The 56,645-nt window shown below is 66.4% G+C and carries 51 protein-coding genes (2 of these 51 only partly in view); 30 read left to right on the forward strand and 21 right to left on the reverse strand.

Annotation, left to right across the window (positions count from 1 at the left end; all coding sequences use genetic code 11):
* The 5 genes from ABIB49_RS14530 to ABIB49_RS14550 form a co-directional block, all read left to right on the forward strand.
* Positions 1-714, forward strand: partial view of an amidohydrolase family protein gene (locus ABIB49_RS14530; RefSeq protein ID WP_282358980.1) — the 3' portion only. 180 nt of this gene lie to the left of the window's left edge; 714 of the gene's 894 nt are visible here — the last part of the coding sequence; the start codon falls outside the window, past its left edge; it ends in the stop codon at positions 712-714.
* 1 nt (position 715) lies between these two features.
* Positions 716-1,921, forward strand: coding sequence for an acyl-CoA dehydrogenase family protein (locus tag ABIB49_RS14535; RefSeq protein ID WP_354157197.1), 1,206 nt, complete (start codon positions 716-718; stop codon positions 1,919-1,921).
* Positions 1,922-2,008: 87 nt separating this feature from the next.
* A complete protein-coding gene (locus ABIB49_RS14540) occupies positions 2,009-2,464 on the forward strand; it encodes a MaoC family dehydratase (protein ID WP_226760581.1) in 456 nt (151 codons plus the stop codon).
* 43 nt (positions 2,465-2,507) lie between these two features.
* Positions 2,508-3,872, forward strand: coding sequence for an MFS transporter (locus ABIB49_RS14545; RefSeq protein WP_282358972.1), 1,365 nt, complete (start codon positions 2,508-2,510; stop codon positions 3,870-3,872).
* Positions 3,873-3,925: 53 nt separating this feature from the next.
* Positions 3,926-5,497, forward strand: coding sequence for an acyl-CoA synthetase (locus ABIB49_RS14550; protein WP_282358970.1), 1,572 nt, complete (start codon positions 3,926-3,928; stop codon positions 5,495-5,497).
* A 20-nt stretch (positions 5,498-5,517) separates the two neighbouring features.
* Here ABIB49_RS14550 and ABIB49_RS14555 read toward each other — a convergent pair whose 3' ends face one another.
* From ABIB49_RS14555 to ABIB49_RS14570, 4 genes are all read right to left on the reverse strand, one after another.
* Positions 5,518-6,141, reverse strand: a complete 624-nt coding sequence (locus ABIB49_RS14555; protein ID WP_354157198.1) for a LysE family transporter — start codon at positions 6,139-6,141, stop codon at positions 5,518-5,520.
* A gap of 84 nt (positions 6,142-6,225) precedes the next feature.
* Positions 6,226-6,777, reverse strand: coding sequence for a dihydrofolate reductase family protein (locus ABIB49_RS14560; RefSeq protein ID WP_282358966.1), 552 nt, complete (start codon positions 6,775-6,777; stop codon positions 6,226-6,228).
* 100 nt (positions 6,778-6,877) lie between these two features.
* Complete coding sequence (locus tag ABIB49_RS14565) at positions 6,878-7,336, reverse strand: hypothetical protein (protein ID WP_354157199.1); 459 nt, start codon at positions 7,334-7,336, stop codon at positions 6,878-6,880.
* A gap of 71 nt (positions 7,337-7,407) precedes the next feature.
* Positions 7,408-8,223 carry a methyltransferase domain-containing protein gene (locus tag ABIB49_RS14570; protein ID WP_282358963.1) on the reverse strand — a complete coding sequence of 272 codons (816 nt, stop codon included), beginning with the start codon at positions 8,221-8,223 and terminating at the stop codon, positions 7,408-7,410.
* A 132-nt stretch (positions 8,224-8,355) separates the two neighbouring features.
* Between ABIB49_RS14570 and ABIB49_RS14575 the strand changes: the two genes are divergently transcribed.
* The gene (locus ABIB49_RS14575; protein ID WP_282358961.1) at positions 8,356-9,699 is read left to right on the forward strand and encodes an APC family permease; all 1,344 of its coding nucleotides are present in this window, start codon (positions 8,356-8,358) and stop codon (positions 9,697-9,699) included.
* Here the strand turns inward: ABIB49_RS14575 and ABIB49_RS14580 are convergent.
* Positions 9,641-10,156 (reverse strand): MarR family winged helix-turn-helix transcriptional regulator, encoded by a 516-nt coding sequence (locus ABIB49_RS14580; protein WP_282358959.1) that lies wholly within the window; start codon positions 10,154-10,156, stop codon positions 9,641-9,643. The two genes, ABIB49_RS14575 and ABIB49_RS14580, sit on opposite strands and share 59 nt — an antisense overlap.
* 201 nt (positions 10,157-10,357) lie before the next feature.
* Between ABIB49_RS14580 and ABIB49_RS14585 the strand changes: the two genes are divergently transcribed.
* Positions 10,358-12,580: an MMPL family transporter gene (locus ABIB49_RS14585; protein WP_282358958.1), complete on the forward strand. Its 2,223-nt coding sequence runs from the start codon at positions 10,358-10,360 to the stop codon at positions 12,578-12,580.
* A gap of 19 nt (positions 12,581-12,599) precedes the next feature.
* On the opposite strand, the gene ABIB49_RS14590 is transcribed toward ABIB49_RS14585, so the two are convergent.
* A complete protein-coding gene (locus ABIB49_RS14590; RefSeq protein WP_282358956.1) occupies positions 12,600-13,562 on the reverse strand; it encodes an NAD-dependent epimerase/dehydratase family protein in 963 nt (320 codons plus the stop codon).
* A gap of 179 nt (positions 13,563-13,741) precedes the next feature.
* On the opposite strand from ABIB49_RS14590, the gene ABIB49_RS14595 reads away from it, so the two are divergent.
* The 6 genes from ABIB49_RS14595 (at position 13,742) to ABIB49_RS14620 (ending at position 19,343) form a co-directional block, all read left to right on the forward strand.
* On the forward strand, positions 13,742-14,533 hold the full coding sequence (locus ABIB49_RS14595; protein ID WP_282358953.1) for a TetR/AcrR family transcriptional regulator: 792 nt from the start codon (positions 13,742-13,744) through the stop codon (positions 14,531-14,533).
* Positions 14,534-14,628: 95 nt separating this feature from the next.
* Complete coding sequence (locus ABIB49_RS14600) at positions 14,629-15,015, forward strand: hypothetical protein (RefSeq protein ID WP_226775249.1); 387 nt, start codon at positions 14,629-14,631, stop codon at positions 15,013-15,015.
* Positions 15,016-15,289: 274 nt separating this feature from the next.
* Positions 15,290-17,143: a molecular chaperone DnaK gene (dnaK, locus tag ABIB49_RS14605; protein WP_226775250.1), complete on the forward strand. Its 1,854-nt coding sequence runs from the start codon at positions 15,290-15,292 to the stop codon at positions 17,141-17,143.
* 2 nt (positions 17,144-17,145) lie between these two features.
* Entirely contained in the window at positions 17,146-17,820 is a 675-nt protein-coding gene (locus ABIB49_RS14610; RefSeq protein WP_226775251.1) for a nucleotide exchange factor GrpE, read from the forward strand.
* Between the two features lie 95 nt (positions 17,821-17,915).
* On the forward strand, positions 17,916-18,905 hold the full coding sequence (locus tag ABIB49_RS14615) for a DnaJ C-terminal domain-containing protein (RefSeq protein WP_226775252.1): 990 nt from the start codon (positions 17,916-17,918) through the stop codon (positions 18,903-18,905).
* Between the two features lie 15 nt (positions 18,906-18,920).
* Positions 18,921-19,343 (forward strand): heat shock protein transcriptional repressor HspR, encoded by a 423-nt coding sequence (locus ABIB49_RS14620; RefSeq protein WP_226775499.1) that lies wholly within the window; start codon positions 18,921-18,923, stop codon positions 19,341-19,343.
* A gap of 57 nt (positions 19,344-19,400) precedes the next feature.
* Here ABIB49_RS14620 and ABIB49_RS14625 read toward each other — a convergent pair whose 3' ends face one another.
* From ABIB49_RS14625 to ABIB49_RS14650, 6 genes are read right to left on the reverse strand one after another with little or no spacing between them, the layout of a single operon-like run.
* Positions 19,401-20,216 carry an HpcH/HpaI aldolase family protein gene (locus ABIB49_RS14625; protein WP_226775253.1) on the reverse strand — a complete coding sequence of 272 codons (816 nt, stop codon included), beginning with the start codon at positions 20,214-20,216 and terminating at the stop codon, positions 19,401-19,403.
* On the reverse strand, positions 20,201-20,986 hold the full coding sequence (gene hpaH / locus ABIB49_RS14630; RefSeq protein ID WP_226775254.1) for a 2-oxo-hept-4-ene-1,7-dioate hydratase: 786 nt from the start codon (positions 20,984-20,986) through the stop codon (positions 20,201-20,203). The genes ABIB49_RS14625 and hpaH overlap by 16 nt, the downstream gene beginning before the upstream one ends.
* A gap of 2 nt (positions 20,987-20,988) precedes the next feature.
* Positions 20,989-22,065: a 3,4-dihydroxyphenylacetate 2,3-dioxygenase gene (gene hpaD / locus ABIB49_RS14635; RefSeq protein ID WP_226775255.1), complete on the reverse strand. Its 1,077-nt coding sequence runs from the start codon at positions 22,063-22,065 to the stop codon at positions 20,989-20,991.
* A 28-nt stretch (positions 22,066-22,093) separates the two neighbouring features.
* A complete protein-coding gene (gene hpaE, locus ABIB49_RS14640) occupies positions 22,094-23,614 on the reverse strand; it encodes a 5-carboxymethyl-2-hydroxymuconate semialdehyde dehydrogenase (protein WP_282358949.1) in 1,521 nt (506 codons plus the stop codon).
* Positions 23,615-23,624: 10 nt separating this feature from the next.
* Positions 23,625-24,338 (reverse strand): GntR family transcriptional regulator, encoded by a 714-nt coding sequence (locus ABIB49_RS14645; RefSeq protein ID WP_226775257.1) that lies wholly within the window; start codon positions 24,336-24,338, stop codon positions 23,625-23,627.
* Positions 24,331-25,806, reverse strand: a complete 1,476-nt coding sequence (locus tag ABIB49_RS14650; RefSeq protein WP_226775258.1) for a fumarylacetoacetate hydrolase family protein — start codon at positions 25,804-25,806, stop codon at positions 24,331-24,333. The genes ABIB49_RS14645 and ABIB49_RS14650 overlap by 8 nt, the downstream gene beginning before the upstream one ends.
* A gap of 220 nt (positions 25,807-26,026) precedes the next feature.
* Between ABIB49_RS14650 and ABIB49_RS14655 the strand changes: the two genes are divergently transcribed.
* Positions 26,027-27,949 carry an FAD-binding monooxygenase gene (locus ABIB49_RS14655; RefSeq protein ID WP_226775259.1) on the forward strand — a complete coding sequence of 641 codons (1,923 nt, stop codon included), beginning with the start codon at positions 26,027-26,029 and terminating at the stop codon, positions 27,947-27,949.
* 33 nt (positions 27,950-27,982) lie between these two features.
* A complete protein-coding gene (locus tag ABIB49_RS14660) occupies positions 27,983-29,590 on the forward strand; it encodes a PucR family transcriptional regulator (protein ID WP_226775260.1) in 1,608 nt (535 codons plus the stop codon).
* 99 nt (positions 29,591-29,689) lie between these two features.
* On the opposite strand, the gene ABIB49_RS14665 is transcribed toward ABIB49_RS14660, so the two are convergent.
* Together ABIB49_RS14665 and ABIB49_RS14670 are read right to left on the reverse strand one after the other, a co-directional pair.
* Positions 29,690-30,877: an acyl-CoA dehydrogenase family protein gene (locus ABIB49_RS14665; RefSeq protein ID WP_282358944.1), complete on the reverse strand. Its 1,188-nt coding sequence runs from the start codon at positions 30,875-30,877 to the stop codon at positions 29,690-29,692.
* Between the two features lie 135 nt (positions 30,878-31,012).
* The gene (locus ABIB49_RS14670) at positions 31,013-31,921 is read right to left on the reverse strand and encodes a LysR substrate-binding domain-containing protein (RefSeq protein ID WP_226775262.1); all 909 of its coding nucleotides are present in this window, start codon (positions 31,919-31,921) and stop codon (positions 31,013-31,015) included.
* 173 nt (positions 31,922-32,094) lie between these two features.
* Here ABIB49_RS14670 and ABIB49_RS14675 point away from each other — a divergent pair, with 173 nt between their 5' ends.
* From ABIB49_RS14675 to ABIB49_RS14710, 8 genes are all read left to right on the forward strand, one after another.
* Positions 32,095-33,345 (forward strand): CaiB/BaiF CoA transferase family protein, encoded by a 1,251-nt coding sequence (locus ABIB49_RS14675; RefSeq protein WP_282358941.1) that lies wholly within the window; start codon positions 32,095-32,097, stop codon positions 33,343-33,345.
* The gene (locus ABIB49_RS14680) at positions 33,338-33,802 is read left to right on the forward strand and encodes an acyl-CoA thioesterase (RefSeq protein ID WP_354157200.1); all 465 of its coding nucleotides are present in this window, start codon (positions 33,338-33,340) and stop codon (positions 33,800-33,802) included. The genes ABIB49_RS14675 and ABIB49_RS14680 overlap by 8 nt, the downstream gene beginning before the upstream one ends.
* Positions 33,799-34,995 (forward strand): acyl-CoA dehydrogenase family protein, encoded by a 1,197-nt coding sequence (locus ABIB49_RS14685; RefSeq protein WP_354157201.1) that lies wholly within the window; start codon positions 33,799-33,801, stop codon positions 34,993-34,995. Before ABIB49_RS14680 ends, ABIB49_RS14685 begins: the two co-directional genes overlap by 4 nt.
* 62 nt (positions 34,996-35,057) lie before the next feature.
* A complete protein-coding gene (gene fabG, locus ABIB49_RS14690) occupies positions 35,058-35,834 on the forward strand; it encodes a 3-oxoacyl-ACP reductase FabG (RefSeq protein WP_282358934.1) in 777 nt (258 codons plus the stop codon).
* Entirely contained in the window at positions 35,834-37,027 is a 1,194-nt protein-coding gene (locus ABIB49_RS14695) for a thiolase family protein (RefSeq protein WP_283480776.1), read from the forward strand. The genes fabG and ABIB49_RS14695 overlap by 1 nt, the downstream gene beginning before the upstream one ends.
* Positions 37,028-37,480 carry a MaoC family dehydratase gene (locus ABIB49_RS14700; protein ID WP_253031856.1) on the forward strand — a complete coding sequence of 151 codons (453 nt, stop codon included), beginning with the start codon at positions 37,028-37,030 and terminating at the stop codon, positions 37,478-37,480.
* A gap of 88 nt (positions 37,481-37,568) precedes the next feature.
* Positions 37,569-38,945 carry an MFS transporter gene (locus ABIB49_RS14705; protein ID WP_253031857.1) on the forward strand — a complete coding sequence of 459 codons (1,377 nt, stop codon included), beginning with the start codon at positions 37,569-37,571 and terminating at the stop codon, positions 38,943-38,945.
* Between the two features lie 123 nt (positions 38,946-39,068).
* The gene (locus ABIB49_RS14710; protein ID WP_226775270.1) at positions 39,069-39,731 is read left to right on the forward strand and encodes a Pr6Pr family membrane protein; all 663 of its coding nucleotides are present in this window, start codon (positions 39,069-39,071) and stop codon (positions 39,729-39,731) included.
* Positions 39,732-39,862: 131 nt separating this feature from the next.
* On the opposite strand, the gene ABIB49_RS14715 is transcribed toward ABIB49_RS14710, so the two are convergent.
* Positions 39,863-41,266 carry a GntP family permease gene (locus tag ABIB49_RS14715; RefSeq protein ID WP_226775271.1) on the reverse strand — a complete coding sequence of 468 codons (1,404 nt, stop codon included), beginning with the start codon at positions 41,264-41,266 and terminating at the stop codon, positions 39,863-39,865.
* A gap of 71 nt (positions 41,267-41,337) precedes the next feature.
* A complete protein-coding gene (locus ABIB49_RS14720; RefSeq protein ID WP_226775272.1) occupies positions 41,338-41,892 on the reverse strand; it encodes a gluconokinase in 555 nt (184 codons plus the stop codon).
* Positions 41,893-42,074: 182 nt separating this feature from the next.
* On the opposite strand from ABIB49_RS14720, the gene ABIB49_RS14725 reads away from it, so the two are divergent.
* Positions 42,075-42,842: a FadR/GntR family transcriptional regulator gene (locus ABIB49_RS14725; protein WP_226775273.1), complete on the forward strand. Its 768-nt coding sequence runs from the start codon at positions 42,075-42,077 to the stop codon at positions 42,840-42,842.
* A 48-nt stretch (positions 42,843-42,890) separates the two neighbouring features.
* Here ABIB49_RS14725 and ABIB49_RS14730 read toward each other — a convergent pair whose 3' ends face one another.
* A complete protein-coding gene (locus tag ABIB49_RS14730; RefSeq protein WP_283480770.1) occupies positions 42,891-44,300 on the reverse strand; it encodes an aldehyde dehydrogenase family protein in 1,410 nt (469 codons plus the stop codon).
* A gap of 287 nt (positions 44,301-44,587) precedes the next feature.
* On the opposite strand from ABIB49_RS14730, the gene ABIB49_RS14735 reads away from it, so the two are divergent.
* On the forward strand, positions 44,588-46,057 hold the full coding sequence (locus tag ABIB49_RS14735) for an APC family permease (RefSeq protein WP_282358925.1): 1,470 nt from the start codon (positions 44,588-44,590) through the stop codon (positions 46,055-46,057).
* Positions 46,058-46,185: 128 nt separating this feature from the next.
* Here the strand turns inward: ABIB49_RS14735 and ABIB49_RS14740 are convergent, their stop codons facing one another.
* Positions 46,186-47,157 (reverse strand): AraC-like ligand-binding domain-containing protein, encoded by a 972-nt coding sequence (locus tag ABIB49_RS14740; RefSeq protein WP_282358924.1) that lies wholly within the window; start codon positions 47,155-47,157, stop codon positions 46,186-46,188.
* Between the two features lie 125 nt (positions 47,158-47,282).
* Entirely contained in the window at positions 47,283-47,873 is a 591-nt protein-coding gene (locus tag ABIB49_RS14745; RefSeq protein ID WP_282358923.1) for a TetR/AcrR family transcriptional regulator, read from the reverse strand.
* Between the two features lie 122 nt (positions 47,874-47,995).
* Between ABIB49_RS14745 and ABIB49_RS14750 the strand changes: the two genes are divergently transcribed.
* Both ABIB49_RS14750 and ABIB49_RS14755 read left to right on the forward strand, forming a co-directional pair.
* The gene (locus ABIB49_RS14750; RefSeq protein WP_282358921.1) at positions 47,996-49,927 is read left to right on the forward strand and encodes a primary-amine oxidase; all 1,932 of its coding nucleotides are present in this window, start codon (positions 47,996-47,998) and stop codon (positions 49,925-49,927) included.
* A 9-nt stretch (positions 49,928-49,936) separates the two neighbouring features.
* Positions 49,937-50,383: a hypothetical protein gene (locus ABIB49_RS14755; RefSeq protein WP_226775279.1), complete on the forward strand. Its 447-nt coding sequence runs from the start codon at positions 49,937-49,939 to the stop codon at positions 50,381-50,383.
* Here the strand turns inward: ABIB49_RS14755 and ABIB49_RS14760 are convergent.
* Positions 50,373-53,861 carry a DEAD/DEAH box helicase gene (locus ABIB49_RS14760; RefSeq protein WP_354157202.1) on the reverse strand — a complete coding sequence of 1,163 codons (3,489 nt, stop codon included), beginning with the start codon at positions 53,859-53,861 and terminating at the stop codon, positions 50,373-50,375. The genes ABIB49_RS14755 and ABIB49_RS14760 overlap by 11 nt on opposite strands.
* Before the next feature lie 250 nt (positions 53,862-54,111).
* Here ABIB49_RS14760 and ABIB49_RS14765 point away from each other — a divergent pair, with 250 nt between their 5' ends.
* Positions 54,112-54,975 (forward strand): DMP19 family protein, encoded by an 864-nt coding sequence (locus ABIB49_RS14765; RefSeq protein WP_226775500.1) that lies wholly within the window; start codon positions 54,112-54,114, stop codon positions 54,973-54,975.
* A 47-nt stretch (positions 54,976-55,022) separates the two neighbouring features.
* Here the strand turns inward: ABIB49_RS14765 and ABIB49_RS14770 are convergent, their stop codons facing one another.
* Positions 55,023-55,556, reverse strand: a complete 534-nt coding sequence (locus ABIB49_RS14770) for a COG4315 family predicted lipoprotein (protein WP_226775281.1) — start codon at positions 55,554-55,556, stop codon at positions 55,023-55,025.
* 186 nt (positions 55,557-55,742) lie between these two features.
* On the opposite strand from ABIB49_RS14770, the gene ABIB49_RS14775 reads away from it, so the two are divergent.
* Positions 55,743-56,243: a sigma-70 family RNA polymerase sigma factor gene (locus tag ABIB49_RS14775; RefSeq protein ID WP_226775282.1), complete on the forward strand. Its 501-nt coding sequence runs from the start codon at positions 55,743-55,745 to the stop codon at positions 56,241-56,243.
* Positions 56,240-56,645: the 5' portion of an anti-sigma factor family protein gene (locus ABIB49_RS14780; protein WP_226775283.1), read on the forward strand. Its footprint extends 278 nt past the window's final position; 406 of the gene's 684 nt are visible here — the first part of the coding sequence; its start codon is at positions 56,240-56,242; its stop codon lies beyond the right edge, outside the window. The genes ABIB49_RS14775 and ABIB49_RS14780 overlap by 4 nt, the downstream gene beginning before the upstream one ends.

The following is a 56,645-nucleotide window of genomic DNA, read 5'->3' on the forward strand; positions in this document are numbered from 1 at the left end:
GTCTACCGCGAACTGAACATGGCCGCCGTCGTGTTCACCGTCGATGCCCGCACCCAGCTCAAACACGAGCCGAACAGCATCGAAGACCTCGTCGCCGGCGCCGCGCGGAACAACGACGTGCTGATCCCGTTTGGCAGCGTGGACCCACGGACCGGCGCCGAGGCCATCCAGGGCGCCAAGCACCAGGCCATCGACCTGGGTGCCCGCGGGTTCAAGTTCCACCCGTCCCTACAGGGTTTTGACCCCTCCAACGAACAGTTCTACCCGCTCTGGGCCGCCCTGCAGGAACTCGGCCTCCCGGCGATTTTCCACACCGGACAAAACGGCATGGGCGCCGGGCTCCCGGGCGGCTACGGCATCAAGCTGGGCTACTCCAACCCGCTGCTGCTGGACGCCGTCGCGGCGGACTTCCCGGAACTGCAGATCATCATGGCCCACCCCTCGGTGCCGTGGCAGGACGAGGCGAACTCCATCGCCACGCACAAGTCCAACGTCTTCATCGACCTCTCCGGCTGGTCCCCGAAGTACTTCCCGGAATCGCTGGTGAAGATGGCCAACTCCGTGCTGCAGGACAAGGTCCTTTTCGGCACCGACTTCCCGCTGATCACCCCGCAGAAGTGGCTGCGCGCCTTTGCGGACCTGCCGCTCAAGGACGAGGTCCGGCCCAAGATCCTCAAGCACAACGCCGTCCGCCTGCTCGGACTGGGAGGCTGAGATGACTGTCGATACCGAACAACAAACCCGGCTGTACGGCGTCTGCGACTACTACGACGCCGAGTCCCTGTTGACCGCGGGGGAACGCCGCGTGCTGGGCAGGCTGCGGACCTTCCTCGACGAGAAGGCCCGGCCGCTGCTGGCGGACTATTGGGAACGCGGCGAGTTCCCGGATGAGCTCGCCGAGCCGCTGATCGGCCTGGACCTGATGGAGCCGGCCGAACTGCGCGGCCCGGAGGGCAGCCCGGCCCGGGGAATCTACCAGGGCTTCCGGATCTTCGAGCTCGCCCGCACCGACGCCTCGCTCGCCACCTTCTACACAGCCCAGGCCGGACTGTTCCGGACCGCGATCCGGGTCGGTGCCTCCGCGGAACAGCAGGCCGAATGGATGCCGAAGGTCATCGACTTCTCGCTCAAGGGGGTCTTCTCGCTGACCGAGCCGGAGTCCGGTTCCGACATCGCCGGCGGGCTCTCCACCACCGCCCGCCGTGAGGGCGACACCTGGATCCTCGACGGCGCCAAGCGCTGGATCGGCGGCGCCGCCACCGCGGACGTCCTGGCCGTGTTTGCCCGCGACGTGGCCGACGGCCAGGTCAAGGCCTTCCTCGTCGAGCGGGAAGCCCCCGGCGTGACGCAGGAGAAGATCCACGGCAAGACCGCGTTACGGATGATGCAGAACGCCCACATCACCCTCGAGGGCGTACGGGTGCCCGAATCGATGCGCCTGCACAACGTGGAGTCCTTCCGGGACGTCGCGGCAATGCTGCGCGCGATGCGCTCGGACGTCGCCTGGATTGCCACCGGGATCGCGGCCGGTGCATTCGAGGCGGCCCTGCGCTACGTCACGGAACGCCGGCAGTTCGGCCGCACGCTCGGATCCTTCCAGCTGGTCCAGGAAAAACTGGCCCGGATGCTCGGAAACGTCACCTCGGCGCTGTCTCTCGTGGTGCGGCTCACCGAGCAGCAGTCCAACGGCATCTACCGGGACCAGGACTCCGCCCTGGCCAAGATGCAGACATCCCTGCTGATGCGCGAAACCGTGGCCCTGGCCCGCGAAGTGGTCGGCGGCAACGGCATCACCCTTGAAACCGATGTCGCACGCTTCCACGCCGACGCCGAGGCCGTCTACTCCTACGAAGGCACCCACGAAATCAACGCCCTCATCGTCGGCCGGGCCCTGACCGGCGAAAGCGCCTTCACCCGCTGACCCCGGCACCCACCAAATCCAACACACCCCGCTCCGGCACCGCCGTCGGACAGTTCCCTGCCCCACCCAGCCCTCCAGGAGGACATCATGCCCAATCTCGTCGTCGATTTCGACAAACTGCTCACGCTCGCCGGCACCGATCTCGGGGTCACCGAGTACCGCGAAATCACCCAGGAACAGATCAACAAGTTCGCCGACGCCACCGGTGACGACCAGTGGATCCACGTTGACCCGGAACGCGCCAAGGACGGCCCGTTCGGCGCCCCCATCGCCCACGGCTTCCTCACCCTCTCGCTCATCATCCCTTTCTGGGGCGAGCTGTTCGACGTCGACGGCGTCACCACGAAGGTCAACTACGGACTGGACAAAGTCCGCTTCACGTCCCCGGTCAAGGTGGGCGCGCGGATCCGGATGCGGTCCACCATCAGCGAAGTGACCGAGGTCAAGGGCGGTGCCCAGATCAAGGTCGCCAACACCATCGAGATCGAAGGCCAGGAGCGGCCCGCCGTCGTCGCCGAGTTCCTCGCCCGCTTCTACAAGTAAAAAGCCCCCTCTACGAACCCTCCCTCTGTTCAAAGGAACAACCATGTCAGGACTCACTCAGCTTCAAGCGATGGGCACCGCCGAGCGACGCAAGGAAGCGCGCACCGTCATTGCCTCCAGCTACCTGGGCAGCACCATCGAGTACTACGACTTCCTCCTCTACGCCACGGCCGCGGCGATCGTCTTCCCGAAGGTCTTCTTCAGCGGCATGGACGACTGGGTAGGCGTGGTGGCCGCCTACGGCACGTTTGCCGCGGGCTACGTGGCCCGCCCGGTTGGCGGCATCATCTTCGGCCACTTCGGCGACCGGATGGGCCGCAAGAACATGCTGATCATCTCGATGCTGGTCATGGGCGTGGCCTCAACCCTGATCGGGCTGGTCCCGGGTGCCTCGGTGGCCGGCCCCTGGGGTGCGGTGCTCCTCGTGATTCTTCGTGTCTTCCAGGGCATCGCCGTCGGCGGTGAATGGGGCGGGGCCGCCCTCATGGCGCTGGAGCACTCCGAATCAGGCAAACGCGGTTTTGCCGCCTCGTTCGTCAACGCCGGGGCGCCCACCGGTGCCGTCCTGGGCACCCTGATCATGGGCGCGTTCTCAGCGCTCCCGAACGATCAGTTCCTCGCCTGGGGCTGGCGGGTGCCGTTCCTGCTCTCCTTCGTGCTGCTGGGCGTGGGCATGTTCGTCCGGCTCAAGGTTTCCGAAAGCCCTATCTTCAAAGCCGCCATTGAACAGGAAAAAGCTGAGCGGGAGAGCGCGGCGCAGGCAAACGGCGCCGGAATCACGGCAAAGCCGGCCGCGCCCCTGGTACAGGTCCTGCGGCGGCCCAAGACCCTGATTTTCACTATGCTCGCCGGCGCCGCAGGCTTCGCGCTCCAGGTGGTCCTGGCCACGTTCTCGGTGACCTACGCCGTCTCCAAGGGCGCCGACCGCCAGGGCGTGCTGTACGCCTTTGCTGCTGCCTCCCTGATCTCCATCGTGTTCGTGATCATGGGCGGCCGGCTTTCCGACAAGGTGGGCAGGCGGCCGGTGATGATCGGCGGACTGGTTCTCTTCATCATCTACCTGGTGCCGATGTTCCAGCTGCTCTCCTCCAACAACATCATGCTGATCTTCGTGGCGTTCGCCATCGGCCTGATGATCCACTCCACACTGTTCGGTCCATTGGCGGCCTTCGTGTCCGAGCAGTTCGGCACCACCTCCCGCTACACCGGGGCGTCCCTGGGCTACCAGCTGGCAACCCTGCTTGGGGCCGGGTTCACTCCGGGCATCGTGGCCCAGATCTTCAAGGACTCAGGCCAGGACACGGCATCAGTGGTCTGGTATCTGGCGATCATGTCGGTCGTCTCCATCGTCTTCATCCTGCTGACCCGGGAACCGAAGAACAACGACCTCCGCACCGTCCGGGCCTGACCCTTCATCGGGTCCCCTCACACGGGCTAACCTCACAGTAGAAAGGATTCGCCGTGGAAAATTTTGGCATCGGTTCGTGGCTGCAACGTCGCCGCCCGAAGTCCGGCAACAAGACCGCCCTGATCAGCGGTGACCGGGAACTTAGTTATGAACAGTTCGCGGACCGGACCGTCCGCCTCGCCAACGCCCTGAGGGACCGCGGCGTGGCCAAGGGCGACAGGGTTGCCTACCTGGGCGAGAACCACCCGTCCTTCCTGGAAACCCTCTTTGCGTGCGGCACCCTGGGCGCCATTTTCGTCCCGCTCAACACGCGGCTGGCACCCCCGGAAATCCAGTTCCAGCTGCAGGACTGCGGCGTCGGGGTACTGGTCCATGCAGGCAGCCTCGGCGACCTGGCAGCCCGCGGGTCGGCCGGCACGGCAGTGGCAAGGCTCGTCGTCGTAGACGATGCCGGCGCCGGCAATAACCCGGCGGTGCGCAGTGGAGCCGCCGGGGGCCCGACGGCGGTGGAGGACTTTGCGGACCTGGTGGCCTCCGGTTCGGACCAGCCGGTCGACGAACCGGTCACGCTGGACGACGGTGCCATGATCCTCTACACCTCCGGGACTACGGGCCGGCCCAAGGGGGCCCTGCTGACCCACGGCAACGTCACGTGGAACTGCATCAACGTGATCGTTGATTTCGACTTCTCCTCGCAGGACGTGGCGCTGATGATTTCGCCGATGTTCCACGTGGCGTCGCTGGACATGGGCGTCCTGCCCACCCTCCTCAAGGGAGGAACTGTGGTGCTGGAGCCGAAGTTCGACCCCGGCCGGACACTGGAACTCATTGAGCGGCACCGGGCGACCACCATCAGCGGGGTGCCGACCACCTATCAGATGCTCGCCGAGCACCCGGCGTGGGCCACTGCGGACCTCAGCTCCTTGAACAAGCTCACCTGTGGCGGGTCAGCGGTGCCGATGCGGGTGCTGGAGGCGTATGAAGCGCGCGGCATGCGGTTCTCCAATGGCTACGGCATGACCGAGACTGCGCCGGGCGCCAGCACCCTGCCGGCGGCCCGGTCCAGGGATAAGGCTGGATCGGCCGGACTTCCGCAGTTCTTCACCGATGTGCGAATCGCCGGCTTCGACGGGGACACCGCTGCGCCGGGGACGGCCGGCGAGATCCAGATCAAGGGCCCGAACGTGATCCCCGAGTACTGGAACCGCGCGGACGCCACCGCCGAGTCCTATGCAGAGGGCGGTTGGTTCAAGTCAGGCGATATGGGATACAAGGATGACGACGGGTTCCTCTTCGTCTCGGACCGGATCAAGGACATGATCATCTCCGGCGGCGAGAACATTTATCCCGCAGAAGTGGAGCAGGCCATCACGGAACTCGAGGCGGTGGGAAGCGTGGCCGTGATTGGCGTGCCGGATGAGAAATGGGGTGAAGTGCCCCGGGCTGTGGTTCTGCTGCGCGAGGGTGCCCACCTCACGGAAGAGCAGCTCAGGCGGTACCTGGATGGACGCCTGGCACGTTACAAGATTCCCAAGTCCGTGCTGTTTGTCGATGAGATGCCCCGGACCGCCAGCGGCAAGATCAGGAAGGCCGACCTTCGGAAGCTGAGCGCCATCCAGCCATAACTGGCCGTAGCCTGGGCCCGTCAGTGGATAAGGGCCAGCATGACGCCGACGGCCATGAACAGCACGCCGAACGTCCGGTTGAGGATGCGCTGGCCGCGGGCGTCGTGGGTGAAACGCTGGAAGGTCTTGGCTGCGGCCGCGAAGAAGAACCACATGACCAGGATGTCGATCACGATCACCGTGGCTGACACGGTCAGATACTGCGGGAGGAGCGGGTTCTCCGGGCGGATGAACTGCGGCATAAAAGCCAGGAAGAACACGATCGCCTTGGGGTTCAGCAGGTTCACCCACAGTCCGCGGCGGAACATGGAGAAGGCCGGCTCGTTGCGCAGCGCGGCGGCTTTTTCCTGGTCCAGGTCGGGTTTGTGCCGGAACTGCTGGATGCCCAGGTAGACAAGGTAGGCGGCGCCTGCGTAGCGGATCACGTTGAAGGCGACCGGTGAGCTCGCCACCAGCACCCCCACGCCGAGGGCCACGATCACGATGTGCACCACCAAAGCGGCCTGCTGGCCGAGGATCCCCCAGATGGAACGCCGGAAGCCGGAGTTCAGCGAATTGCTCATGGTGTTGATGGCGCCCGCGCCGGGCGTGAAGCTGATCAGGACACCGGCGCCCGCCAGGGCCAGCCAAAGGGAGGGTTGCACTGATTCAGTTTACGGCCGCGGACACCCCTTCCACGCCGGGTGCTGCCGGCCGTCGGGAGGTCACCGGGAGCCTGAATCGCCCCCTCAGCTGCCGCGCAGGCCGTAGTTTAAGATCATGTTGCCCTTGCTGGTCTGCTGGGATGCCTGCAGCTCAAGCCGGCTCAGCGGATCGCCATCCGCGAAGAGCCTGCGGCCACTGCCTGCGATCACGGGATGGACGATCAACATCAGGCTGTCCAAGAGCCCAGCGAAGAACAGCTGCCGGACCAACGAGATGCTACTGAACACGCCGATGTCGCCGCCGTCGCCGTCCTTCAGGCCCGCGACGAAATCCTCCAGCGGTCCCCCGATCAGTTGCGAGTTCTGCCACATTAGATCGCCGGTCAGGGTGCGGGACGCCACATATTTGGGCAGCGGGTTGATGAACCCGCCGAAGTCTGCGTCGGCTTCGGCGTTCGGCCAGTACTCCGCCCATTGCTGGTACCCGATGCGGCCCAGGAGTCCGGTATCGATCCGGCCCATCATCTCGTTCATCCCCGCGCCCAGCTCCTCATCGAAGCTGTCGAATTGCCAACGGAACGGGTCCTCCACCACGCCGTCCACGGAACTGAACAGTCCGGCCGTCACCTTGCGCATGGGATCTCCTCGCCGTTGAGTCTTTACCTGCACCCTAGCGGCTGATCCGCCGGCGGGGAATGGCTGGTGTGAACCCGGAAGATCCGGCATGCGCAAGGGCTCAGCCACACCTGCCATGCTTTGAATGCGACCAGTGGAACATTGTCCTTGGCAGGTCCGCGTGACGCGGATACTGGTCAAAGTACGAGCGGGCGCGGGCAGACATATAGCCCGTTTCGTCGATGGCGAAGTGGCCGATCAGCTGCATGCCCCGTTCGGCCGCCTTCGATTCCAAGTCATGGGCCTCGTCCAGAACCGGATCCGGATAGCCGCAGCTTGCACCGAAGCTGCCGGGATGGGCGATCGCAAAGTACTTCGTGTCGTCCGGAACCAGTGCCGCCAGCACGGCATCCTGGAAGGGAACCAGGCAGCCAGCGAAATCGCCGGGGACGACGTCAATGTCGTTTAGTTGCATGTCCGAGTCCAGGCAGATCAGCACAAGGCTTGGCATCAGCATGTTGTGTTGGATGATGAGCGGGCGGGCGAGTATCTCGAAGTCAAAACCTGCCTGGATGATCATGTCTTGATGCTAAAAAATCTGCCCTTCGAGCTCCAGAGCCAGCACCGGTTATGTGGATAACGGACCGCCACTCACGCCCGGGCGATCACTTCGCCGTTGGGGATCAGGAACCAGCCGTCGGCCGTGGAACCCCAGCGGTGCCAGCCGGCCGAAATCCGGGCAAGGTCGGCGGCGTTGGCGAAGCCGTATTCGAGTGCCTGGTCCGCGAATGCCGAGTGCAGCACGCGTTCGCCCCACACCCGGGCCTGCCAACGGCGCTGCTGGCCGGTGGCGTAGAGCCAGTTGCTGCTGGAGGGCGCGACGTCGGTGAACCCGGCGGACTGGGCCCACGAAACCAGGCGGCGGCCAGCGTCGGGCTCCGCCCCGTTGCGTCGTGCGATCCGTTGGTAGAGCTCCATCCATTCATCCAGCTCGGGGACGGCCGGGTACCAGCTCATGCCGTGGAAATCGGCGTCGCGCACCGCCACGATCCCGCCGGGCTTGGCGACGCGGCGCATTTCCCGCAGGGCGGCCACCGGGTCCGTGAGGTGCTGCAGGACCTGGTGGGCGTGCACAACGTCGAACGTCTCGTCTTCGAAGTCGAGGTCGTAGATGTTGCCGGCCACGAACTCGACGTTCTGCACGCCGCGCTCCGCCGCGAGGGCGGTCGCCTGGCTGACCACCTCGGGCGAGCGGTCCAGTCCGGTGACCTTCCCGGGGGCGGCGAGTCCGGCGAAATCACACGTGATGCTGCCCGGCCCGCAGCCGACGTCGAGCACCGAACCCCCCGGGGTCAGGTGCGGGATCACAAACGCCGCGGAGTTCTCCGCCGTCCGGGAGGCGTGGGCGCGGACCACCGACTCGTGGTGGCCGTGGCTGTACACATCTTCAGGCTGCTGCGCACTCATAATAAAACGCTACCGCCCCGCACCGACAAATCCGCGAATGCGGGGGAAACGGCCGGGAAGACGGCAGGATTTCGCGCGCAGCCGTCCGTTTTGCCGCTTCCGGCAGGGTCGGTTCAGCGGATGATTAGAGGAGTGAAAACCAACAGCAGCAAGCAGGCAGGGCTCGGCCTGTTCCGGGCCACCGGCATTTACGTCGGGGCAATCCTGGGCTCGGGCATCCTTGTCCTTCCGGCCATCGCCGCCAAGGAGGCCGGGCCGGCGTCGCTCCTGGCCTGGACCCTGCTGCTGGTGTTCTGCACCCCCGTGGCCTTCAGTTTCGCTGAGATGAGCCGCCAGCAGCCCGACGCCGGCGGAATTGCCCACTTCGTCACGCGTGCCTACGGGCGCCGTGCCTCGGCCGTGGCGGGCTACCTCTTCTACTTCGCAATTCCGTTCGGTGCCCCGGCGACGGCCGTGATTGGCGGGAACTACATCGCCCACGCGCTGGGCGGCGGCCGCGGGACGGCGTTGGTGGCCGCTGCCTTGCTGCTGGCCGCCGCCTTCGCGAGCAACGCCGTCGGGATCCGGATGTCCAGCGGCATCCAGCTGGTGCTGATGGTGCTGCTCGTCGGACTGCTGGCACTGGCCATCGCGCTGGCCGCGCCGTTTGCCAGGGCGGAGAACTTCGAGCCGTTCGCGCCGCACGGCTACTGGGCCGTGGGCGGCGTGGCCAGCCTGCTCTTCTTCTGCTTCGCCGGCTGGGAGGCGGTCACGCACATCGCCGGGGAGTTCCGCCACCCGGACCGTGACCTCAAACGGGCCACCTGGCTCACCCTGATCGTGGTCGGTGTGGTCTATCTCGGCGTCGTGTCGGCCTCGCTCGCCGTGCTGGGTCCAGCCCTTCCGGGCAGCGACGTGCCGATCGCGCAACTGCTTGAGAAGGGACTCGGCGGACTCGCGGCGCCGCTGACCGCCGTCGCCGCCGCGGTGCTGACTTTCGGCCCGGTCAACACCTTTGTTGCCGGCGCCAGCCGGCTGGGGGCAAGCCTGGCGTCCGACGGCGTTCTGCCGCGGCTCCTTGCGCGGGGTGCCGGTCCGGGGGAGGTGCCCACGGCCAGCCTTGCACTGCTGGGCGTGATGACGTTGCTGTCCTTCGGGGCGGCGGCAGCCGGGCTGGGCGACATGCAGTTCCAGATCGGGGCGGCGTCGGCCTGTTTCACCGCCGTGACCGCGTTTGGCCTGCTCGCCGGGATTCGTTTGCTGCCCGCACGGACGCCGGCCTGGTGCGGGGTTATTGTGGCCGCTGCTGTGATGCTGGCCGTGCTGCTTTTCAGCGGCTGGGCACTGGTGGTCCCGCTCGGGCTGGCCGTGGCCGCCATCTTGGCCGGCAGGCGAGCCGCCCCGGAGGTATTGCCGATGCGGCGCTCGAAAACGCCAACTAGCGCGGCTCGGCGGGAGACGGTGCCGGCTGTTGTGCGGCCTCTTGGCCGGCCCTGACAGTCGCCTCGATCATCGAGGCCATGAACCGTGTCGCGACGTCCAGTTCCGCCGGGGTGAATTCGGCCATCGCGGCCGCCATGTGCCGGGCGAGCGGCTGGAACATGGCTCCGCCGTCGCGGTAGGCCTTCGGGGTCATCCTGAGCTGGACCTGGCGGCGGTCCGGGCCTTGCCGTTCGCGGACCACGTGGCCGGAACTGTGCAGCCGATCAATCAGGGCGGTGGTGGCGGGTGAGCTCAGGTGGAGTTCCTTGCGGAGCACTCCGGGCGTGACAACCTGGTTCCTCGCGGTGTGCTGCATGATCACACCCAAGGCATTGAGGTCCGTCCGGTGCATGTCGTTGCGGCCGCCGGCGGAATCCACGTAGCGGTTGGCCTCGAGGCTGAACTCCTGCAGGAGTCGCACCAGCGGAGGCGGACCCTGGGGTCCGGGGAGTTCCGGCGGGTCAACTCTCACGCGAACCTTCCTCTCTCCTTCTGCCTTGCCCACTGCTTCGCAGCAGGTGCCTTCCGGAGTTTACTTCAGCAGCCCGTGGCACCGTAGCTTTGCTGATTCCGCGCTCACGCTCGGGAAGTTAACTTTCAGGGTTATCTCCATTGTGGAGATAGTCTATTATAGACTCAATTGCATTGATCCAGGCCCGTTCGAGAAGGAACCATGACCAAGACATCACAGGGCAGTACCCGCGTCCCCTTCTGGCTGCGCTGGCTGGTTCCCGTCCTCCTTGTTATTACCTGGCTGGCCATCGCCGGGATCGGCGGTCCGACCTTTGGCCGGCTGAGCGAGGTTTCCTCGAATGACCAGGCCTCCTTCCTGCCGGCGGGAGCCGAAGCCACGGAGGCCCAGGACTGGCAGGCCAAGTTCCGGGACTCCAAGGAAATACCTGCAGTCATCGTCATTGAGAACGACGCAGCCTTCACCCCGGCCCAGCTCGGCGAGGCGGCGGCGCTTAAGGGCAAGCTGGAAGCGCTCGGCGCCGGCAGCACAGTCGTGGGGCCCATCCCGTCAAAGGATGCCAAAGCGGTGCAGTTTGTGGTGCCGATCGGCTCATCCGACGAGGTGAAACAAGTGGTCCAGGAACTCCGCGACGAAGTACAGGCATCTGCTCCGGCGGGAATGCGGACCTTCGTCACCGGACCGGCCGGGCTTACCGCGGACCTGGTCAGCGCCTTCGCCGGCATTGACGGCATTCTGCTGCTCGTGGCCCTTGGCGCGGTGTTCCTGATTCTGCTGATTGTCTACCGCTCGCTGCTGCTGCCGATCACGGTGCTGTTCACCTCGGTTTTTGCCCTCACCGCCGCTATCCTGCTCGTCTTCGGCATGGCCAAACTCGGCTGGATCCAGCTCAACGGGCAGAGCCAGGGCATCCTGTCCATCCTGGTGATCGGTGCAGCGACGGACTACGCGCTGCTCTATGTGGCGCGCTTCCGTGAGGCCTTGACGCACACTACAAACCGCACTGCCGCCGCCCTCACCGCGTGGAAGGCGGCCTGGGAGCCGATCCTGGCGTCCGGCGCCACGGTTATCATCGCCCTCCTGTGTCTGCTGTTCTCGGACCTTAACTCGAACAAGGCCCTCGGCCCGGTGGCGGCGGCCGGCATCCTGTGCTCGCTCCTGGCGGCCCTGACCCTGCTCCCCGCGCTGATGGCGCTGCTGGGCCGGACTGCGTTCTGGCCTTTCCGGCCCAAGCTGCTGCCGGAGACCGAGCGCGAGCCCGAGCTCGTCACAGGACTTGAGGGCCAGAAGGGCCTGTGGCGCGCGACCGGTTCTCTTGTTTCACGCCGGCCCCGGGCCGTCTGGATCACCTCTGTGCTGCTGCTGCTGGCAGCATCCGCCGGCGTCCTGCAGCTCAAGGCAAACGGCGTCCCGCAGACCGACGTCATCCTCACTGCCTCCAACGCGGTGGACGGGCAGGACGCCCTGGCGCGGCACTTCGACGCCGGTTCCGGCAGTCCCGCCGTGATCGTCGCCGAAGAATCGAAGGCCCAGGACGTACTGGACAAGACCAAAGCCACTGACGGTGTGGGGGATGCCTACCTGCTGGCCGACGGCGGAGTGCCGATCACCGGCGCGCCAGCGGCCCCGGGTGCGCCCGCGGCACCGTCGACTCCTTCGGTCCGGGACGGCAAGGTCCTGATCAACGCGACACTGAACTTCGCGGCGGACTCCAACGAGGCCGAGAACGTTGTTGTCGATCTGCGCCGGGAGCTCAAGAAGACCGACGCCGGTGCACTCGTCGGCGGCGTCACCGCGACGGCCCTGGACACCAACACCACGGCCCAGCGCGACCTCGTCACCATCATTCCGGTGGTCCTCGCGGTCATCCTCCTGATCCTGATGCTGCTGCTGCGCTCGGTGCTGGCGCCGGTCCTGCTGGTCGCCTCGGTGGTCCTGTCCTACGGCGCCGCGATGGGAGTCTCCGCCTTCGTGTTCAACAACATCTTCGGATTCCCGGGAGCAGACGCCACCGTTCCGCTGTTCGGCTTCGTTTTCCTCGTGGCACTGGGTGTTGACTACAACATCTTCCTGATGAGCCGGGTCCGCGAGGAATCCCTTAAGCACGGCACCCGGGCCGGCATCCTGCGCGGCCTGGCCGTCACGGGCGGCGTTATCACCTCCGCCGGCGTGGTGCTTGCTGCCACCTTCGCCGCCTTGGGCATCATCCCGATCATGTTCCTGGCGCAGTTGGCCTTCATCGTGGCCTTCGGAGTGCTGCTGGACACCATCCTGGTCCGCTCACTCCTGATCCCCGCCCTGGCCTACGACATCGGCCCGCGAATCTGGTGGCCAGGCAAGCTGGGACGCGCCGGGACGCGCTCCGCCGCTCGCGCGGAGCCGGCCGCCCCTGAAACGGCATCCGCGGAGGCAGGAATCCGCTAGCCAGAGCCCGCAGCCGCCGCTACCGTTCCTGGCCCCCCCACCAGGCAATTGTGGCGGCGGCTGCTTCCTCCAGCGGCGTGGGCCGCAGTCCCATGGCCGCCTCGCTGGCGTGTGAGTCCAGCACAAACGGCTGCTCAAACTGGTAAAGGGTTTCGACCAGTTCCTGCGTTCCCGGGGAGAACCGGCCAATGATCCGCAGAGCCCAGCCGGGCACAGCGGCCACCCGCGGCGCCCGACCGCCGGCGGCTGCGGCGAACGCGCGGGCGATCTGCCGCTGGCTCACCGCGGTGCCGGTGGGTGCATGCCACACCCGGTTCCACAGCGCTGGGTCCTGCGCCGCCCGGATCATCGCGGCGGCCAGGTCGGGCACGTAGGTGAAGGAGTGCGGTAGGGATGCCTTGCCGATGACCACCAGCGGTGTGCCCGCCAGCACCGGCTTCACCATTCGCTCGCCCGCATGTGCGCCGCGCACCCGGGGGCCGAAGAAGTCGCTTGCGACCACGCTCACGGTGTCCGTCTCGGACGCCGCGCGGGCGGCCAGAAGTGCGGTCCGCACCCCGCGCTTGCCGCCCTCAGCCGCGCGGGGGCCGTCCTCCGTCATCGGGCGCTCCGGAGCGCTGTAGGAGTACAGGCTTTCCGGAAAAACGACGACCGCGCCAGCCTCGCCCGCCGCGGCAAGAACCGACTGCTCTGCGCCCGGCAATTCCTCCGCCCATGCCTTTGCGCTGTATTGGGAGCCGTGAATGCAGTGGAACACGGCGTGGGCGCCGCGGAACAGTTCGCCAAGTTGCGCCGGATTGGCCACGTTCACGGCCATCTTTTCGATCCGGGGATGGTCGGGTCCGCTGCCGGACCGGGTAAGCACCCGAACCCGATGGCCTTCCGCTGCAAGCTGTGCGGCAACCGTCCAGCCGACCGGCCCGGCGCCGGTGACGACAAATAAGGTAGAGGCTTCTGCCTCCGGGGATGCGTGCTGGGACATCGATTTCTCGCTTTCATTCCGGTCGGACGGCGGCTGTCCGGGCGCGGCCGCCTTTCCTGGGGCAACCTCCGGAACTGAGAGCAGTGCTCTCTCACCTCAGGATGCGGCCGATCCCTGGCTAAGTCAAGAGCAGTGCTCTCATTTGTTGACACTGCTCTGGTTTATGGAATGCTGAAGCCATGCCGCAATCCGCCACCGCACCATCCGGCAAGCCGACCACGCCCCGGGAGCGGGCCCGGGCCCGGACCGTTGAAGATATTGTGCGCCTGGGGCGGGAGCATTTGGCAGTTCACGGGGCGGCCGCGCTGTCCCTCCGCGCCGTTGCCCGGGACCTTGGCGTCGTCTCCTCGGCGGTCTACCGGTACGTGGAGAACCGCGAAGAGCTGCTGACCCTGCTGCTTATCGATGCCTACAACGAGCTCGCCGACGAAGTCGACGCCGCCGTGGCTGCAGCACCTGCGGCCGACTTTTGCGGGCAGTTCGGGGCCCTGGGTGCCGCGGTCCGCAGCTGGGCGCTGCGCGAGCCGGCGCGCTACAGCCTCCTTTTCGGCAGTCCTGTGCCCGGGTACCAGGCGCCGGCCGAGCGAACAACGGGGCCGGGCACCAGGGTGGTCTACGCCCTGATGGCGGTACTCGACGGCGCCTACCGCGCCGGCGGGCTGGTCGCGCCAGGCGGTCAGGGCGCCGCTTTGTCCGGACTCGCCGCAGACCTGCAGCGCATCCGCAGCGAGATGGGGCTGGCGGTCCCGGACGCCCTGCTGGCTCGCGGCGCGCTTGTCTGGAGCGCCTTGTTCGGCACCATCAGCTTCGAGGTCTTTGGGCAGTACGGCGAGGGAACGTTTGCGGCTCCGGATGAATTGTTCGCCTTGCACCTGGCTGCACTGGCAGAACTCGCCGGCCTTGCCGGCGCCGCGCCGCAACCGGACCTGCCGGCAGGGACGCAAGCCGCCGACCCCGGGAGCAGCCGATGATCCTGGTTTAGTTCACCCTGTTGCCTCCCGGTGGTGGTCGATAGACTGCCCCTGCGCCTGACTGGCGCGCCGAGGCTTCCGGAAAGGATCCAAACATGTCCGAAAACAGCGAGTTTGATCGAACGGCCCCGGAGCCCGAAGACCCGGCCGCGGAGGGCCAGTATGTCGAAGGTGACTACGGCACGGCAGGCACCGCCGGGGACAACCCGCTCGAGGCCGAAGAAGGCGAATACTCCAGCGGCGACTACGGCAATGCCGGCGTCAGCGGCGCCACGGCCGTTGGTGTGGAAGAGGGCGACTATCCCGAGGGCGACTATGGCGCGGCAGGTAGCGTCGGCGCGCCGGCCTCCGCAGCGAACGAGGGCGAGTATCCGGACGGCGACTACGGCGCCGCCGGCACCCCCGGTGCGGGCCGCGGCGCCGCCGGCGCGGCGCCCGTTCGGACGGAATCGACGGGCGAGCCGGACCGCGGGGACGGCTAAGCGGCAGGTCCGCACCCGGCGGCGGCCTTCGCGGACAGCGAAATTCGTCGCCGGTGGACAGGCGGCCAAGTGAAACTCCCGGAATTCCGGGAGTTTTTGCTGTCTGCGGCGTGTTCCTGGTGCAAGTTAATCCGAGGTTGAGCGGATGACGCTCAACTTTGGATTGACATTGCCCCGAGCCGGAGTAAAGTTGAGTGCAGATCGCTCATATCGGTCGGATCCCAGTGGTCTGCAGCGATTTCAGCTAGATTCCCCGGAAAGAAGGAAGCAACACATGTCACGTGCAGTAGGTATTGACCTCGGAACAACCAACTCCGTCGTCTCCGTTCTCGAAGGTGGCGAGCCCACCGTTATTGCCAACGCCGAGGGTGGGCGCACCACGCCGTCGGTTGTTGCATTCTCCAAGTCCGGCGAAGTGCTCGTTGGCGAGATCGCCAAGCGCCAGGCCGTCAACAACATTGACCGCACCATTGCTTCGGTCAAGCGCCACATGGGCACCGACTGGAACGTCGCGGTGGACGACAAGAAGTACACGGCGCAGGAAATCTCCGCCCGTATCCTGATGAAGCTCAAGAACGACGCCGAGTCCTACCTCGGTGAGAAGGTCACTGACGCTGTGATCACCGTTCCCGCGTACTTCAACGACGCAGAGCGCCAGGCCACCAAGGAAGCCGGCGAAATCGCTGGCCTTAAGGTCCTGCGCATCGTCAACGAGCCCACCGCTGCAGCGTTGGCCTACGGCCTCGACAAGGGCAAGGAAGACGAGCTCATCCTCGTCTTCGACCTCGGCGGCGGAACCTTCGACGTTTCCCTCCTTGAGGTCGGCAAGGACGAAGACAACTTCTCCACCATTCAGGTCCGCTCCACCGCAGGCGACAACCGCCTCGGCGGCGACGACTGGGACCAGCGCGTTGTCGACTACCTGCTGAACCAGCTCAAGGTCAAGGGCATCGACCTGTCCAAGGACAAGATCGCCCTGCAGCGCCTGCGTGAAGCAGCCGAGCAGGCCAAGAAGGAACTCTCCTCCTCGTCCAGCACCAATGTCTCCCTGCAGTACCTCTCCGTCACCCCCGACGGTCCGGTGCACCTGGATGAGCAGCTGACCCGCGCCAAGTTCCAGGACCTCACCAAGGACCTGCTTGAGCGCACCAAAAAGCCGTTCCATGACGTCATCAAGGAAGCCGGCATCCAGCTTTCCCAGATCGACCACATCGTGCTGGTCGGCGGTTCCACCCGGATGCCTGCCGTCTACGACCTGGTCAAGGACCTGGCCGGCGGCAAAGAGCCGAACAAGGGCGTCAACCCGGACGAGGTTGTCGCCGTCGGCGCCGCACTGCAGGCCGGTGTCCTCAAGGGCGAGCGTAAAGACGTCCTCCTGATCGACGTCACCCCGCTCTCCCTCGGTATTGAAACCAAGGGCGGCATCATGACGCACCTGATCGAGCGCAACACGGCCATCCCGACCAAGCGCTCGGAAACCTTCACCACTGCCGATGACAACCAGCCCTCGGTAGCCATCCAGGTCTTCCAGGGCGAGCGCGAGTTCACCCGGGACAACAAGCCGTTGGGTACCTTTGAACTGACCGGCATCGCACCGGCGCCGCGCGGCATGCCGCAGGTCGAGGTTACCTTCGACATCGACGCCAACGGCATTGTGCACGTCTCGGCGAAGGACAAGGGCACCGGCAAGGAACAGTCCATGACCATCACCGGCGGTTCCAGCCTCTCCAAGGAAGACATCGACCGCATGGTCAAGGACGCCGAAGAGCACGCAGCCGAGGACAAGGCCCGCCGCGAGGCAGCGGACACCCGCAACACCTCCGAGCAGCTGGCCTACTCCGTGGACAAGTTGATCGCTGACAACGCCGACAAGCTGCCTGAAGAGGTCAAGACCGAGGTCCAGGCCGACGTCGACGCCCTGAAGGCTGCCCTCGAAGGAACCGATGACTCGGCCGTCAAAACGGCGTTTGAGAAGCTGCAGGCTTCCCAGACCAAGCTCGGCGAGGCCATCTACGCCCAGGCCGGCTCCCCGGACGGCGCCGAGGGTGCCGCTGCCGGCGAGCCCGCAGCGGGAGCCGACGAGGACATCGTCGACGCCGAGATCGTTGACGAAGACGAGAAGAAGTAATCATGCCGCATCACGGTAACGAAGAAGAGCACGGTTCTTCCGGGAGCCGTGGCGACGGTCAGCAGCGGGAGAACGAGCCGCAGAAACCGATCATCCACGACAACCGCAAGGTTGACCCGAAGACCGGCCAGGCCCGCCACCCCGACCAGGAGCGCGCCGCCGCACGGGAATCCGACTCCGGGGACGCGCTGTCCCAGGCGGAGGACATCCTCAACGGCGTTGACGTACCGGCCGAGGATTCCGTAGCCCAGGGCGCCGACGGTGCTGAGGCGGAGGAGCTCAGAAATGACCTGCGCCGCCTGCAGGCTGAGTATGTCAACTACCGCAAGCGCGTCGAACGTGACCGCGCCGTGGCAGGGGAGATGGCCGTCATTGGCGTCCTGAACTCGGTGCTCCCGGTGCTCGACGACGTCGACGCCGCCCGGCAGCACGGTGACCTTACGGACGGCCCGTTCGCCGCCATTGCCGCCAAGCTGGAGAATGCGCTGAAGACCTACGGCCTGGTGCGCATTGACGAGACCGGCGTGGAGTTCGACCCCACGATCCACGAGGCCCTCATCCAGCAGCCCGGCACGGATGTCGAAATTGACACCGTCAGCCAGGTCCTGCGCTCGGGCTACAAGTCCGGCGACAGGGTCCTGCGGGCAGCCCAGGTCATCGTGGCGGTCCCGGCCTAGCAGTAACGTCATCGAGGTGACAGTTCGCTCCGGTGTTTATAAGGAACATTGGCGCGAACTGTCACTTCGGCACACAGATTTGAAAGGAAACGCCATTGGCTAGCCAGGATTGGGTGGACAAGGACTTTTACAAGATCCTTGGTGTCGCCAAGGACGCTTCCGACGCGGACATCAAAAAGGCCTACCGGAAGCTCGCGCGCCAGCACCACCCGGATACCAACTCGGGGAACGTCGCGTCGGAGAAGAAGTTCAAGGACATCTCCGAGGCGTACTCCGTGCTCTCCGATGCAGACGAGCGCCAGCAGTATGACGCCATCCGGGCCATGGGCGGCGGCGCGCGTTTCGCCCCGGGAGGCGGTGGCCCGGGGGCCGGCGGAGCCGGTTTTGAAGACCTTTTCGGCGGACTCTTCACCGGTGGCGGCGGCCGTCAGTCCGGCGGCTACGGCGCCGGCGGCGGGCTTCCTCCTGAGTTTGCGGACCTGTTCGGCGGCGGAGCCGGCGGCGGCTTCGGCGGCGGCCAGTCCTTCCAGCGTGCCCCGCAAAAGGGTGCGGACCGGACGGCGTCCACTTCGATCTCCTTCGCGGGCTCCATCCGCGGAACCACCATCGGGCTGCGTGAACCGGACGGCGAAGTCATCGACGTCCGCATTCCCGCAGGCATCAAGGACGGCCAGAAAGTCCGCGTCCGCGGCAAGGGCCAGTACGGGCCGGCCGGGTACGGGGACCTGATGGTGACCGTCTCGGTAAAGCCGCACGATTTCTACGTCCGCGACGGGGACAACCTGCGAATCCACGTACCGGTTACCTTCCCGGAGGCAACCCTGGGCGCGGACATCGAGGTTCCGACCATCGACGGCGACAAGGTAAAGGTGCGCGTGCCTGCCGGCACCCCGTCCGGCCGCACGCTGCGTGTTAAGGGACGCGGAGTCAAGCACACCAAGGCCACCGGTGACCTGCTGGTCGTCATCGACCTCGCCGTCCCGCGGAAGCTGAACAAGGAGGCCGAAGAGGCTGTCAAGTCCTTCGCTACGGCCACCGCCGGTGAGGATGTCCGCGCCGAACTGGCAGCCAGGGCCCGGCTCTAGGAACGGATGCCTGCCATGGCCATCGACTTCGAGCAGCCGATCTTCGTCATCTCCGTCGCTGCGGAGTTGGCGGACATGCACCCGCAGACCCTGCGACAGTATGACCGGCTGGGCATAGTGTCCCCGAGCCGGGCCCCCGGCAAGTCACGGCGCTATTCCCAGCGGGATATCACCATGCTCCGCGAGGTACAGCGGCTCTCGCAGGAGGGCGTCTCCCTCGAGGGCATCAAGCGGATCCTCCAGCTGGAGAACCAGGTGGCGGCCCTGCAGCGGCGCGTCGCCGAGCTGAGCGGCGAACTCGAACGCCGCTCCCGCCCCCTCGACGCCCGCATCTTCGCGGCGGGAGCCGCGGGCGACGTCGTCAGCCTGGCCCGCGGCAAACGCCCCCGGGCCAGGTCCCAGGCGCTGGTGGTGTGGCGGCCGCGCGGAACCGATTAGCAAATAGCTGTGCCCGGGACCTTGGCGGTCCCGGGCACAGCTGTGTTCGCGGGCAGGCTAGTAGCTGGCGGGTTGCTGGCCGGCGGAATCAACCGCCGGAATAAATGCCTGGGCAAAGCCCTCCGAGGCCCGGGCCAGCACGGCGACGTCCGCGCCGACCAGGATAAACGATGCCCCGGCGGCCAGGTAGCGCCGCGCGGTGTCCGGGTTGAAGGCGTTGACGCCGGCGGGTTTGCCGGCCGTCGCGGCGGCTGTGAGGCAGTGTTCGACGGCGGCGCGCACCTCGGAATGTTCCTGCTGTCCGAGCAGTCCCATGGAGGCGGCGAGGTCGGAGGGTCCGAGGAAGATGGCGTCCACTCCGTCGACCGCCAGGATGTCCTCAACGGCGGCGACGGCCGCAGTTGATTCAATCTGCACGGTGAGGCTGATGGTCTGCCCGGCTCGGGCGAGGTAATCCGGGATCCGGTTCCAGCGGCCGGAGCGGGCCAGCGCGGAGCCGACCCCCCGGACACCGTGCGGAGGGTACCGGGTGGCGGCGACGGCGGCCCGGGCCTCAGCCGCGGAGTTCACCATCGGCACCAGCAGGTTCTGGGCGCCAAGGTCCAGGTACTGCTTGATCAGCACTGTGTCATTGACCGGAGGCCGGACCAGCACCTGCCCCGGGTAACCGTGGACGGCCTGAAGCTGGGCCAGGACGGATTCGAGTCCGTTGGGGCTGTGTTCGGCGTCGATGAGGAGCCAGTCCAGGCCCGCGCCGGCGCAGATTTCGGCGACTAGCGGGCTGCCGGAGCAGACCCACATACCCGCCAGCGGCCGGCCCGCCGCGGCCAGCGCGTCGCGGAAAGTGCTCTCCGGTGCTACTCGAAGCGGCATGTCACGACTCCCAGCGGTCCGTAGTCTGCGTGGATGGTATCGCCAGCGTAAACCCAGACGGGGCGGGTGAAGGAGCCGGCCAGGATGATGTCCCCGGCCTTCAGGCTGTCCCCGTGCGCGGCAATCTTGTTGGCAAGCCAGTGCACCCCGTTCGCGGGGTGGTCCAGGACGCCGGCTGCGACACCGGTCTCTTCCACTGTCTGGTTCTTGTAGAGGATCGCGGAGACCCAGCGCAGGTCCACGGCATCCGGCCGGACCGGGTTGCCGCCCAGCACCATGGCCCCCATCGCTGCGTTGTCCGCGATGGTGTCCACGATGGTCCGGCCCTCCATTTCGATCCTGGAGTCCAGGATCTCCAGGGCCGGAACCACATAGTCGGTCGCGTTCAGCACGTCGAAGACTGTGCAGCCGGGACCGGCCAGGTCCTTCTTCAGCACAAACGCGAGTTCCACCTCCACCCGGGGGTGCGTGTACTTCTCCCACGGCACCGAGCAGCCGGTTTCCAGGACCATGTCATCGAATATCGCCCCGTAGTCCGGTTCCGTGATGCCGGTGGCCACCTGCATCGCCCGGGAGGTGAGCCCGATCTTACGGCCCACCAGGGACCGGCCGGCGTCCTCGTTCCGGCGGCGCCAGAGCTGCTGGACGGCGTAGGAGTCCTCCACTGTCATGCCCGGGTGGCGGGAAGTGAGGCGGGGTACCGGGGTCCGGCTGCGGCCGGCCTCCAGCAGTTCGTCGGCGATGGCCTCGATCGTCTTGGCATCCAGCATGGCTACAGCTGCGCCCCGAGCTTAAAGCCCTCCGCTTCGGCGCCTGCTGCGCGGGTGTAGGAGAATCCGTCGGCGCCCACTGTGACTGCCATCTCGGAGGCGTCCGTCCGTTCGATGACGGGCTGCGGGTTGCCGTCCAGGTCCAGGACCAGTGAGGCCTCGGTGTACCAGGAGGGGACCACTGCGTTGCCCCACCAGTCGCGTCGCTGGTTGTCGTGCACGTCCCAGGTGATGGTGGGGTTGTCAGGATCGCCGGTGTAGTAGTCCTGCGTGTAGATCTCGATCCGGTGCCCGTCGGGGTCCAGGATGTAGAGGTAGAAGGCGTTGGACACGCCGTGCCGGCCCGGACCGCGTTCGATCCGGTCCGAGATCCGCAGGGCGCCCATCTTGTCGCAGATCTGGATGATGTTGTGCTTCTCGTGCGTGGCGAATGCGACATGGTGCATCCGGGGGCCGTTGCCGCCGGTCAGGGCGGTGTCATGCACTGTCTGCTTGCGGTGCATCCAGGCAGCGTAGGTGACGCCGTCGGAGTCCTGGATGTCCTCGGAGACGCGGAAGCCGAGATCCTCGAGGTACTTCCGGCCGCGCGGGACGTCCGGAGTGACCTGGTTGAAGTGGTCCAGGCGGACCAGTTCCCCGGCCGAGTAGAGATCGTAGCGCTGGGTGAGGCGTTCGACGTGCTCGGTCTCGTAAAAGAACTCGTAGGGGAAGCCCAACGGATCCTCGACCCGGACAGAATCACCGATGCCTTTGGTGAATCCGTCCTTGCGGCGTTCGGTCCGGCAGCCGAGTTCCTTGTAGTAGGCCTCTGCGGCATCCACCTCGGCCGGGGACTTCACCCGGTACGCGAATGCGGCAACTGCCGCGATGGGGCCTTTGCGCAGCACCAGGTTGTGGTGGATGAACTCCTCCAGGGAACGCAGGTAGATGCTGTTTTCATCTTCCTCGGTCACGTGCAGGCCAAGCAGGTCCACGTAGAAGGCGCGGGACCTGGCGAGGTCCGTGACGACGATCTCCATGTAGGCGCAGCGGACGATGTCGGGGGCTGGAACGGAGGGGGTGGGGACAAAGGTGCTCATGGTCTTCTCTCTTCGTTGAGGAGGCTGGTTAGGCGCCGAATTTGGGCGTGTGGACGGTGCCGAGGGTGATGTGAACGGCCTGCTGGTCGGTGTAGAAGTCGATGGAGCGGTAGCCGCCTTCGTGGCCCAGGCCGGAGGCCTTGACACCGCCGAAGGGGGTGCGGAGGTCCCGGACGTTGTGGCTGTTGAGCCAGACCATTCCAGCCTCCACGTTCTGCGCGAAGTTGTGGGCGCGCGTCAGGTTCTGCGTCCAGATATAGGCGGCCAGGCCGTACCTGGTGTTGTTCGCCAAAGCCAGCGCTTCGTCGTCGTCATCGAACGGGGTGATCGCGACGACGGGACCGAAGATCTCCTCCTGGAAGATCCGCGCGTCAGGGGCGACGTCGGCGAAGACGGTGGGGGCGATGTAGTTCCCGTGCGGCAGTCCCTCCGGTCGTCCGCCGCCGGCCAGGAGCCGGCCCTCGGACTTGCCGATCTCCACGTAAGAGGCCACCTTCGCGAAGTGCTCCGGGTGCACGAGCGCGCCGACTTCGGTGGCGGGGTCGTGCGGATCGCCGACGACGATGTTTTTCGCCCGGGCGGCGTACTTTTCGCAGAACTCCGCGTACACCGAACGCTCCACGAGGATACGGGAACCTGCGGTGCAGCGCTCGCCGTTGAGCGAGAAGACCCCGAACAAGGCGGAGTCGATCGCGGCGTCCAGATCGGCGTCCGCGAACACCACGCACGGGGACTTCCCGCCCAGCTCCATCGACAGGCCCTTGAGGTTCGCCGCGGCGTTGCGGAAGATCGTCTGCCCGGTGGTGGTTTCGCCGGTAAACGAAATCAGCGGGACGTCCGGATGCTTGACCAGGGCGTCGCCGGCTTCCTCGCCGAGGCCGTTGACCAGGTTGAAGACGCCGTCAGGAAGCCCGGCATCCTTGAAGATCTGCGCCCACAGCGACGCGGACAGCGGCGTGAACTCGGCGGGCTTGAGCACCACAGTGTTGCCGGTGGCCAGGGCCGGGGCGAGCTTCCAGGACTCCAGCATAAATGGGGTGTTCCAGGGCGTGATGAGGCCTGCGACGCCGATCGGCTTCCGGTTGACGTAGTTGATTTGCGAGCCCGGAACCTTCATGGCGTCATCGAACTGGGCCACGATCAGGTCCGCGAAGAAGCGGAAGTTCTCTGCTGCCCGGAGCGCCTGGCCCCGGGATTGGGTGATCGGCAGGCCGGTGTCGAACGTCTCCAGTTCGGCAAGGCGTGCCTCCTGGGCCTCGACGGCGTCGGCGATCCTGTTCAGGATGCGGGCGCGGTCCCGGGGCTTCATTTTCGGCCACGGGCCGTTGACGAACGCTGCGCGGGCGGCGGCGACGGCGAGTTCGATGTCTTCCTTCTGGCCGGCCGCAGCGGTGGCATAATTTTCGTTCGATACCGGGTCGAGCACATCAAAGGTCGCCCCGCCGACGGAGTCGACGAACTCCCCGTTGATGTAGTGCTGGATGTGGGTGGGCAGGTCCTGCGGAACGTAGTGGGCGGTGGTCGCGGCGGCGGGGGCAGTAAACGTCATTGTTGTTTTCCTAACTGCTAAGGGGGGTCTGGTCGGCAGGTGCTGCTGCCTGGGCGAGGTACGCGTCAAGGGTGGCGCTGCGGTGGCTGCGGGCCGCCTTTTCAATGGCGTCGGCGCCGGCCCGCGTCTCGATCAGCCGCAGCAGGGCCTCATGTTCGGCCACGGATTCGCGGGCTCGGCCGGGGACAAAACGGAACGTGGAGGACCGCAGCGAGGCCAGCCGGTTCCAGCCGCGGTGGACGAGGTCCAGGATGTGCGGGTTGGGGCAGTGCTCGAACAGGACGCTGTGGAAGTCCTGGTTAAGCCGGGTAAAGCGGTCGGGATCGAAGTGTTCCAGGCAGTCCCGCATTTCCGCATTGACCGCCCGTGCCCTGGCAATGTCCGCCTCCCCGATCAGCGGAGCTGACAGGGCTGTGGCGGCCCCCTCGACGATGCTCAGGGTCTGCATGGTGTAGAGGTATTCGGTGGGGTCGATGCCGGAAACGGTGGCCCCGACGTTCCGCTCGAACGTCACCAGCCCTTCAGCTTCGAGCCGGCGGATAGCCTCGCGGACCGGGACCACACTGACGCCGAGATGCTCGGCGATCTTGGCCAGCACCAGGCGGTAGCCGGGGGAGTACGTACCGTCCACGATCCGGGCCTTCACCACTGCGTACGCCATTTCTGACTTGCTGGCCGCGTTCCCTGTTCCGGCTGCATTTCCGGCGGTGGCAGTCTCAGTCACGGGCTTTGCCTGCTTCCCATTCTTCGTAGCGGGCCCGCCAGGCGGCGTTGAGCGGGTAAAGCCCGTCCACGCTGTGGCCTTGCTGAACCGTCTCGAAAATGAAGACTTCCTCGCGTTCTTGTGCAATGGAATCGTCTGCGAGTTCCGCCGCGAGGGCCGGCGGGATAACCAGGATGCCGTCCGCATCGGCGACGATGATGTCGCCGGGCTGGACGGTGGTGCCGCCGCAGGCGACGGTGACGTCAGTATCCCAGGGAATGTGGCGCCGTCCCAGCACTGCCGGATGCGGGTTGGCGTAGTAGGTGGGCATCTCCATCGCGGCGACGGCGGCGAAGTCCCGCACGCCGCCGTCGGTGATGATTGCTGCGGCGCCTCGGACCTGGGCGCGCAGGGCCAGGATATCGCCGATGGTTCCGGTGCCCTTTTCGCCGCGGGCTTCCATCACCAGGATTTCGCCCGGGTTCACCGAATCGATGGCGCGCTTCTGCGCGTTGAAGCCGCCACCGTGGGTCTTGAAAAGATCTTCGCGGTTCGGCACAAACCGCAGAGTCCGGGCCAGGCCCACGATCCGCTGGTCCGGGCGGGTGGCCTGCAGGCCGTCGATGCTGACGTTATTCAAGCCCCGTTTGCGCAGCTGGGAGGACAGGGTAGCGGTACTCACGCTCGCCAGCTTTGCCTTCAGCTCCGGCGTTAACGCCGGTTCCGGCGCCGTCCCGCCGACGTCGGGCAGCCCGGCGGCGGCGCGGGACCCGTAGGCCTCCTCGCGCTGGAGATCGTCAGTCTTCGGTTGCGCGCCGAAGTCCGCGAACGGCGTCAGGCCGTCCACGACAGTGGTCACGAGCCGGCCGGTGGTCAGTTCGCCGGCGCTGACTTCTACTTCGACGACGTCGCCGGGCTTGGCAACGGAGGCGCCGGCGGGAGTGCCGGTCAGGATGATGTCGCCCGTTTCGAGCGTGAGCAGCTGGGACAGATCCGCGACCAGCTGGGCGAACGGGAACAGCAGGTCCCCGGTGGTGTCGTCCTGGACCAGCTGGCCGTTGTGCCAGGTGCGGATCCGCAGGCCGGCCGGGTCCACGGCGTCCGCGGCGAGCAGTCCGGGCCCGACGGGGGTGAAGCCGTCGCCGCCCTTGGACCGGAGGTTGGAGCCCTTGTCGGCGTAGCGGAGGTCATAGACGCCGAGGTCATTGCTGGCCGTGACCCGCTCGACGTGGCTCCAGGCGTCCTCGATGCCCACCCGGCGGGCGGGCTTGCCGATAATCAGCGCAATCTCGCCCTCGTAGCCGAGGAGTTCGCACCCGGCCGGACGCTCCACCGTTGAACCGCTGAGGGCCAGGGAGGACGATGGCTTCAGGAAGTAGGACGGCTGCTCGGGGGTGCGGCCGCGCTGGGCTGCCCGGCTGGGGTAGTTAATATGCACCGCGATGACTTTGCGGGCCGCGGCCAGGGTGTGGTCGGTGACCTGTTCCAAAAGTAGCTCCTCATCGAGTACGAAATCGTATACGATAAGAATGCCCCGCAGCGGACACGTCGTCAACCCCTGCGTCCGGATCTTTTTGGGCACTTGTAACCTGCGTCATAGGTGCCGTAGAGTGAGGAACCAGTGTTCGAGTTCTATTATCGAACAGTCTGTTCTATTATCGAACGCCGTCTCGGCGAGAGTCCGCCACACAACGAAGTGAGGAAAGCCCGTGCAGTTCCACCACCACGGTTACGTATCCGGTGACCCGCGAGTCCAGCCGGCCGCCGGCGTCGGGATCGAACGCCCCGCCGAGCTTCCCGAGCACGTCGACGTCCTCATCGTCGGAACGGGGCCCGCCGGGATGCTCGCGGCAGCCCAGCTCTCCCAGTTCCCGGCAGTGACCACAAGGATCGTGGAGCGCCGCGGTGGCAGGCTCGCCATCGGCCAGGCTGACGGTATCCAGGCCCGGAGCGTAGAGACCTTCCAGGCCTTTGGTTTCGCCGAACGGATCATCGCCGAGGCCTACCGCATTACCGAGATGGCGTTCTGGAAGCCGGACCCGAAGGATTCGTCCCGCATCGTCCGGGCGGCCCGTGCCGCCGACGATCCTGCCGGCATCAGCGAGTTCCCGCACCTGATCGTCAACCAGGCCCGGGTGCTGGACTACTTCGCCGAGTTCATGGCCAATGCGCCCACCCGCATGGCCCCCGATTTTGGCCTGGAATTCCAGGGCCTTGAGGTCGCCGGCGACGGCGAATACCCCGTCAGTGTGACGCTGCTCCATACTGATGGTCCCGACGCAGGCACCGAGCGGATTGTCCGTGCCAAGTACGTTGTGGGGGCGGATGGGGCCCGGAGCAAAGTCCGCGACTCGATCGGCTGCACGCTCGCCGGCGACAAAGCCAATCACGCGTGGGGGGTTATGGACGTTGTTGCCGGCACGGACTTCCCCGACATCCGGACCAAGTGCGCCATCCAGTCCGGTACGGGTGGCAGCATCCTGCTCATCCCGCGCGAGGGCGGCCACCTGTTCCGAATGTACGTCGACCTCGGCGAGGTAGACCCGGCTGACAACGGCGCCGTGCGCAACACCACCATCGAGCAGATCATCGCCAAGGCCGGCGCAATCCTCCACCCCTACGTTCTCGACGTGCGCAATGTCGCCTGGCACAGCGTGTACGAGGTGGGCCACCGCCTTACCGACCGGTTCGACGACGTCCTTCCGGCGGAGCTCGGCATCCGCGCGCCGCGCGTGTTTATCACCGGCGATGCCTGCCACACACACAGTGCCAAGGCCGGCCAGGGTATGAACGTCTCCATGCAGGACGGCTTTAACATCGGCTGGAAACTCGGTCACGTACTTGACGGCCGCAGCCCAGAGAGCCTGCTCTCCACCTACTCGGCCGAACGGCAGGTTGTTGCGAAGAACCTCATCGACTTCGACAAGTTGTGGTCGTCCCTGATGGCGAAGAAGCCCGAAGAGTTCGAGAACCCCTCCGAGCTCGAGGACTTCTACGTGCGCACGGCAGAGTTTCCTGCGGGCTTTATGACCGAGTACTCGCCTTCGATGATCGTCGGCGAAGCGACCCACCAGGGCCTGGCTACCGGATTTCCTGTCGGCAAGCGCTTCAAATCCGCGCCGGTGGAGCGCGTCTGCGACACAAACCCGCTTCAGCTCGGCCACCAGGCCGCGGCGGATGGCCGGTGGCGTATCTACGTCTTCGCGGATCAGGCTGCGGCCGGCGCTCCGTCGCCCACGACGGAGCTGGCCGCCTGGTTGGCCAACGCGCCGGAATCGCCGCTGGCAGCTACCCCGGACGGAGCGGACGCCGACGCCTGGTTCGACGTGAAAGTGATCTACCAGCAGGACCACACGGGTGTGGACATCACGGCTGTTCCGGCGGTGTTTACCCCGGAAGTTGGCCCGTTCCGGCTCACCTATCTGGAGAAGGTTTACGGCACCGACCCGACGGCGGACATCTTCGAACTGCGCGGCCTGGACCGCGGCGGCGTCATTGTGATCGTCCGCCCTGACCAGTACGTGGCCAACGTCCTGCCGCTGACGGCAACGGCGGAGCTCGGCGCCTTCTTCGCGCCCCTCGTGCCGGTCCGGCTGACTGGGCAGGCCTCAGGTAGCGCCCTAACACCCTGATCGAAAGAACCGCCCAATAGTTACACTGTGTAGATGCGCTTGACCGTTGACCACATCCTTTCCCTTCCTGCTGTCAGGAAAGGGGATCCCGAGATCCTCACCGGGGCCAGCAAGCTTGGGACTCCGGTGCGGTGGATCCATGTGGCCGAGCTCCGGAACCTCACGGGATTTCTTGAAGGCGGGGAGCTGGTGCTCACCACGGGCCTGGCCTTTGAAGATTCCAGCAGCGCCGCCACCCGGTATTTGGCCGAACTGGCGTCCCTGGGCGCCGCAGGAGTGATCGTGGAAATCCTCGATGACAGGGCTGAAGCGTCACGGGCGCTGCGCGAGGCGGCAGCTTCTGCTCGAATTCCGGTGATCCTGGTGCGCAAGCCGGTGCGTTTTGTGGAAATCACGGAAAACGTGCACAAGATAATCCTCGCCGGGCAGCTGGAGCGGGTTGAGAAGGCAAGGCATGTTCATGAGGTGTTTACGCTGCTCAGCCTGGAGAGTGCCGGCGCGGACGAGATCGTCGCCCGTGCGGCGCAGCTGATCGGTGCGCCGGTTGTTCTCGAGAATATTTCGCACTTGGTCCTCGCCTTCGACGGTGCCGGCGTTCCGGCCGGAAAGCTGCTCAACGACTGGGAGAACCGCTCCCGCGTTGTCCATCTCAACGAGGCCACCACACGCACCGGTGAGGAAAACTGGCTGCAGACGCCCGTCGGCCTTCGCTCACAGCGCTGGGGCAGGCTGGTGGTGCCGGTGACGCTGGACAATGACACGGACGCGTCGATGGTGCTTGAACGGGCAGGCCAGGCGCTTTCCATCAATCGATTCGCCGAACGGGATCAGCGCGAACTCGGATACCAGGCACGCGCGGGTTTGATGCACGAGCTCCGCCAACCGCGCTCCCTCAGTGAAGCCGAGGCCCAGGCGCGGGCAGGTGCGCTGGGGCTCCGGAGCTATCAGATGTACGTGCCCGTGGTCTTTCGGCTGGACCCGCGGGGCGGCGAGGGCCCCCTGGCCCTCCAGCGAAGGGAGCGGGCGCTGTTGGAATCGGTGAACCGCTCGCTTCAATCGCTGAAGTACTCTGCCCTGGCTGCAAGTTTGCAGACCGGCACGGTGGCCCTGTTGCTTGGCCTGCCGCCGAAACAGGCTGAGGAGGGGGCCGTCACGAGAATCTGCGCCGAGCTTCGCCGCCTGGCAGCAGACAGCGCCGAAGACCTGCAGTGGGCTGCCGGCATTGGACATCCGCAGGGTTCCCTCCTGCTGGCCGCCGCCGGACTTGATGAGGCGAATCACGTAGCCGAAGCGGCCAGCACGCTGCAAAAACGAGGCAAGCCGTTTTATCGCGCTGCCGACATCCGGCTGCGGGGGCTGCTGGCTCTCCTGCGCAGTGATCCGCGGGTCCAGACGTTCGTGGAAGGCGAATTGGCGGGAATTCTGGGCGGAAACGAGTCCGAGGAACTGCTGCTGCTTGAAAAATACCTGGAAGCTCAGGGGAATAAGGCCGAACTGGCCCGCACCAGCTTCCTGAGCCGGCCAACACTGTATTCGCGGTTGGCGCGCCTGGAACGAAAGCTTGGCCTCGAACTGGATGAGCCGGAATCCCGGACCTCCCTGCACGTGGCATTGATGCTGTACCGGTTGAAGGATCTCTAACACCAAGGGCGGCCCCGGCCGGGTTGGCCAACTCCGGGCCGGTGCGGCTTGCCATCCGGGACTAATGCCCGCCCGCTGAAGCGGCTGCGGAAGGCGCCTTCAGCCTTGGCGGAAGGCGGAGATGCCCGTGATGCGCTGGCCCAGGATGAGGGTGTGGACCTCGTCGGTGCCCTCATAGGTGCGCACGGATTCGAGGTTGTTGGCATGTCGGAGCGGAGAATAGTCCAGCGTGATGCCGTTCCCGCCCAGGATGGTGCGCGCTTCCCGGCAGATGGCGATGGCCTCACGGACGTTATTCAGCTTTCCCACCGAAATCTGCACCGGCTCCAGCGTCCCGGCGTCTTTCAGTCGTCCGGTATGCAGGGCCAGGAGCGTCCCTTTCTGGATTTCCAGCAGCATATTAACGAGCTTTTCCTGGGTCAGCTGGTAGCCGGCGAGGGGCTTGCCAAACTGCAGTCGCTCCTGCGCGTATGCGAGGGCGGATTCGTAGGAGTCCCGGGCCGCGCCCATGGCACCCCAGATAATGCCGTAGCGGGCTTCGTTGAGGCAGGAGAACGGGCCGCTGAGCCCGCGGGCGCCGGGGAGGAGCGCCGCGGCCGGCAGCCGGACGTCGGCCAGGCTGATGTCGCATTGGATTGATGCCCGCATGGACAGCTTGGATCCGATGGGCGTCGCGGTGAAGCCGGGTGTATCCGTGGGCACGATGAATCCGCGGATTCCCTCGCGGGTGTTGGCCCAGATGACCGCGATCTGGGCCACTGAGGCAAGCCCGATCCAGCGTTTTGCGCCATTGATGACCCAGCCGCCGTTGCCGTCGGACTCCGCGAAAGTCGCCATGCTGGACGGATCGGAGCCGGCGGTTGGCTCGGTCAGCCCGAAGCAGCCGATCGTCCTGCCTTGGGCCATGGCCGGCAGATACTCGTTTTTCTGCTCCTCGGACCCCCACTTATGGATGGCACTCATGGCCAGCGAGCCTTGGACGCTGACGAAGGTCCGGAGCCCGGAATCCCCGGCCTCCAGTTCCATGGCCGCCAGGCCGTATTCGACGGCGCTGCGGCCGGGGCAGCCATAGCCCTTTAGGTGCATCCCGAGGACGCCCAGCTTCCCGAGTTCGGGGACCAGCTCCAAGGGGAAGTGGGCGTCCTCGTACCAGCTGGCAATGTAGGGCCGGATGCGTTTGTTCACGAAGTCGCGGACAGTGCCTCGCAACTGCAGCTCATCCGCGCTCAGGAGGCTGTCCAGGTTGAGCACATCGTCGAGGGCCAGGGCGGGTGCGGTTACGGTCACGGTTTGTTCTCCTGGCGTCGGATGCGGCTAGTTAACGGCGGGTCTACTTCAGGCCCGTCGAGCTCCGACCACTGTGACAGCTGGATTGCTGAAGATCCAATACCAAATCCTGCGGCCGCTGATGTCCTGGGCGTATCAATGAGCGCCTGCGTCCGGCGACGGCAAGACTTCTTCCGAGAGGCGAAGGACCTCCCGCAGTGCCGGGCTGGTGTTGTCATTCCGCCAGACCAGCCGCAACTGGATGTTCTCGGCCGGGCCGTCCAGCGGCAGAAAGATAACCCCGGGGTGGTTGAAGTTCTCCGGTACCGAAGACACCGTCAGGGCGACGCCGATTTCCGCGGCGACGAGCGCCATAAGCGTCTGGGAGTCCGGGGCCACCTGGACGATCTCCGCGGCGTAGCCGGCGTCGCCGGACAGCCTGCGGAGGTGGTCATGGAGGATCGATCCCGGGTGCTCGGGCAGGGTGACGAAGGGCTGATCCGCGAGGTCGGCCATGTTCAGCGAATCGCGGCCGCTGAGGGGATGGGCTTCGTACAAGGCCACCACAAGCCGCTCGTTGGCCACGATCCGCGAGTCCAGGAGCGCCGGGATGAAGTTCCAGCGGCCCAGGCCCACCTCCATGGCACCGCTCAGGACCTTGTCCATCGCCGGCAGGGCGAAGTTGGAGCTGGACAGTTCAAAATCAATTCCCGGATGCGCCTCCCGGACGCGCTTGGCGAGCTTGCCCACCATCACGTGGGAGGAAACGCCGGCAAACGCGACCCGCACGCGACCGGTTTCGCCGCGGCCTGCCGAGGCGACCGCGAGGCTTGAGCGACGGCAGGCCGCCAGGATGTCCCGGGCCGGCGCCAGCAGTGCCTCGCCCTCCGGCGTTAGCTGGACCGTCCGGGTACTCCGGACAAAGAGCGGTGCCTTGAGTTCGTGTTCCAACCGTTGAATGGACCGGCTCAGCGGCGGTTGAGCCATGTGGAGCCGGAGCGCGGCCCTGCCGAAGTGCAATTCTTCGGCCACGGCCAGGAAGGCCCGGATCTGTTGTATTTCCACGCCAGGTCAGCTTCCGCTCAGGTAAACGTCATTGTTCATATGCCCAAGATACCCAACACAACGAAATAGGCATTGATGGCGGTGGGGTATCAATCCAGCACCAAATGCGTATTGGACGCGGATCAATCCGCTTGCGAGGGTAGGTGATGCAGACCACATACCGGAGGTACAGAATGACACAACCGAGCAGTAAACCGGCGGCCGGCGGGCGCAACCGCCCCGCCGCAGGCGGAGCCGGGCCCGGCGTTGACGTCCTGGGCCGGGAAGGCACCGGACCCCTGGCCGGCGTCGTCATCGCGGATTTCAGCCGGGTGCTGGCTGGTCCGTACGCCACCATGCTGCTGGCTGATATGGGCGCCACAGTCATCAAGGTCGAGGGCCCCGACGGCGACGACACCCGCACCTACATGCCCCCGGTCCGCGACGGCGAGGCCACATTCTTCCTGGCGGTGAACCGCAACAAGCACTCCATTGCCCTGGACCTGAAGGACCCGGAGGACCTTGACGTGGCGCGCTCGCTGATCCGCTCAGCGGACGTTATGATCGAAAATTTCAAGCCCGGCAACATGGCGCGGCTGGGTCTGGACTATGCCGCAGCCGCGGAGCTGAAGCCGGACATCATCTACGCCTCCATCACCGGGTTCGGCACCGGGGCAGGCGCGCACATCCCGGGCTATGACCTGCTTGTGCAGGCCGCCTCGGGAATGATGAGCCTGACCGGTGACCAGGACACGCAGCCGTACCGGGCCGGCATCGCCCTCTTTGACGTTATTACCGGCCTGCACGCGGCCATCGGCATCCTCGGGGCCCTGCACCACAAGGACCAGACCGGCGAAGGCCAGTTGGTGGAGCTGAACCTCCTGACCTCCGCACTGTCCGGCATGGTGAACCAGTCCGCGGCCTACGTGACCGGCGGTGTGGTGCCGGCCCGGATGGGCAACGAGCACCCCAGTATGTATCCGTACGCACCGATGCAGACCGGCGACGGCATGATCATCATCGCCACGGGCAATGATGCCCAGTTCGTCCGGCTCTGCGGGGCGCTGGCGATCCCCGAAGTCGGCCGGCACCCGAAGTTCGCCAAGACCCGGGAACGCAATGCGCACCGGGACGAGCTGCGCGACATCCTCCACGCCCGGCTGGCCACCCAGTCCGCCGCGCAGTGGTTTTCTGAGCTCTCCGCGGCGGGGCTGCCGTGCGCGCCGATCCAGGATGTCCGCGGCGGGGTTGATTTCGCCGAGCAGCTCGGGCTGCAGCCGGTAGTGCTGGCCGGCAGCGGGGCGCGGCAGATTCCCACCGTGCGGCATCCCGTCGAGTACTCCCGCACCCCGGTGGACTACTCACTCGCACCGCCGGAGCTCAACGAAAGCTCCGAGCTGGTCCGGAACTGGCTGCTGCACCAGAAAACGCTGGCCCATGCCTGAGGCATACCGGACCCGGATCTCCCCGCGGTGGTCGGACCAGGACCTTAATGGCCACGTCAACCATGCCGCCGTCGTGACACTCCTGGAGGAGTCGAGACTCAAATGGCGGGCCACGATGCAGGGAGTCCACTCAACCGACGCGGCCCCCACCGTAGTGGCAGCCCTCGAGCTGAACTACCGGCGGCCGATCCACTACGGCGAAGACCTCGACGTTGAACTCGCGGTCAGCAGGATCGGCACCAGCTCCGTCAGCCTCGAATTCACCGGCACCCAAAACGGCGCTGTAGCCGTCGAGGGCCGGACAGTGCTTGTTTCAGTCTGGCCCGAAACCGGCAAGTCGCGGCCCCTGGCGGAACGCGAACGGCACTGGCTCGCCCAGTTCCGGCCCACACCGGCAAACACGGAACCCCGTGAACCGCAGATTCCCGATCACCCACCCCTGGAGCTGACCCAATGACACCGGAACCGGCCGCACAAGGCACCGACTTCTACCTGCTGGATGATTTCCTCACCGCCGAGGACCGCGCCCTTCGGCTGAAGGTCCGCAGCTTCGTCGACAAGGACCTGCTGCCAGTTATCAACGGCTACTGGGAGCGCGCCGAGTTCCCGTTCGAGCTGATCCCGAAACTCGCCGCCCTCGGCATCGTAGGAACCACCATCACCGGATTCGGCTGCCCCGGGCTGAGCCGGCTCGCCGCCGGAATCGTCGCGGCAGAAGTCTCGCGGGGCGACGGCTCCGTCAATACGTTCCTGGGTGTCCAGTCCGGCCTGGCCATGGGCACCATCAACATGCTCGGCAGCGCGGAACAAAAGCAGCGCTGGCTCCCCGCGATGGCCACGCTGGACAAAATCGGTGCCTTCGCCCTGACCGAACCGGACCATGGGTCCGATTCGGTGGCCCTGGAGACCAGCGCTCGGCGGGACGGAGACAGCTACATCATCAACGGCCGCAAGCGCTGGATCGGCAACGCGAGCATGGCCGATGTGGTCATCATCTTCGCCCGCGACGAGGAGGACGCCAAGGTCAAGGCCTTTGTGATGGAGCGCAACGACGACGGCAGCTACCCGGACGGCTATCACACCGAGGTCATCACCGGAAAGATCGGCAAAAGGGCGATCCTCCAGCCGGACATCACCCTCGAAGGACTCAGGGTACCGGCGGACAATAGGCTCACCGGCTGCCACTCCTTCAAGGACGTCACCCGCGTTCTGACGTCCACCCGCAGCGGAGCCTCGTGGGAGTCCCTCGGCCACGCAATGGCGGCCTACGAGATCGCGGTGGACTACGCGAAGACCCGGCACCAGTTCGGCAAACCGATCGGCAGCTTCCAGCTGGTGCAGAACAAACTCGCCAACATGCTCGCCGAACTGACGGCCATGCAGTTGATCTGCTTCCGGCTTGCCGTCCTGGCCGAGGACGGACGCATGACCGGGCCCATGGCGTCGCTGGCCAAGATGCACACGGCGCAGAAGGCGCGCTGGATCTGTTCCGAAGCCCGGGACATGCTCGGCGGCAACGGTGTGCTGCTGGAGAACCATGTCGCCCGGCATATGACCGACATGGAGGTCGTCTCCACCTACGAAGGCACCGATTCCATCCAGTCCCTGCTCGTTGGCCGGGAGATTACCGGTTTCTCCGCCTTCAGCTAGTCCCCGGCCAGGCAATCGCCACCCGGGCATCAGCTACATTCCACGCAAGCGAAGGAAACACCATGACTAATTTCACCAACCGAGTGGCCGTCGTCACTGGCGGCGCCCAGGGGATCGGCGCCGCCACGGCGCTGAAGCTGGCCGCGGGGGGCGGCACCGTCGTCGTCCTGGACCTCAATGAGGAAGGCGCCAAAGCCACCGCTCAGGCGATCACTGTCGACCCGCAGGTGCTCGCGGCAGGCGGCCGCGCCATCGCCGCCGCCTGCGACGTCACCGACGAAGCCACCGTGGACCGGGTCTTTGCGGAGATCCATCGGGAGTTCGGCCGCCTCGACATCCTGGTCAACAACGCCGGTATCACCCGCGACAACCTGTTCTTCAAAATGGACCGGCCGGATTGGGACTCGGTCCTGGCCACCAACCTCACCAGTGCCTATCTGTGCTCCCGTGCGGCCCAGCGGTACATGGTCCCTGCGAAGTACGGGAAAATCGTCTCGCTGAGCAGCCGGAGCGCGCTGGGCAACCGCGGCCAGGCCAACTACGCCGCCGCGAAAGCCGGCATTCAGGGCCTGACGGCGACGCTCGCCATCGAACTCGGCCCATTCAACGTCACGGTCAACGCCGTGGCCCCCGGCTACATCGCCACCTCGATGACCGCGGCCACCGCCGAGCGCGTCGGCAGCAGCCCGGCCGAACACCAGGAGGCGGTGGCGGCCCGCACGCCGCTGGGCCGGGTGGGCCAGCCCGAGGAAGTGGCAGCCGCCGTCGCCTTCTTCGCCAGCGACGATTCCTCTTACGTCTCCGGCCAGACGCTCTACATCAACGGCGGGGCCCGCTGATGCCCGAGGCATTCCTGGTCGGCGGCGTCCGCACGCCGGTGGGCCGCCACGGCGGCGCACTCGCGACGGTCCGGCCCGATGACCTGGCCGCGCTCGTGCTGCAGGCCGTCGTGGCTCGCGCCGGCGTCGACCCGGCCAGCATCGACGAGGTCATCCTGGGCTGCGTCAACCAGGCGGGGGAGGACAACCGGAACGTCGCCCGGATGGCAGTGCTGCTGGCCGGCTTGCCCGAGGCCGTCCCCGCTGTAACGGTCAACCGGCTGTGCGCGTCCGGCCTGACCGCCATCAGCATGGCGGCGCAGGCGGTCCGCAACGGCGATGTCGACCTCGTGGTGGCCGGCGGCGTCGAATCCATGACGCGGGCACCTTGGGTGCTGGCCAAGCCGGACAAACCGTTTGCCAAGCCAGGGGAGCTGGCGGACACCTCGATCGGTGCCCGGTTCGTCAACCCGCGGATGGAATCCAACGCCCGGTTCTCGATGCCCGAAACCGCCGAAGAAGTGGCCGGCCGAGAAGGGATCTCCCGCGCCGACGCGGACAGCTTCGCGCTGCGCTCGCACGAACTGGCGTTGGCGGCGATCGACGCCGGACGCTTCAGGGACGAAATCGTCCCCGTCCCGGTCACCGGCCGGCGCGGTGAAGTATCGCTTGTGGACACCGACGAAGGGCCGCGGCGCGGGTCCACCGCCGAGTCCCTGGCCGGGCTCCGGCCACTCGTCAAGCCCGGCGGAATCGTCACCGCGGGCAACTCCAGTTCCCTCAACGACGGCGCCTCCGCAGTGGTGGTCGCCAGCGGTGAGGCCGTGGCGCGCTATGGCCTGACGCCGCGGGCGCGCATCGTCACCAGCCAGGCCGCCGGCGTCGCCCCGGACGTGATGGGGATCGGCCCGGTCCCAGCGACCCGGAAGGCGCTGGCGAAGGCGGGCTGGAGCCTGGACGACGTCGGCGCCGTCGAGCTCAACGAGGCCTTCGCGGCGCAGTCGCTGGCCTGCATGCGGCTGCTCGGCATGGATGCCGGCACCGTCAACAACGACGGCGGCGCAATCGCACTCGGGCATCCGCTGGGCTCCTCCGGATCAAGAATTGTCGTCACCCTGCTCGGCCGGATGGAACGCGAAAACGCCGGCCGCGGCCTGGCCACAATGTGCGTCGGGCTGGGCCAGGGCGTCGCCATGCTGCTGGAAAGGGTTTAGATGAGGCTGTTCGAGGACGCCGCCGAGCTGGCAAGCATGACGGGACAGGAAATCGGGGTGAGCGGCTGGCACACCCTGGAGCAATCCCAGATCCAGGCATTTGCCGATGCGACCCTGGACCAGCAGTGGATCCACACCGATCCGGAGCGGGCCGCTGCCGGACCGTTCGGCGCCACGCTCGCCCACGGGTATCTCAGCCTCTCGATGCTGCCGTACCTTGCCGGTCAGGTCTACCGGGTCCAGGGCGCGGCGATGATCATCAACTACGGCCTGAACAAGGTCAGGTTCCCGGCGCCCGCCCTGGTGAACTCGCGAATCAGGGACCGGCTGACGCTGGCTTCGGTGACCAACACGGCCAACGGCCGGCAATTGCAGTTCCGGCACCTGATCGAGCTGGAAGGTTCCGAAAAGCCTGCCTGCATCGCGGAAACCGTGTCCCTGCTCCGGAGCTGACCGGTCTCCGGCACCACCCTGCACCACCATCCGAACAACGACGTTACGGCCGAGCCTGCCTGCAGGCTCTTCACGAGGGAGAAAATCCGTGGTTACTGAAAACCTGAAACTGACACACGCCGAGGCGGGCGCGCAGGGCACGGCGCTGCATCCTGGGGTGACGCCGGCTGAATTGCGCCGCACCTCGATCTCATCCTGGCTGGGCTCTGCGTTGGAGTACATGGACTTCACGCTTTACACCCTGGCCGCGGCGCTGGTCTTCGGGCCGCTGTTCTTTCCCAATGTCGACCCGGCAATGGCGCTGCTGGCCAGCTTCGCCGCCTACGGCTCCGGGTTCCTCGTCCGGCCGCTGGGCGGAATCTACTTCGGCTATCTCGGGGACAAATACGGCCGCAAGTGGATCTTGGTGATCACTGTCGGGATGATGGGGATCGCCACCCTGGGGATGGGCCTGTTGCCGACCTTCGCCCAGGTGGGCGTTATCGCGCCCATCCTCCTGGTGCTCCTGCGGCTCATCCAGGGCTTCGGTGCCGGCGCTGAACTGTCCGGGGCCTCGCTGTTGCTGGTGGAATCCGCGCCCGCTGGCAAACGCGGTTTCTATGGTGCGGTGGTGGCGTTGGGGACCGCGACCGGTGTGCTTCTGGCCAGCGGACTGTGGCTGTTGCTATCGCAGATGCCGAAGCAGGAATTCCTCGCCTGGGGGTGGCGTATTCCCTTCCTGCTGAGCGTCGTGACCACCCTGGTGGCGCTGTACCTGCGGCGCAGCGTCAGCGAATCTCCGGTCTTCGAGGAGCTCAAGGCGCGGCGTGCTGCGGCGCGCGTCGAGGCCAGGCAGCAAAGCGTCTGGCGTGACGCGGCGGACGCCAAAAAATCATTCCTCGTCTCACTGGGCATCAAGCTCGGTGAGAACGGTTCGGTCTACCTCGTCAAGGGATTCCTGATCGGCTGGACCGTGTCCGTGGTGAAAATGGACGCCAACCTCGTCACGACCGGCGTGACGCTCGGCTCGATCCTGGGCGTCGCCACAGTTCTGCTGACGGGCAAGCTCACCGACCGGTTCGGCCGGCGCCGGGTCTGGCTGTGGCTCTCCGGCTTCCAGTTCGCCTTCACCATCCCTGCGATGCTGCTGATTGAAACCCGGAACCCGCTGCTGGTGGCCCTCGTCTTCGTCATTTTCATCGGCGGTCCGCTGCCCAACATGTACGGCGTGGAATCAACCTGGTTGGTGGAGATGTTCGGGTCCAAGCACCGCTTTACCTTCATGACGACGGTCAAGGAGATCGGCGCGGTGCTTTCCGGCGGCCTGGGGCCCGTCCTGGCCGCCGCCGTCGTCGCGGCGACGGGTCCGGGCTGGGTGCCGATCGCCGCTATCCTGATGAGCTACGCCGCGATCGGCTGGGCGGCCGGGTTCATCGCTCCCGAAACCAGGGGCCGGGATCTCAACGCGGAGGCTGACGCCTGCTGACCCGGGGTGGCGGTCCGGGCCGCGACGGGTGTGGACACGGTACATTCATCCCAATAGGGCAAAGATGAAATGCGAAGGTGCCAGCCGGTCCTGGCCCCTGAACCCCACATGAAGGAAGACACCATGACGATCCCCAACCGCGGGCTTGCGATCTTCAGGTACTGGTTCGCTGCCATAGGACTGCTGGCCGTCGCGTTTCAGCTCGCGCATCTGCTCACCAGCGTGCCCGGAGCATCGACGGTGAATTACTTCAGCTACTTCACCATCGAATCAAACGTCATCGCTTTTGTGACCCTGGCAGTAGCAGGCACCTTCGCGTGGCGGGGAGAAAACCCGCGGTGGCTTGATTTGCTGCGGGGCGCGGCGACCATCTACATGACCATCACCGGAATTGTGTACAACCTGCTGCTGAGCAACGTGGACGTTAACACGCCAATCCCCTGGATCAATGTGGTCCTGCACTTTACGATCCCCACGATTATGGTGATCGACTGGCTCGTTGACTTGCCCAAGACCAGAATCCCGTTGCGGACGTCCCTGATCTGGCTTGGGTTTCCGCTCCTCTATCTCGTCTACAGCCTGATCAGGGGCCCGATCGCCGGGTGGTACCCCTATCCGTTCCTCGACCCGCGGATCAGCGGCTATGGAGCTGTGGCCGCAACGTCCCTGGCCATCGCCATCGGCGCCTTTGTTTTCGCGGCGATCGCAGCGCTCTCCACCCGGCTGCACCTGTCCACCAGCGCGCCTGAACCCGCGGTTCGCCAGGGCAGCGAAACCGCCGGCTGACCGCCCGGCACCTTCGGCTGCCGGGTCCTCCTTCGCGCCAGGGACTTTGAACGAACGACGACGGCGGGATATCCCGCCGTCGTCGTTCTGGTTGCGTGTGCCGGGGCCGGCCCGGCCGGCCGCCCGCGCGGCTAGCTGGCGAGGCCGGCGAGGCCAAAGACGGCCGCAGCGATCCCGAAGCCCATCACACCGATGAGTGTTTCCATCACGGTCCAGGTCTTCAGCGTGGTCTTGACGTCCATTCCGAAGAAGCGGCCAACCAGCCAGAAGCCGGAGTCGTTGACGTGGGATACAACCACGGAGCCGGCGGCGACCGCGATCACGAGGGCTGCCAGCTGCATGCCGTTCATGCCGGCGGCGGCAACGGCCGGTGCGATCAGTCCCGCTGTGGTGGTCAGCGCCACCGTGGCGGAGCCTTGAGCGATGCGCAGGATGGCCGCGATCAGGAAGCCGGCGAGGATCAGCGGAATACCAACGTCGCCGAGGACATCAGCGAGAGCCTTGCCGATGCCCGACGTGCGCAGGACACCGCCGAACATACCGCCGGCGCCGGTGATGAGGATAACGGAGCAGACCGGGCCCAGCGCCGACTCGAACAGCTTTTCCAAGGTGCTGCCGTGCAGGCCGCGGCTGCGGCCCAGGACAAAAGCCGCCACGAGGACAGAGATCAGCAGGGCTACCGGGGTCTCACCAAGGGTCCGCAGGACCTGGTACCAAGCCTCGGACTTGGCCGAGGCCGGCAGCACGCCGGCGGAGGAGAGTGTGCTCAGCCCGGTGTTGAGGAAGATCAGGACCAGCGGTAGCAGCAGGACCCCGACGACGGTGCTGAACTTAGGCGGGTTGGCTTCAGCTGCGGCGTCGGCCTGGCCCAGCAGGGTGGGGACAGGCAGGACCAGGCGCTTACCGGTCCACAGGCCGAACAGATATGCCGTGACGTACCAGGTGGGGATGGCAGCGATCAGGCCGACAATAAGGACCAGGCCGATGTTGGCATCGAAGAACGTTGCGGCTGCGACCGGACCCGGGTGCGGGGGCAGGAAGATATGGGTCACCGAGAAGGCGCCGGCTGCGGGAAGCCCGTAGCGCAGTACGCCGCCGCCGAGACGGTGCGCGACAGCGAAGACCACCGGGAGCATCACAACGAGGCCGGCGTCGAAGAAGATTGGGAAACCGAAGATCAGCGAGGCGAGGCCCAAGGCGAAAGGCGCACGCTTTTCGCCGAACAGGTTGATGAGGTGGTCAGCCAGGGCCTTGGCCCCGCCGCTGGTCTCCACAATGCGGCCGAGCATCGCACCGAGGCCGACCAGCAGCGCGACCGCGCCAAGTGTTGTGCCGAAACCGCTGACCAGGACGGTCACGACCTTGTCCGCCGGTATTCCGGTGGCGAACGCGGTGGCCAGGCTGATCAGGATCAGGGCAAGCAGCGCATGGACGCGCAGCTTGATGATGAGGAACAGCAGCACGGCGATGGCCGCGGCGGCGATCAGCAGCAGGGGACCTGCGCCGAGGGTTTGAGTCCATCCTTCGATGGTCATGGTTCTCCTTTGAAGCAACGGGCAATAGGGGTGAAAAGGGGTGAAAAGGCCGGAAGGAATGAGCGGAAGAGTCAGGCCCTGGGGGACAGGCCGGTGCCGGGTCCGCCGGAGAGCCCCAGCGACGCCTTGATCTCGGCGATCAGCTGTTCGGGGGTCCGGGTGATTTCCAGGCGCAGGCTTCCCCCGGCGAGCTCGGCGGGGGTTAGCGGTTCCAGTGTGGCCAACTGGCTGGGCAGCAGGGTGACGGGCATAAAGTGGCCCGCGCGGCCCTGCATACGTTCCGCCAGCAGCCCGGGTTCGCCGTCCAAATGCAGGAAGACAACCCTGCCTTCCGCTCCGGAGAGCAACTCGCGATAGTCGGTTTTGAGGGCAGAGCACGTCAGGACCGTGCACTGCCCGGCGCGGGCCTGGGAGGTCATCCAGTCCCGGATGGCGTTCAGCCAGGGCCAGCGGTCGCTGTCTTCCAGCGGGGTGCCGCTGTTCATCTTGCTGATGTTGGCTTGCGGATGGAATTCGTCGGCCTCGGCCATGGCCCAGCCCAGATCTCGGGACAGCGCCTCGGCAACCGTGGACTTTCCGGCACCTGCAACCCCCATCACCACCAGGTGAATGGCAGAAAACGTCATTGTTTACCTCCGTAGACGATGTCCGAAGACGCGGACAAACCAAGGGCCATCGCTACAGCCCGATCAAAAAGGTAGCACCTTTGATGTGGCAATCGTACTATCTTTACGTTAGAAAAGTCATACCTTTGGCTGAGCGGGCACTATGCTGGGAGGCAGCCCTTGCGGGCAGAGGGAGGCTCGACATGTCGACGGCGACACCAGACCAGGAGCGCGGCGAGGAGAACGGCGGCGACGGCGAACACGGCGACGCCGCTGACCGGGGTGAACCCGTTCGTGCCCTGCACCTGCGGGTCCTGGACGAATTGGGCGAGGGAATTGTCTCGGGCACCTTCGCACCCGGACAACGGCTGACACTGGAGGGCATCCAGCAGCAGTACGGCATCTCCCGGACCCTCGCCCGCGACACCACGCGGGTGCTTGAATCGATGAATCTGGTCTATTCCCGGCGCCGCGTAGGCATCGTGGTGCAGGATTCCGCGCACTGGAACGTTTTTGACCCGAAGCTGGTGCGTTGGCGGTTGGCCTCAGGGCGACGGACTGAACAGTACGCCAGCCTCACTGAACTCCGCATCGCCGTCGAGCCAATCGCCGCGGCCGGTGCGGCCCGCCGGGCGGGCTCCGCCGAACGCCGTCGGCTCGTTACGCTGGCGGCGGAGCTGCGCCGGCTCGGAGAGGCAGGCGATCTGGAAGGATTCCTGACCGCCGACATCGCCTTTCACCAGTTGCTCCTGCACAGCAGCGGCAACGAGATGTTCCAGGCCCTGGACGGGATGGTGGCCGAGGTTCTCTCCAGCCGCACCCGGCAGAGGCTGATGCCCTTCCACCCGCGGCAAGAAGCGCTGCAGGCGCACGAGGATGTCGCCGCCGCGGTCGCAGCGGGGGACGCAGGCGCGGCCGAGTCCGCCATGCACCGAATTCTCGAGGAGGTCCGGACCGCGATGGGCCTCTGACCGGCCCGGCCCGCCCCGGCCGACCGGTTTTCGGCTGTTGAAAAATGGTCAGCCGTTGATGACCTGCGGTACTCCGAGGGCTTTGAGGCCTTCGACGCCGAATTCCAGGCCGTAGCCGGACTGCTTGGCACCGCCGAAGGGGACCCTCGGGTCAACCGCGCCGTGCTTGTTGATCCAGACGGTGCCGGCCTCGAGCCGGGCCGCGACCTTGCGGGCTTCCGCCGGATCGGCGGACCAGACCGAGGCGCCGAGTCCAACGTCGAGGGCGTTGGCCATGGTGACGGCCTCGTCCACCGTGCTGTAGCGGATGATGGGCAGCGCGGGACCGAACTGTTCCTCGGTCACCAGGGCATTGTTGTTGTCGATGTCCGCAACTAGGGTGGCGGGGTAGAAGTAGCCGGGCTGGTCTGTGTCCGGGTCCCCGCCCAGCAGGAGCTTGGCCCCCGAGTCGCGGGCGGCATCAACCAGCCGGGCCACGATGTCGAACTGCTGCTTGTTCTGCAGCGGGCCAAGCACATTGCCCTCGTCGAGGCCGTTTCCCATCGGCATGGCGGCCGCGACGGCGGTAAGTTCCTCGCAGACGGCATCGTAGATGTCGCTGTGGACGTAGAGGCGCTTGAGGGCCGCGCACGTCTGGCCGGTGTTGATGAAGGCGCCCCAAAAGAGGCCTTCGGCGATGGCCTTGGGGTCGGCGTCGGGCAGGACGATGCCGGCATCGTTGCCGCCGAGCTCGAGGGTGAGGCGTTTGACCGTGTCTGCGGAGGACCTGATGATGGCCTTGCCCGTGGCGGTGGAGCCGGTAAACATCACCTTGCCGATCGCGGGGTGTTCGGCCAGCCGTGCGCCGACGTCGCGGCCGCCGGAGACCACGGTGAGGAGGCCTTCGGGCAGCTCCTCGTTGAGGACCTTCGCCAGGGCCAGGACGGAGAGCGGGGTGTATTCGGAAGGTTTGACCACCACGGCGTTGCCCATCCTGAGGGCCGGTGCGATCTGCCAGACGGTGATCATCATGGGCCAGTTCCAGGGCCCGATAGCCCCGACGACGCCGATGGGCCGGTAGTGCAGTTCGGCGCGGGTTTCGCCGTCGTCCACCACGGTCTCCGGCTCCATCGCGGTGCCGGCAGCAGTGCGGAGCCACGCGGCGCAGGCGCCGACCTCGAACCGCGCGTTGGGGCCGTTCAGGGGTTTGCCCTGCTCGCGGGAGAGCAGATGGGCGAGTTCTTCGGCAGAGCGTTCGACGGCCTCGGCGGCCCGCAACAGTGCGGCGCTCCGCGCGTCATGGCCCAATGCCGCCCACGCGGGCTGCGCGGCGCCGGCAGCGGCAACGGCTCGCTCCAGGTCCGCCAAGGTGTGCACCGGCGCTTCACCGACGACGGCGCCGGTGGCGGGGTCAAGGATGGTCCGGGTGTCGCCGGTGTCCGGGGTGATCGAGGCCAGGAGGGCGTCGTAAGTTTCCATGGGGTGTACTCCACATCGAGTAGTTGGCCGAGCTGTCGTCTCCGAGTGTCCTCCGTTGCGGGGCGAGCAGTCTTGTCTTTGCGCGAACTGCAGTTGACCCACTGCGAAGGATCGCGGCGGCCCTGGGATGCCGTTGCGCTGAGGGACAACAAACGATCGCTGATCGACAAAAGGGTGATGGGCGTCACCTGCAATGCTGGATTGCATGGTGCCAGACACCCCTCCTTTCCCATACCGCCTTTCTCGCACCGCCAATCCCCAGACTCATGACCGTTAAGAAGGATCCGATGAGTATTTCAAAATCCGAGTCCCGGACCGCGGAAGCCGCTCCCCGCGCCGAGCACTCCACAGCACTGCGCGCCGGCAGCGTCGGCGTGATGGGCATTCTCTTTTTTGTCTTATCCGCCCAGGCGCCGCTGACCGGAATCGTCGGGGCGTCCCCCCTGGCCGCGGCCCTCGGCAACGGCCCTGGAGCGCCCGGGGCGTACCTGGTGGTGGGCATTGTCATCGTAATCTTCGCCGTCGGGTTCGTTGCGATGAGCCGCAAAATCCAGGCCAACGGCGCCTTCTACGCCTATGTCACGGCCGCCTTTGGACGCAAAACAGGGGCGGGAGCCGCGTGGCTCGCCCTCCTTGCCTACAGCACCGTCCAGGCCGCGATGTACGGGCTGTACGGCGCCGCGTTTGCCGGACTCCTCGGGTCCGCCGGCTTCGTGGTTCCCTGGTGGCTGCTGGCCGTGGTCACCATGGCGGGCGTACAGGTGCTGGGATCCCTCAACATCGAACTGGGGGCGCGGGTACTGGCGGTGCTGGTGGGCCTGGAGGTCGCCATCCTGATCATGTTCGGCTTCACCGTGCTGTTGCGCGGCGGCGGCCCCGAAGGAATCAGCCTGGCGGCTTCCTTTTCTCCTGCGGCGATCGCGACGGGCGCCCCGGGCGTGGCCATTATGTTCGCTGTCGCCTCCATGTTCGGCTTCGAATCGACTGCCATCTACTCAGCCGAAGCCAAGGACGCCCAGCGCACGGTGGCCCGGGCCACGTACCTTTCGGTAGTGGTTATCTCGGTGTTCTTCTCCTTCATCTCGTGGATGCTGGTCAGCTACTATGGCCCCTCGCATGTCATTGATGCGGCGGGGGCGGCCCTCGAATCGGGTGACTCCACCTCCTTCGTACTGACACCGATGGTGGAACTCTTCGGGCCGTGGGCCGGGATCGCCACCGGTATCCTGCTCGTGACTTCCCTGCTGGCCGGCATTATCGCCTTCCATAACGGCATCAACCGCTACCTCCATTCACTGGCGCTGCGCGGGTCGATGCCGGGCACTGTCGCCCGCACCAACCGGCACCGGGCACCCGCCACCGCAGCGCGAATCCAGACCGTGATCGCGTTCCTGCTGGTGGCACCGTTCGCAGTACTTTCCCTGGACCCTGTGCTGACCCTCTTTTCCTGGTTCAGCGGGCTGGCCGTGGCGGCGCTCCTGGTCCTGTATATCCTCTGCTCCCTTGCCGTCGTCGCGTATTTCCGGCGCGAAAGGGTGGCCGGCCAGGTCTGGCAGACCAAAGTGGCGCCGACACTCGCCACCCTGCTACTTGGCTGGGTTCTGGCCCTTGTTGCCAGCAACTTCACGGCACTCATCGGCGGCAGCGCCGAAACGGCCATGGGCCTGCTTGCCGCCGTTCCCTTGGTCTTCGTTGCCGGTGTGCTGGTGGAGGTCGGGGTGGAGCGCAGGGCCGCGCGGGAGGAGGCCCCCGCATAGCCGCGGGCTTCGATCGCCGCATGGGCGGTTCCGGGCAGCGCCGGGACCGCCCTTTCGGGTGCCAGTGCTGGTGCCGGGTGCGGGTGCTGCACAAGCGCCGGGGCCGCCGCCTGCCGGGGGTGGCAGCTCTAGGCGCCGCGCCGCCAGTCGCTGGGGGATTCGCCGAAGGCATCACGGAACGAGCGGCTGAAATGGGCCGCGTCCAGGAATCCCCAGCGCGCGGCCACGGCTCCGACGGGCATGCCGGCCAGGAGCGGATCCCGCAGTTCGCGGCGCGCCCCTTCCAGCCGCTGGCTCCGGATCCAGCTCGCCACTGTGGTTCCGGATTCGTGGAAAACGTTGTGCAGGTGCCGGGTGGAGATGAAATGGGCTGCCGCGATGGAAGCCGGCGAGAGCAGCGGATCGGCCAGTCGGGCATCGATGTACTCGCGGACGGATGCCGCCAGGAGGGCCTGCGGCCGCATCCGGTCCGCCGACATATCCAGCTCCGAATGCAGCATCGTGGACACAAGATCGAGGGCATTCGTGGCAAGGCGGGACCCGCTGGGGCCGCTCAGGGCATCGAGGTTCTCGGCAAGGTGGGCGATGAACGGCCCGACGATTGCGGCGAGGCCTGAGCCGGCGGCCATCCGCACTGCCGAAAGCTGCGCGATGCAGTCCGGCGGGAGGGACAGTGCGTCCCAGGGGAACATCACCACCATAAGCCGGGCGTCGCCCTCGAAGGCCAGCGTGTAGGGGCGGCTGGTGTCGTAAATGGAGAGGTCGCCCGGCTCCAGGACAGCCTCGCGGTTGTCCTGGATAAGGAGCCCGGTGCCCTGCAGCTGCAGGTTGAGTTTAAAATAGCGCTGTTGGGACTGGGCAATCAGCGCCGGCGTCCGGTGCACCTCATGGCTCGTCGAGGCGACCTCGACGACCGCCACGCGGTCCAGCCTTCGGGCCCGCATGCGGCCGCGGAAGTTGTCCGCGTCCCTGCTTGAGGCGGCCAACGGAACGAAGGACTCCGCGACGAGGTGCCGCCAGTGATCGAAGGAGGTCGCTGTGCTGGTGCGCAGGTCCTGTCCGGCGGGACTGCAAGAGGGGCGGGCTGCAACTGCGCTCATAAAGGATCCTGACGCCGTCGTACTGCGGAAAATGTGTCATGGGACACAGTCCTTTTAGGGTAACGCCGGAATCGACCGGTGTCATCTATTTTCGACAACCGGCGAATAAAAAAGGTTCCGCGGAACTAGTGGCCCAGCAGGATCAGGAATCCGTCCAACTGCTCGCTCAGCCCAAGCTCCACCTTGCCCTCCGGGGCGAGCGCCGCCGCGATCTGCGCGCCAAGCAGGAGATTGAGCAGCTGTCCGGCGAGGGCCGCGTCGGTGACGGCGGTGGTGACTGTGCCGGCCTGCCGCGCCTCGGCGAGGTACTGCCGCAGCGCGGCAAGCCACAGCTGCATCGAGTCCCGGTGGATGGCGGCCTTGTCGGGATCGTTGATGGCCTTTTGCCAGAACGGAATAACAATTCGGGCCTCGTTGATCCGCTCCTCATCCAGGGGCAGCACTTCGACGCAGAATGCCCTGAGGGCCGCGAGTCCCGCCTGCCCTGCCGTGACTCCGGCGATCCGCTCGTTGGTGCGGTTGAAGACATGCCCGAACGCGAAGGTCAGCAGGTCATCCTTGGTGGGGAAGTAAGGCTTGAGGGCACCGTTCGCAAAGCCGGCTTCGAGCGCGATCTCGCGCATGGTGGCACTTTCGATTCCGAGCCGGGCGATGATCCGCCACGTGGCATCAACGAGTTCAAGCCGCCGCTGGTTGTGGTCGACAATCTTTGGCACCGGACAGCTCCCCAAAACATTTCACGACGGACTCTTGTGGCACAGCTTACATTTCCGTATTCTCTACAACTATAGAAAATAAAGTTCTGACCCGCCAGGGTCCCCGGACAAAGGCCGCCACCATGACCGCACAAACTGACACCCGCACCTCGTTTAGTCCATCCAGTCCGTACAGTCTGGCCGCGAGTGCCGAAATCACGGCAGTCCAAGGCGTCCTGCGCGCAGCGGGGCTGCTGGGCGAGACAAAACGAATCGCGTACCTGGGCCTGCTGGATCCCGCCAGGGGCTCGGCGGCGGAAACCGGGGACCGCCGGTTCCGGGTCTTTCTGCACGACGTATCGGGAGGACGTCCGGCCGACGTGACGGTCTCGGTCTCCAGCGGCGCGGTGATTTCCGTCGTCGAACTGGACACCGCGGTGGCCGGTGAACTCCCTGTCCTGGAAGAAGAGTTCGAGGTCGTCGAGGAGCTTCTGGCCACGGATGAGCGGTGGCTTGAGGCGCTCGCAGCGCGCGGACTCGACGTCGGAAAGGTGCGGGTCGCGCCCCTATCCGCCGGTGTCTTCGAGTATCCGGAGGAAAAGGGCCGCCGCATCCTGCGCGGGCTGGCTTTCGTGCAGGATTTCCCCGAGGACAGCGCCTGGGCGCACCCCGTGGACGGCCTCGTGGCGTACGTCGATGTGGTCAGCAAGGAAGTCACCCAGGTCCTGGACACCGGTATCGTCCCGATTCCCGCAGAGCACGGCAACTACACGGACCCGGAGCTCACCGGTCCGCTCCGCAGCACGCAGAAACCCATCAACATCACCCAGCCGGACGGACCCAGCTTCACCGTCACCGGCGGCAACCACATCGAGTGGGAAAAGTGGAGCCTCGACGTCGGCTTCGATGTTCGTGAAGGCGTGGTGCTGCATAACCTTGCGTTCCAGGACGGCGAACGCCTGCGCCCAGTCATCAACCGGGCGTCGATCGCCGAAATGGTGGTCCCGTACGGGGACCCGTCGCCGATCCGGTCCTGGCAGAACTACTTCGACACCGGCGAATACCTGGTCGGCCAGTACGCCAACTCCCTGGAACTGGGGTGCGACTGCCTCGGCGAGATCACCTACCTCAGCCCCGTCATCAGCGACGCCTTCGGCAACCCCCGCGAAATCCGCAACGGCATCTGCATGCACGAGGAAGACTGGGGGATCCTGGCCAAGCACACCGACCTCTGGACGGGCATCAACTACACCCGCCGCAACCGCCGCCTGGTCATTTCGTTCTTCACGACCATCGGCAACTACGACTACGGCTTCTACTGGTACCTCTACCTCGACGGCACCGTCGAGTTCGAGGCCAAGGCCACCGGCGTCGTCTTCACCTCCGCCTACCCGGCAGGCGGCTCGGCCAACATCTCCCAGCTCGCCCCGGGGCTGGGCGCCCCCTATCACCAGCACCTGTTCAGCGCCCGCCTGGACATGGCAATCGATGGCTTCACCAACCGGGTGGAAGAAGAGGACATCGTCCGGCAGGCGATTGGCGAAGGCAACGAACGCGGCAACGCCTTCTCCCGGAAGCGCACGCTCATCGCCCGTGAATCCGACGGCGCACGCGAGGCCGATGCCCGCAACGGCCGGACCTGGGTCATCTCCAACCCGCAGTCACGGAACCGCCTCGGCGAACCGGTGGCGTACAAGCTCCACGCCGAAGGCCAGCCCACCCTGCTGGCGGACCCGGCGTCCTCGATTGCCCGGCGCGCCGCTTTCGCCACGAAGGATCTGTGGGTTACCCGGTTCGCCGAGGACGAGCGCTACCCCACGGGAGATTTCGTGAACCAGCACGGCGGGGGAGCGGGGCTGCCGCAGTACACAGCGCAGGACCGGGACCTGGACGGCCAGGACATCGTCATCTGGCACACCTTCGGCCTGACCCACTTCCCGCGGCCCGAGGACTGGCCCATCATGCCCGTGGACACGGCCGGTTTTAGGTTGCGGCCGGAGGGCTTCTTCGACCGCAGCCCCGTGCTGGATGTGCCCGCAAGTGCACAGCCGGCCGGCGGCCACTGCCACAGCTAGACGGTGGTCATGGCAGTGGCGGGGGGAATGGCCGGCATCGCCGGTGTGGTCCTGCACGCCAGGATCTGCGCCGCCGTGACGGCGGGGTCGTGCCTCGCGCACCTGTGGCTTGTTGCCGGGAACCAGCATGGGACTGCGCTGAACGTGCTGATGCTGGCCATGGTGGCGGTGTGCCTGCCGTGCGCCGTACACATCTGGCGGCAGGGCCCGGCCCGGCCGCTGCGGCAGGTGATGGCCTCGGCGCTGGCGATGACCGGGGTGCATGCGGTCCTGCTTCTCGGCGCGGTGCCCGGGACCGGGGGCGCCAGCCATAGCCACCATGCCGCTGCTGTGGCCGAAGCGCCGCCGTCGGGTGCCGGGGCGCTGCTGGCAGTCATTGCCCTGGAGCTGACGACGGCGCTGCTCGCCGCGACGCTACTGGCACGGCTCCGGCGACGCCCGTGGCTTAGTCGGTGAACAGCCCGGCCAGGTCTTCGGCCGTGAGCGCCCCGCCGGTCAGCGCGTCGCCCTCCATCACGTCGGCGAACAGCTGGGACTTCCTGGCCTTGAGCGCCATAACCTTCTCCTCGATCGTGTCTTTCGCCACCAGCCGGTAGACCATAACGTTGCGGGCCTGCCCGATCCGGTGGGTCCGGTCCACGGCCTGGGCTTCCGACGCCGGGTTCCACCACGGGTCCAGCAGGAACACGTAGTCAGCCTCCGTCAGGTTCAGGCCGAAACCGCCGGCCTTGAGGCTGATCAGGAACACCGGCGCGGCGCCGTTCTTGAATTCATTAACGACGTCGGTGCGGTTACGGGTGCTGCCGTCGAGGTAGCAGAACTCGATCTTCTCCTCGACAAGCCGCTCCCGGACCTTGCCGAGGAACCCGGTGAACTGGCTGAAGATAAGGGCCCGGTGCCCTTCCGCCACAAGGTCGTCGAGCTGCTCGAAAAGCACATCGAGCTTGCTGGACCGGACCCCGGAGAGCGAGGGATCGATCAGCGAGGGGTCCAGGCTGAGCTGCCGCAGCAGGGTCAGGGACTGGAAGATGGTGAAGCGGTTCTTGTTGACGTCCTCGATCAGGCCCAGGATCTTCTGGCGTTCGCGCTGCAGGTGTGTCTGGTAGACCTTCTGGTGCCGCGGGTTCAGTACAACCTCGAGGATCTGCTCCTGCTTGGGCGGCAGGTCGTGGATGACTTGTTCCTTGGTGCGCCGCATCATCAGCGGACGGACCCGACGCCGGAGCTTGTCCAGCTGCGCCTTGTCCCCGTTCTTTTCGACCGGCTTCTGGTAGTACTCGGCGAACCGCTTCGGGCTTGAGAAGAGCCCCGGTGCGACGATCGAGGTGAGGGCCCAGAACTCCATCAGGTTGTTCTCCAGCGGTGTGCCGGTGATGGCGAGTTTGAACACCGCGGGGAGTTTCCGCGCGCACTGGTAGGCCTTGGACTGGTGGTTCTTGACGAACTGGGCCTCGTCCAGGACCAGCCCGGCCCACTCCTTGGAGGCATAGGCCTCGTAGTCGATCCGGAACAAGGCGTAGGAGGTGATGATGATATCCGCTCCGGCCATCGCCTCGGCTGGAGCGGAGCCGCTCTTGGCGAACGTTTCGCTGATGGCGCGCACTGTCAGGCCCGGGGCGAACCGGGCGGTCTCGGCCTGCCAGTTGCCCACGACGCTTGTCGGGGCAACAACGAGGAAGGGCGCAGCGCCGGGGGGCGCGCCGGCAGGCGCGGCGGCTGCGCCGCCGTCGAGTGCTTCGGCAGGGACCCCTGCCGCGACCTTGGCGGCGCAGATCAGTGCCAGCGCCTGCACCGTCTTGCCGAGGCCCATGTCATCGGCCAGCACGCCGCCGAGTCCGTGCCGGTAGAGGAAACTGAGCCAGTTGAACCCTTCCAGCTGGTAGGGGCGCAGCTCGGCGTTGAGCGTTGCCGGCAGCGGCAGCCCCTTTACGCCGCCTTCCAGCAGCCCGCCGACAGCCTCACGCCAGGCGGCTGCCTGCTCGTCCACGATGCCGAGCTGAGCCAGTTCGTCCCAGAGCCCGGCCTGGAAGCGGCTGATCTGCAGCGGGGCGTCCTTGTTGTCCTGCAGCGAACGGGCCTCATCAATGAGGGCCCGGAGCTGGTGCAGCTCAGGCAGGTCCAGTGAGAAGTAGGCGCCGCTGGGCAGCAGCATGCGTGTCTGGCCCGCGGCGAGGGCGGAGAACATCGCCGCGAAGGAGACCGGTTGGCCTTCCAGGGTGATCACGATGCCAAGATCGAACCAGTCCCGGCTGTCGGTGGCCTTGGTCGAAATCGCCACCACCGGCGCCTCTTCGGCTTCCCGGTAGTCGGCGATCTCACCGGCAGTGTCCACCGAGACGCCGGGGACGTCGCGGAGCAAGGGGAGCAGCTCTTCGGTGAAGGCCAGGGTGTCGAGGCCGCTGAGTTCCGCCGAAGCCGCCAGCCGGGGTGTTCCCCACCCGCCCGTGGCCGACTCGCCGAGGGCCGGCACCACATCCCACGGCTGTCCGACGGCTTCCAGGATGCGGGCCTCGGCGGGGTCGTCCCGGTAGCCGTGATCGCCGGGGTGACGCCACAGCGGCTGGGCCGTAACGAGCTTGCCGGACTTGTAGTGCCATTCCCAGTGCAGCCGGACCCGGTGGTCGGCGCCGTAGTTGGCCAACAGCGACAGGGTGGGAAGGGCCAGTTGGGGGAGCTCCACTGACTCGTCGGAAGCCGTGACCCGGGCGCTTTGTTTGAGCTTGGGATAAAAACCGGTCAGGAAGCGGCTCTCATCCCGGGCTGGAATGTGCAGCGTGGTGCCGGCCGTGACGAAAGTCAGCAGCTCCTCGCTGAGGCCGCCTTCCAGCGGTGCGAGCGTGATGATGGTGTCAGTGGTCGCGGCACCGGGCAGTGCGTCCGGCCCGGAGGTGAGGAAGATTCCGTGCGCCGGGCGTCCGATGGTCCCGACGGTTGCCGGATCGACCACCTCATCCTCCACGGTGATGGTGGGGGCGAGCGAGAGCCCACCGCCGTCGCCGGCCGGTGCCGGCGCCGCGGGTCCGCCGCCGCCGCCGCCGTCGGCCTCGGCCGGGACCGGCCCAGGGCCGAACCGGGTCAGGTTGAGCCCGACGGCGGCGGGCTGCTCCACGAGCCGCACCGGCTCCTGGCCGCGGCTGTGCACCAGCGCGACACCGATCTTCCGGGCCCGGGTGAGCAGGCTCCACAGGTTCTTGCCGGCGTAGGTGTTCAGGCCCAGCCACAGCCCGGTTCCACCATGCTGGCGGTTGGCCTGGGCGGTGTGGGCGGCAAGGAACTCCTGCATCCACTCCACGTGGGCCTCGTTGCATTCGCGCCGGTAGCTCAAGTAGCTCAGGGTGTTCCAGGAGACGTCGCCGCGGATCCACTTCCCCTTCGCGCCCATGATCACGGGGCGGGCTTTGAGCTGGCGCACGCTGCGCAGCGGATCCCGGCGTCCGGTGTAGGAGAAGTGCGGGGCCGGTTCCTCGATCTCGAACTGGAGCGCGAGCGGAATTCCGTTGGTGGACTGGGTGATTCCCGGCTGCGAGATCAGCGGGCTCAGCGCCTGTTCCCAGTCCGGGACCTCGAGCACTGGTGCCTGCCGGGACAGCCGGCTGCCGTCGACGGGGGTCAACAGCTGGACCCGGATCGCCGGGTTGTCCTCGGCCGTGAACAGCAGCGCGGCCACATGCTTGCAGTCCTTACGGACCGGGCAGCTGCACACACCCACGGTGCAGCTCCAGCCGCCCGCCTTCCGGACCAGTTTCGCCGTCGTCGAATAGGGCACATCGGATCCGCCGCGGACCTTGCCGAGCATCAGGCCGGTGGCGGCATCGAAGGAAATACCGGAAACACGGCTCCCCATGGCGTAGGCAAGCCCGGCCGCAAGGGAGCGGTCGTTGATCGCGGGGGTCTGTATTGCCAGGGCCGCACTCTCGTCCGGATGGGATGGCATGTGCGTACTACTTTCAGCAGTTGGTCATCTGATCCATCTTAGCGAGCCTGGCAGGACTCCCCGGACTGCGGCGTCCGGCCAGGTGGATAACCGGCCGGACGCGCACTCGGTTCGGGACACCCAAACTTCGCCGGACGTTCAGCTTCGGCTCAACCGCGCTGCCGGTGGTGCCGCGTACCGTAAAGGGGAACGGAGCGCCACCCGCCTTCAGCAGTGAGGATTTCCCATGAGCAACGGCTTTTCCACCACCATGCCCGCCACCGGTTACGCGACGGTCCTGCCGAAGGCGATCATCAGCGGCAGCGACGCGGACGTCGTTGACGCGAACGTCGAGGTGGTCAACGCCATGTACGCGGAGTTGCTCGATGTCGAGGAAATTGCACCGAACGCACTGCGCAGCTACTACGTCGACTTCTATCTGACGCAGTCGCTGGGCGGCGGGTTCGCCCAGTACGTGTTTACCGCGCCCGAACGCACGGACATTGACGACTACGTCCGGGCCGGGCTCGAAGCCATGGGGGCCGCCGCGCACCTGGACCTCTTTAACCGCACCGCAGCGGCCTTTGACTCCCTCACCGAGGAGGAAAGCGATGCCTACCTTGACGGGGATGCGGATCTGGACGGCGGCACGGACGGTGTTGTACCGGACGGTGTTGTACCGGACGCCGTCCGGGTCCTGGAAGAGCTCGACGGCGACTTCGAAACCCTGCTGGAGACCGAAGACATCATCGCGCTCAACGCCGCCTGGCTTCGCGGCCAGACAGACCTTCTGCTTCTGGCGGATGAAGAACTGGACCAGCACATCGCCGAGCGCGTGTCCCGGGTCCCGAACCTGGCGGAGCGCCAGGCCGAGGCCGCCGAGGACGAACTGCTGGATGCGCCGGAATTCGAGGTAATCATCCGCGAGCTCTGCAAGGTGGCCGGGCATACCCTGCTGAAGATCACCATGGGCGACCCCAATTACGACCACGACGGCCAGACCACCCTGGCATGGCATTTCACCACCGACCAGGGTGAATTCCTGATGCTCGACGATGACCAGGAAGCGGTTATGATCCACCCCGAGACGAAGGAAATTCTGGCTGCCGTTGAGTTCGAAGCCACAGACGACTAAGCCGGAAAGTCCGGCGCCGCGGCCGGCAGTTAACTGCTGTCCGGCAGTTATTGCCCCGCCGTGCCGGTGATCATGTCACCGGAAGGCGCCACGAGGTACCAGACGCTGCCCACCCCCTGCCCCCGGATGTCCCCGGCGGCCAGATCCTTGGCGTAGTAATACACCGGCATCCCGTTGATGGTCAGTTGTTTTTTGCCCTCCGGGGTGGCGATGGTCCCCACGGTGCCGGCAACGCCGTCAACCGCGGGGGCGTCAGCGGTTGCCAGGACCGGCGGCCACGCGGCAATGCAGCCGCCCGTGCAGGTGCTGGTCCCAGAGTCTTTGGCGTCCTTGGTGTAGTAGTAGACGCTGCGGCCCTTGCCGTCAACGACTATCCTGCCCGCGGTGGAATCCGTGACCTTGAGGTCCGGGGTGGACTCCGCCGGTGCTGGGGCGGAAACCGGTACCGGGCTCGCTGCGGAGCCGCCGGACGGCGTAGTGGCGGCCGAGGGCGACGTGGGCGTGGCAGTGCTGCCGGCGCAGCCCGAGAGTAGTGCTGCCAGGGCAAAAGCGGACAGGCCAACGCTGTAGTGCTTTTTCATCTGCTGCTCCTTGACTCAAACCGGCCAACTTGCCAGGCCGGAGCTACCCGTTACGACGGCGCCGGGGGCAGAATGGTTCACAGTAATCCCTGGGCTGCTGCCCGGAACCGGGATGAGTGAACCGTTCCAGGGATCCGCGCGTCCTAGGGTACAAGCGCAGAACCCTACGAGTCCTGGAGGCCCGTCATGCCGCTGGACGAAGAGGTGGTGGCGGCGATTTACCGCGACCACGGGCCGGCCCTCAGGCGCTTTGTCCTCAGCGCCTGCCGGGACCCGCAGGTGGCGGAGGATGTGGTGCAGGAGACCGTGCTGCGGGTCTGGCAGCAGTCTCCGCACATCACGGGAAGCCTGCGCAGCTATTTGTTCCGGACGGCCCGGAACATCATGATCGACAACTACCGCAAGGCCCAGCGCCGTCCCCGCGAGACAACTGACCGCGATCTGGCTGACCTGGCCGGCGGGGAGGAGCGTGTTGACGACCTCCTCAACCGGGTATTGATGGAGGAGGCCCTGATGCGGCTGAGCAACGAGCACCGGGACGTACTCGTGGCCCTCCATTACCGCCGCTTCACCGTCCAGGAGGCATCGAAGAGTTTGAATATCCCGAGCGGAACAGTCAAGTCCCGGGCCTTCTACGCCGTCCGGGCCCTCCGGACGATCCTGGATGAGATGGGGGTGCAGCGGTGAGCGGCTCCGAAATGCACCAGCTGCTCGGGGCCTACCTGCTCGGCGGCCTGGCGCCCGCGGAGGCCCTAACCTTCGAACAGCACCTGGGCGGCTGTGCGGAGTGCCGGCAGGAACTTGACGACTTGGCCAGCCTTCCGGCACTGCTGGACGCGCTTCCGGTGCCCGACGCCGTCGCCCTCGGCGCCGCGGCCACGGCGGGGCGGGAACCGGAGCAGCCGGCTCCCGCCCCGGCCGGCGTACCGCGACGGATGCTCGACGAACTGTCCAGCCGGCGCCGGCAGGCACGACGCCGCTGGACCGCGGCGCTCGCGGCGGCGGCAGCGGCCTGCCTCGCCCTGGGAATCCTCGCTGCGCCGCTGATTAACCCGCCGCCCAAACCGGACGCCAGCTACTCGGTGCAGG

This window comes from Arthrobacter sp. UYCu512, from assembly GCF_040547075.1.
Taxonomy (GTDB): domain Bacteria; phylum Actinomycetota; class Actinomycetes; order Actinomycetales; family Micrococcaceae; genus Arthrobacter.

Excerpts from the sequence above, each read along its gene's own strand:
- ABIB49_RS14590 (WP_282358956.1), bottom strand. The coding sequence starts at position 13,562 with ATGTCCCAGCACGCATCCCCGGAGGCAGAAGCCTCTACCTTATTTGTC.
- ABIB49_RS14775 (WP_226775282.1), top strand. The coding sequence starts at position 55,743 with ATGCCGCTGGACGAAGAGGTGGTGGCGGCGATTTACCGCGACCACGGG.
- ABIB49_RS14610 (WP_226775251.1), top strand. The coding sequence starts at position 17,146 with ATGCCGCATCACGGTAACGAAGAAGAGCACGGTTCTTCCGGGAGCCGT.
- hpaH (WP_226775254.1), bottom strand. The coding sequence starts at position 20,986 with ATGCTGGATGCCAAGACGATCGAGGCCATCGCCGACGAACTGCTGGAG.
- hpaD (WP_226775255.1), bottom strand. The coding sequence starts at position 22,065 with ATGAGCACCTTTGTCCCCACCCCCTCCGTTCCAGCCCCCGACATCGTC.
- ABIB49_RS14585 (WP_282358958.1), top strand. The coding sequence starts at position 10,358 with ATGACCAAGACATCACAGGGCAGTACCCGCGTCCCCTTCTGGCTGCGC.
- ABIB49_RS14625 (WP_226775253.1), bottom strand. The coding sequence starts at position 20,216 with ATGCCGCTTCGAGTAGCACCGGAGAGCACTTTCCGCGACGCGCTGGCC.
- ABIB49_RS14740 (WP_282358924.1), bottom strand. The coding sequence starts at position 47,157 with ATGAGCGCAGTTGCAGCCCGCCCCTCTTGCAGTCCCGCCGGACAGGAC.
- fabG (WP_282358934.1), top strand. The coding sequence starts at position 35,058 with ATGACTAATTTCACCAACCGAGTGGCCGTCGTCACTGGCGGCGCCCAG.
- ABIB49_RS14695 (WP_283480776.1), top strand. The coding sequence starts at position 35,834 with ATGCCCGAGGCATTCCTGGTCGGCGGCGTCCGCACGCCGGTGGGCCGC.
- dnaK (WP_226775250.1), top strand. The coding sequence starts at position 15,290 with ATGTCACGTGCAGTAGGTATTGACCTCGGAACAACCAACTCCGTCGTC.
- hpaE (WP_282358949.1), bottom strand. The coding sequence starts at position 23,614 with ATGACGTTTACTGCCCCCGCCGCCGCGACCACCGCCCACTACGTTCCG.
- ABIB49_RS14720 (WP_226775272.1), bottom strand. The coding sequence starts at position 41,892 with ATGACGTTTTCTGCCATTCACCTGGTGGTGATGGGGGTTGCAGGTGCC.
- ABIB49_RS14700 (WP_253031856.1), top strand. The coding sequence starts at position 37,028 with ATGAGGCTGTTCGAGGACGCCGCCGAGCTGGCAAGCATGACGGGACAG.
- ABIB49_RS14735 (WP_282358925.1), top strand. The coding sequence starts at position 44,588 with ATGAGTATTTCAAAATCCGAGTCCCGGACCGCGGAAGCCGCTCCCCGC.
- ABIB49_RS14680 (WP_354157200.1), top strand. The coding sequence starts at position 33,338 with ATGCCTGAGGCATACCGGACCCGGATCTCCCCGCGGTGGTCGGACCAG.
- ABIB49_RS14535 (WP_354157197.1), top strand. The coding sequence starts at position 716 with ATGACTGTCGATACCGAACAACAAACCCGGCTGTACGGCGTCTGCGAC.
- ABIB49_RS14760 (WP_354157202.1), bottom strand. The coding sequence starts at position 53,861 with ATGCCATCCCATCCGGACGAGAGTGCGGCCCTGGCAATACAGACCCCC.
- ABIB49_RS14660 (WP_226775260.1), top strand. The coding sequence starts at position 27,983 with ATGCGCTTGACCGTTGACCACATCCTTTCCCTTCCTGCTGTCAGGAAA.
- ABIB49_RS14725 (WP_226775273.1), top strand. The coding sequence starts at position 42,075 with ATGTCGACGGCGACACCAGACCAGGAGCGCGGCGAGGAGAACGGCGGC.
- ABIB49_RS14540 (WP_226760581.1), top strand. The coding sequence starts at position 2,009 with ATGCCCAATCTCGTCGTCGATTTCGACAAACTGCTCACGCTCGCCGGC.
- ABIB49_RS14750 (WP_282358921.1), top strand. The coding sequence starts at position 47,996 with ATGACCGCACAAACTGACACCCGCACCTCGTTTAGTCCATCCAGTCCG.
- ABIB49_RS14675 (WP_282358941.1), top strand. The coding sequence starts at position 32,095 with ATGACACAACCGAGCAGTAAACCGGCGGCCGGCGGGCGCAACCGCCCC.
- ABIB49_RS14685 (WP_354157201.1), top strand. The coding sequence starts at position 33,799 with ATGACACCGGAACCGGCCGCACAAGGCACCGACTTCTACCTGCTGGAT.
- ABIB49_RS14755 (WP_226775279.1), top strand. The coding sequence starts at position 49,937 with ATGGCAGTGGCGGGGGGAATGGCCGGCATCGCCGGTGTGGTCCTGCAC.
- ABIB49_RS14565 (WP_354157199.1), bottom strand. The coding sequence starts at position 7,336 with ATGATCATCCAGGCAGGTTTTGACTTCGAGATACTCGCCCGCCCGCTC.
- ABIB49_RS14595 (WP_282358953.1), top strand. The coding sequence starts at position 13,742 with ATGCCGCAATCCGCCACCGCACCATCCGGCAAGCCGACCACGCCCCGG.
- ABIB49_RS14620 (WP_226775499.1), top strand. The coding sequence starts at position 18,921 with ATGGCCATCGACTTCGAGCAGCCGATCTTCGTCATCTCCGTCGCTGCG.
- ABIB49_RS14710 (WP_226775270.1), top strand. The coding sequence starts at position 39,069 with ATGACGATCCCCAACCGCGGGCTTGCGATCTTCAGGTACTGGTTCGCT.
- ABIB49_RS14765 (WP_226775500.1), top strand. The coding sequence starts at position 54,112 with ATGCCCGCCACCGGTTACGCGACGGTCCTGCCGAAGGCGATCATCAGC.
- ABIB49_RS14560 (WP_282358966.1), bottom strand. The coding sequence starts at position 6,777 with ATGCGCAAGGTGACGGCCGGACTGTTCAGTTCCGTGGACGGCGTGGTG.
- ABIB49_RS14600 (WP_226775249.1), top strand. The coding sequence starts at position 14,629 with ATGTCCGAAAACAGCGAGTTTGATCGAACGGCCCCGGAGCCCGAAGAC.
- ABIB49_RS14715 (WP_226775271.1), bottom strand. The coding sequence starts at position 41,266 with ATGACCATCGAAGGATGGACTCAAACCCTCGGCGCAGGTCCCCTGCTG.
- ABIB49_RS14770 (WP_226775281.1), bottom strand. The coding sequence starts at position 55,556 with ATGAAAAAGCACTACAGCGTTGGCCTGTCCGCTTTTGCCCTGGCAGCA.
- ABIB49_RS14545 (WP_282358972.1), top strand. The coding sequence starts at position 2,508 with ATGTCAGGACTCACTCAGCTTCAAGCGATGGGCACCGCCGAGCGACGC.
- ABIB49_RS14730 (WP_283480770.1), bottom strand. The coding sequence starts at position 44,300 with ATGGAAACTTACGACGCCCTCCTGGCCTCGATCACCCCGGACACCGGC.
- ABIB49_RS14570 (WP_282358963.1), bottom strand. The coding sequence starts at position 8,223 with ATGAGTGCGCAGCAGCCTGAAGATGTGTACAGCCACGGCCACCACGAG.